Origin of the sequence: uncultured Campylobacter sp., assembly GCF_938045465.1 — a bacterium.
GTDB lineage: Bacteria > Campylobacterota > Campylobacteria > Campylobacterales > Campylobacteraceae > Campylobacter_B.
In genome coordinates, this window is sequence record NZ_CALIBF010000034.1 from 1 (window position 1) to 47,453 (window position 47,453).

64 protein-coding genes, 1 tRNA gene, 1 other RNA gene and 1 pseudogene are annotated in these 47,453 nt (G+C 44.8%); 21 read left to right on the top strand and 46 right to left on the bottom strand.

Annotation, left to right across the window (positions count from 1 at the left end; genetic code table 11):
• From glmM to nhaA, 5 genes and pseudogenes are all read left to right on the top strand, one after another.
• A pseudogene (gene glmM, locus Q0413_RS01730) lies at positions 1–908 on the top strand (phosphoglucosamine mutase); the annotation flags it as partial.
• Between the two features lie 98 nt (positions 909–1,006).
• A complete protein-coding gene (gene lspA, locus Q0413_RS01735) occupies positions 1,007–1,468 on the top strand; it encodes a signal peptidase II (RefSeq protein WP_298986668.1) in 462 nt (153 codons plus the stop codon).
• The gene (locus tag Q0413_RS01740) at positions 1,455–1,847 is read left to right on the top strand and encodes an SHOCT domain-containing protein (RefSeq protein WP_298986670.1); all 393 of its coding nucleotides are present in this window, start codon (positions 1,455–1,457) and stop codon (positions 1,845–1,847) included. The genes lspA and Q0413_RS01740 overlap by 14 nt, the downstream gene beginning before the upstream one ends.
• A 9-nt stretch (positions 1,848–1,856) precedes the next feature.
• Positions 1,857–2,297 (top strand): CopD family protein, encoded by a 441-nt coding sequence (locus Q0413_RS01745; RefSeq protein WP_298986672.1) that lies wholly within the window; start codon positions 1,857–1,859, stop codon positions 2,295–2,297.
• A gap of 64 nt (positions 2,298–2,361) precedes the next feature.
• The gene (gene nhaA, locus Q0413_RS01750) at positions 2,362–3,525 is read left to right on the top strand and encodes a Na+/H+ antiporter NhaA (RefSeq protein ID WP_298986674.1); all 1,164 of its coding nucleotides are present in this window, start codon (positions 2,362–2,364) and stop codon (positions 3,523–3,525) included.
• Positions 3,526–3,682: 157 nt separating this feature from the next.
• Here the strand turns inward: nhaA and Q0413_RS01755 are convergent, their stop codons facing one another.
• The 3 genes from Q0413_RS01755 to ruvC are packed head-to-tail and all read right to left on the bottom strand — an operon-like array spanning position 3,683 to position 5,504.
• A complete protein-coding gene (locus tag Q0413_RS01755) occupies positions 3,683–4,210 on the bottom strand; it encodes an isochorismatase family cysteine hydrolase (protein ID WP_298986676.1) in 528 nt (175 codons plus the stop codon).
• A complete protein-coding gene (locus Q0413_RS01760; RefSeq protein ID WP_298986678.1) occupies positions 4,210–5,016 on the bottom strand; it encodes a nitrilase-related carbon-nitrogen hydrolase in 807 nt (268 codons plus the stop codon). Before Q0413_RS01760 ends, Q0413_RS01755 begins: the two co-directional genes overlap by 1 nt.
• Positions 5,017–5,024: 8 nt before the next feature.
• Entirely contained in the window at positions 5,025–5,504 is a 480-nt protein-coding gene (ruvC, locus tag Q0413_RS01765) for a crossover junction endodeoxyribonuclease RuvC (protein WP_297896908.1), read from the bottom strand.
• A 110-nt stretch (positions 5,505–5,614) separates the two neighbouring features.
• Here ruvC and dnaA point away from each other — a divergent pair, with 110 nt between their 5' ends.
• The 6 genes from dnaA to Q0413_RS01795 all read left to right on the top strand — a co-directional run bounded on the left by dnaA (position 5,615) and on the right by Q0413_RS01795 (position 13,543).
• On the top strand, positions 5,615–6,943 hold the full coding sequence (dnaA, locus tag Q0413_RS01770; RefSeq protein ID WP_298986682.1) for a chromosomal replication initiator protein DnaA: 1,329 nt from the start codon (positions 5,615–5,617) through the stop codon (positions 6,941–6,943).
• A gap of 156 nt (positions 6,944–7,099) precedes the next feature.
• Positions 7,100–8,179: a DNA polymerase III subunit beta gene (gene dnaN / locus Q0413_RS01775; RefSeq protein WP_298986684.1), complete on the top strand. Its 1,080-nt coding sequence runs from the start codon at positions 7,100–7,102 to the stop codon at positions 8,177–8,179.
• 9 nt (positions 8,180–8,188) lie between these two features.
• On the top strand, positions 8,189–10,501 hold the full coding sequence (gene gyrB, locus Q0413_RS01780) for a DNA topoisomerase (ATP-hydrolyzing) subunit B (protein ID WP_298986686.1): 2,313 nt from the start codon (positions 8,189–8,191) through the stop codon (positions 10,499–10,501).
• Positions 10,501–11,931, top strand: coding sequence for an EAL domain-containing protein (locus Q0413_RS01785; protein WP_298986688.1), 1,431 nt, complete (start codon positions 10,501–10,503; stop codon positions 11,929–11,931). The genes gyrB and Q0413_RS01785 overlap by 1 nt, the downstream gene beginning before the upstream one ends.
• On the top strand, positions 11,931–12,311 hold the full coding sequence (gene queF, locus Q0413_RS01790) for a preQ(1) synthase (protein WP_298986691.1): 381 nt from the start codon (positions 11,931–11,933) through the stop codon (positions 12,309–12,311). Before Q0413_RS01785 ends, queF begins: the two co-directional genes overlap by 1 nt.
• Complete coding sequence (locus Q0413_RS01795; RefSeq protein WP_298986693.1) at positions 12,308–13,543, top strand: HD domain-containing protein; 1,236 nt, start codon at positions 12,308–12,310, stop codon at positions 13,541–13,543. Before queF ends, Q0413_RS01795 begins: the two co-directional genes overlap by 4 nt.
• Positions 13,544–13,546: 3 nt before the next feature.
• Here the strand turns inward: Q0413_RS01795 and ffs are convergent.
• Positions 13,547–13,644, bottom strand: an RNA gene (ffs, locus tag Q0413_RS01800) — signal recognition particle sRNA small type.
• A 47-nt stretch (positions 13,645–13,691) separates the two neighbouring features.
• On the opposite strand from ffs, the gene Q0413_RS01805 reads away from it, so the two are divergent.
• Both Q0413_RS01805 and typA read left to right on the top strand, forming a co-directional pair.
• Positions 13,692–14,111: a hypothetical protein gene (locus Q0413_RS01805; RefSeq protein ID WP_298986695.1), complete on the top strand. Its 420-nt coding sequence runs from the start codon at positions 13,692–13,694 to the stop codon at positions 14,109–14,111.
• Between the two features lie 64 nt (positions 14,112–14,175).
• Positions 14,176–15,978 carry a translational GTPase TypA gene (gene typA / locus Q0413_RS01810; RefSeq protein WP_297881489.1) on the top strand — a complete coding sequence of 601 codons (1,803 nt, stop codon included), beginning with the start codon at positions 14,176–14,178 and terminating at the stop codon, positions 15,976–15,978.
• A 196-nt stretch (positions 15,979–16,174) separates the two neighbouring features.
• Here typA and Q0413_RS01815 read toward each other — a convergent pair whose 3' ends face one another.
• Genes Q0413_RS01815 through Q0413_RS01825 form a run of 3 tightly spaced genes read right to left on the bottom strand, consistent with a single transcriptional unit; the run spans position 16,175 to position 17,770 of the window.
• On the bottom strand, positions 16,175–17,047 hold the full coding sequence (locus Q0413_RS01815) for a site-specific integrase (protein WP_298986699.1): 873 nt from the start codon (positions 17,045–17,047) through the stop codon (positions 16,175–16,177).
• 1 nt (position 17,048) lies between these two features.
• Positions 17,049–17,453, bottom strand: coding sequence for a hypothetical protein (locus tag Q0413_RS01820; RefSeq protein ID WP_298986702.1), 405 nt, complete (start codon positions 17,451–17,453; stop codon positions 17,049–17,051).
• Positions 17,453–17,770 carry a hypothetical protein gene (locus Q0413_RS01825; protein WP_298986705.1) on the bottom strand — a complete coding sequence of 106 codons (318 nt, stop codon included), beginning with the start codon at positions 17,768–17,770 and terminating at the stop codon, positions 17,453–17,455. The genes Q0413_RS01820 and Q0413_RS01825 overlap by 1 nt, the downstream gene beginning before the upstream one ends.
• A gap of 239 nt (positions 17,771–18,009) precedes the next feature.
• Here Q0413_RS01825 and Q0413_RS01830 point away from each other — a divergent pair, with 239 nt between their 5' ends.
• The gene (locus tag Q0413_RS01830) at positions 18,010–18,228 is read left to right on the top strand and encodes an XRE family transcriptional regulator (RefSeq protein ID WP_298061722.1); all 219 of its coding nucleotides are present in this window, start codon (positions 18,010–18,012) and stop codon (positions 18,226–18,228) included.
• 74 nt (positions 18,229–18,302) lie between these two features.
• Here Q0413_RS01830 and Q0413_RS01835 read toward each other — a convergent pair whose 3' ends face one another.
• The 10 genes from Q0413_RS01835 to Q0413_RS01880 all read right to left on the bottom strand — a co-directional run bounded on the left by Q0413_RS01835 (position 18,303) and on the right by Q0413_RS01880 (position 26,765).
• Positions 18,303–18,719 (bottom strand): DUF5675 family protein, encoded by a 417-nt coding sequence (locus Q0413_RS01835; protein ID WP_298986709.1) that lies wholly within the window; start codon positions 18,717–18,719, stop codon positions 18,303–18,305.
• 21 nt (positions 18,720–18,740) lie between these two features.
• Positions 18,741–18,896: a hypothetical protein gene (locus Q0413_RS01840; protein ID WP_298986712.1), complete on the bottom strand. Its 156-nt coding sequence runs from the start codon at positions 18,894–18,896 to the stop codon at positions 18,741–18,743.
• Positions 18,884–19,237 carry a hypothetical protein gene (locus Q0413_RS01845; protein ID WP_298986715.1) on the bottom strand — a complete coding sequence of 118 codons (354 nt, stop codon included), beginning with the start codon at positions 19,235–19,237 and terminating at the stop codon, positions 18,884–18,886. The genes Q0413_RS01840 and Q0413_RS01845 overlap by 13 nt, the downstream gene beginning before the upstream one ends.
• Complete coding sequence (locus Q0413_RS01850) at positions 19,234–20,394, bottom strand: hypothetical protein (protein ID WP_298986718.1); 1,161 nt, start codon at positions 20,392–20,394, stop codon at positions 19,234–19,236. Before Q0413_RS01850 ends, Q0413_RS01845 begins: the two co-directional genes overlap by 4 nt.
• Before the next feature lies 1 nt (position 20,395).
• On the bottom strand, positions 20,396–20,995 hold the full coding sequence (locus tag Q0413_RS01855; protein WP_298986721.1) for a hypothetical protein: 600 nt from the start codon (positions 20,993–20,995) through the stop codon (positions 20,396–20,398).
• Between the two features lie 2 nt (positions 20,996–20,997).
• Entirely contained in the window at positions 20,998–22,374 is a 1,377-nt protein-coding gene (locus Q0413_RS01860; protein ID WP_298986724.1) for a hypothetical protein, read from the bottom strand.
• Positions 22,368–22,715, bottom strand: a complete 348-nt coding sequence (locus Q0413_RS01865; RefSeq protein ID WP_298986726.1) for a hypothetical protein — start codon at positions 22,713–22,715, stop codon at positions 22,368–22,370. The genes Q0413_RS01860 and Q0413_RS01865 overlap by 7 nt, the downstream gene beginning before the upstream one ends.
• Positions 22,708–23,289, bottom strand: coding sequence for a hypothetical protein (locus tag Q0413_RS01870; protein WP_298986728.1), 582 nt, complete (start codon positions 23,287–23,289; stop codon positions 22,708–22,710). Before Q0413_RS01870 ends, Q0413_RS01865 begins: the two co-directional genes overlap by 8 nt.
• A gap of 81 nt (positions 23,290–23,370) precedes the next feature.
• Positions 23,371–23,739, bottom strand: a complete 369-nt coding sequence (locus Q0413_RS01875; protein ID WP_298986732.1) for a hypothetical protein — start codon at positions 23,737–23,739, stop codon at positions 23,371–23,373.
• Positions 23,736–26,765 (bottom strand): hypothetical protein, encoded by a 3,030-nt coding sequence (locus Q0413_RS01880; RefSeq protein WP_298986734.1) that lies wholly within the window; start codon positions 26,763–26,765, stop codon positions 23,736–23,738. The genes Q0413_RS01875 and Q0413_RS01880 overlap by 4 nt, the downstream gene beginning before the upstream one ends.
• Positions 26,766–27,038: 273 nt before the next feature.
• Between Q0413_RS01880 and Q0413_RS01885 the strand changes: the two genes are divergently transcribed.
• The gene (locus Q0413_RS01885) at positions 27,039–27,332 is read left to right on the top strand and encodes a hypothetical protein (protein WP_298986736.1); all 294 of its coding nucleotides are present in this window, start codon (positions 27,039–27,041) and stop codon (positions 27,330–27,332) included.
• 242 nt (positions 27,333–27,574) lie between these two features.
• Here the strand turns inward: Q0413_RS01885 and Q0413_RS01890 are convergent, their stop codons facing one another.
• The 10 genes from Q0413_RS01890 to Q0413_RS01935 all read right to left on the bottom strand — a co-directional run bounded on the left by Q0413_RS01890 (position 27,575) and on the right by Q0413_RS01935 (position 31,988).
• A complete protein-coding gene (locus Q0413_RS01890; RefSeq protein ID WP_298986740.1) occupies positions 27,575–27,829 on the bottom strand; it encodes a hypothetical protein in 255 nt (84 codons plus the stop codon).
• Positions 27,830–27,837: 8 nt separating this feature from the next.
• Positions 27,838–28,179 (bottom strand): hypothetical protein, encoded by a 342-nt coding sequence (locus Q0413_RS01895; RefSeq protein WP_298986742.1) that lies wholly within the window; start codon positions 28,177–28,179, stop codon positions 27,838–27,840.
• Entirely contained in the window at positions 28,176–28,478 is a 303-nt protein-coding gene (locus Q0413_RS01900; protein WP_298986744.1) for a hypothetical protein, read from the bottom strand. Before Q0413_RS01900 ends, Q0413_RS01895 begins: the two co-directional genes overlap by 4 nt.
• 3 nt (positions 28,479–28,481) lie before the next feature.
• On the bottom strand, positions 28,482–28,670 hold the full coding sequence (locus Q0413_RS01905; RefSeq protein WP_298986746.1) for a hypothetical protein: 189 nt from the start codon (positions 28,668–28,670) through the stop codon (positions 28,482–28,484).
• A complete protein-coding gene (locus Q0413_RS01910; RefSeq protein ID WP_298986748.1) occupies positions 28,667–28,909 on the bottom strand; it encodes a hypothetical protein in 243 nt (80 codons plus the stop codon). The genes Q0413_RS01905 and Q0413_RS01910 overlap by 4 nt, the downstream gene beginning before the upstream one ends.
• Positions 28,860–29,168 carry a hypothetical protein gene (locus tag Q0413_RS01915; RefSeq protein WP_298986750.1) on the bottom strand — a complete coding sequence of 103 codons (309 nt, stop codon included), beginning with the start codon at positions 29,166–29,168 and terminating at the stop codon, positions 28,860–28,862. The genes Q0413_RS01910 and Q0413_RS01915 overlap by 50 nt, the downstream gene beginning before the upstream one ends.
• A 10-nt stretch (positions 29,169–29,178) precedes the next feature.
• Positions 29,179–29,904, bottom strand: coding sequence for a hypothetical protein (locus tag Q0413_RS01920; protein WP_298986752.1), 726 nt, complete (start codon positions 29,902–29,904; stop codon positions 29,179–29,181).
• A gap of 80 nt (positions 29,905–29,984) precedes the next feature.
• Entirely contained in the window at positions 29,985–30,290 is a 306-nt protein-coding gene (locus tag Q0413_RS01925; protein ID WP_298986756.1) for a hypothetical protein, read from the bottom strand.
• Positions 30,291–30,330: 40 nt separating this feature from the next.
• A complete protein-coding gene (locus tag Q0413_RS01930; protein WP_297893794.1) occupies positions 30,331–31,194 on the bottom strand; it encodes a Mu-like prophage major head subunit gpT family protein in 864 nt (287 codons plus the stop codon).
• Complete coding sequence (locus Q0413_RS01935; RefSeq protein WP_298986759.1) at positions 31,194–31,988, bottom strand: phage protease; 795 nt, start codon at positions 31,986–31,988, stop codon at positions 31,194–31,196. The genes Q0413_RS01930 and Q0413_RS01935 overlap by 1 nt, the downstream gene beginning before the upstream one ends.
• A 173-nt stretch (positions 31,989–32,161) precedes the next feature.
• Here Q0413_RS01935 and Q0413_RS01940 point away from each other — a divergent pair, with 173 nt between their 5' ends.
• From Q0413_RS01940 to Q0413_RS01955, 4 genes are all read left to right on the top strand, one after another.
• Positions 32,162–32,629, top strand: coding sequence for a DUF1804 family protein (locus tag Q0413_RS01940; RefSeq protein WP_298986762.1), 468 nt, complete (start codon positions 32,162–32,164; stop codon positions 32,627–32,629).
• Positions 32,626–34,143, top strand: coding sequence for a phage terminase large subunit (gene terL / locus Q0413_RS01945; protein WP_298986765.1), 1,518 nt, complete (start codon positions 32,626–32,628; stop codon positions 34,141–34,143). Before Q0413_RS01940 ends, terL begins: the two co-directional genes overlap by 4 nt.
• A gap of 129 nt (positions 34,144–34,272) precedes the next feature.
• Positions 34,273–35,625 carry a DUF935 family protein gene (locus Q0413_RS01950; protein WP_298986768.1) on the top strand — a complete coding sequence of 451 codons (1,353 nt, stop codon included), beginning with the start codon at positions 34,273–34,275 and terminating at the stop codon, positions 35,623–35,625.
• Positions 35,615–36,850, top strand: a complete 1,236-nt coding sequence (locus Q0413_RS01955) for a phage minor head protein (RefSeq protein WP_298986769.1) — start codon at positions 35,615–35,617, stop codon at positions 36,848–36,850. The genes Q0413_RS01950 and Q0413_RS01955 overlap by 11 nt, the downstream gene beginning before the upstream one ends.
• Here Q0413_RS01955 and Q0413_RS01960 read toward each other — a convergent pair.
• Positions 36,851–36,924, bottom strand: a tRNA-OTHER gene (locus tag Q0413_RS01960).
• A gap of 34 nt (positions 36,925–36,958) precedes the next feature.
• On the opposite strand from Q0413_RS01960, the gene Q0413_RS01965 reads away from it, so the two are divergent.
• The gene (locus tag Q0413_RS01965; protein ID WP_298986771.1) at positions 36,959–37,510 is read left to right on the top strand and encodes a phage virion morphogenesis protein; all 552 of its coding nucleotides are present in this window, start codon (positions 36,959–36,961) and stop codon (positions 37,508–37,510) included.
• A gap of 21 nt (positions 37,511–37,531) precedes the next feature.
• Here Q0413_RS01965 and Q0413_RS01970 read toward each other — a convergent pair whose 3' ends face one another.
• From Q0413_RS01970 to Q0413_RS02055, 18 genes are all read right to left on the bottom strand, one after another.
• The gene (locus Q0413_RS01970) at positions 37,532–37,723 is read right to left on the bottom strand and encodes a hypothetical protein (RefSeq protein WP_297950734.1); all 192 of its coding nucleotides are present in this window, start codon (positions 37,721–37,723) and stop codon (positions 37,532–37,534) included.
• Entirely contained in the window at positions 37,720–38,214 is a 495-nt protein-coding gene (locus tag Q0413_RS01975; protein ID WP_298986773.1) for a phage protein GemA/Gp16 family protein, read from the bottom strand. Before Q0413_RS01975 ends, Q0413_RS01970 begins: the two co-directional genes overlap by 4 nt.
• A 10-nt stretch (positions 38,215–38,224) precedes the next feature.
• Complete coding sequence (locus Q0413_RS01980) at positions 38,225–38,620, bottom strand: hypothetical protein (RefSeq protein WP_298986775.1); 396 nt, start codon at positions 38,618–38,620, stop codon at positions 38,225–38,227.
• 16 nt (positions 38,621–38,636) lie between these two features.
• Positions 38,637–39,428 carry a phosphoadenosine phosphosulfate reductase family protein gene (locus tag Q0413_RS01985; RefSeq protein WP_298986778.1) on the bottom strand — a complete coding sequence of 264 codons (792 nt, stop codon included), beginning with the start codon at positions 39,426–39,428 and terminating at the stop codon, positions 38,637–38,639.
• Positions 39,429–39,510: 82 nt separating this feature from the next.
• Positions 39,511–39,876 (bottom strand): hypothetical protein, encoded by a 366-nt coding sequence (locus Q0413_RS01990; RefSeq protein WP_297959208.1) that lies wholly within the window; start codon positions 39,874–39,876, stop codon positions 39,511–39,513.
• Positions 39,873–40,361 carry a host-nuclease inhibitor Gam family protein gene (locus Q0413_RS01995; RefSeq protein ID WP_298986783.1) on the bottom strand — a complete coding sequence of 163 codons (489 nt, stop codon included), beginning with the start codon at positions 40,359–40,361 and terminating at the stop codon, positions 39,873–39,875. Before Q0413_RS01995 ends, Q0413_RS01990 begins: the two co-directional genes overlap by 4 nt.
• A complete protein-coding gene (locus tag Q0413_RS02000; RefSeq protein ID WP_298023852.1) occupies positions 40,352–40,558 on the bottom strand; it encodes a hypothetical protein in 207 nt (68 codons plus the stop codon). The genes Q0413_RS01995 and Q0413_RS02000 overlap by 10 nt, the downstream gene beginning before the upstream one ends.
• The gene (locus Q0413_RS02005; RefSeq protein WP_298986786.1) at positions 40,555–40,686 is read right to left on the bottom strand and encodes a hypothetical protein; all 132 of its coding nucleotides are present in this window, start codon (positions 40,684–40,686) and stop codon (positions 40,555–40,557) included. Before Q0413_RS02005 ends, Q0413_RS02000 begins: the two co-directional genes overlap by 4 nt.
• Entirely contained in the window at positions 40,679–41,032 is a 354-nt protein-coding gene (locus Q0413_RS02010; protein ID WP_298986788.1) for a hypothetical protein, read from the bottom strand. Before Q0413_RS02010 ends, Q0413_RS02005 begins: the two co-directional genes overlap by 8 nt.
• A 59-nt stretch (positions 41,033–41,091) precedes the next feature.
• Entirely contained in the window at positions 41,092–41,862 is a 771-nt protein-coding gene (locus tag Q0413_RS02015) for a DUF2303 family protein (protein WP_298986791.1), read from the bottom strand.
• A 19-nt stretch (positions 41,863–41,881) separates the two neighbouring features.
• A complete protein-coding gene (locus Q0413_RS02020; RefSeq protein ID WP_005872523.1) occupies positions 41,882–42,190 on the bottom strand; it encodes a hypothetical protein in 309 nt (102 codons plus the stop codon).
• 137 nt (positions 42,191–42,327) lie between these two features.
• The gene (locus tag Q0413_RS02025; RefSeq protein WP_298986794.1) at positions 42,328–42,636 is read right to left on the bottom strand and encodes a hypothetical protein; all 309 of its coding nucleotides are present in this window, start codon (positions 42,634–42,636) and stop codon (positions 42,328–42,330) included.
• Positions 42,633–42,908 carry a sigma factor-like helix-turn-helix DNA-binding protein gene (locus Q0413_RS02030; protein WP_297895520.1) on the bottom strand — a complete coding sequence of 92 codons (276 nt, stop codon included), beginning with the start codon at positions 42,906–42,908 and terminating at the stop codon, positions 42,633–42,635. Before Q0413_RS02030 ends, Q0413_RS02025 begins: the two co-directional genes overlap by 4 nt.
• Before the next feature lie 48 nt (positions 42,909–42,956).
• On the bottom strand, positions 42,957–43,106 hold the full coding sequence (nrdD, locus tag Q0413_RS02035; protein WP_298986797.1) for an anaerobic ribonucleoside-triphosphate reductase: 150 nt from the start codon (positions 43,104–43,106) through the stop codon (positions 42,957–42,959).
• 64 nt (positions 43,107–43,170) lie between these two features.
• Entirely contained in the window at positions 43,171–43,353 is a 183-nt protein-coding gene (locus Q0413_RS02040) for a hypothetical protein (RefSeq protein WP_298986799.1), read from the bottom strand.
• A 13-nt stretch (positions 43,354–43,366) separates the two neighbouring features.
• A complete protein-coding gene (locus Q0413_RS02045) occupies positions 43,367–44,233 on the bottom strand; it encodes an AAA family ATPase (RefSeq protein WP_298986802.1) in 867 nt (288 codons plus the stop codon).
• Between the two features lie 59 nt (positions 44,234–44,292).
• Positions 44,293–46,776 (bottom strand): transposase family protein, encoded by a 2,484-nt coding sequence (locus Q0413_RS02050; protein ID WP_298986804.1) that lies wholly within the window; start codon positions 46,774–46,776, stop codon positions 44,293–44,295.
• A 1-nt stretch (position 46,777) separates the two neighbouring features.
• Positions 46,778–46,960 (bottom strand): hypothetical protein, encoded by a 183-nt coding sequence (locus Q0413_RS02055; protein ID WP_122867058.1) that lies wholly within the window; start codon positions 46,958–46,960, stop codon positions 46,778–46,780.
• Between the two features lie 87 nt (positions 46,961–47,047).
• On the opposite strand from Q0413_RS02055, the gene Q0413_RS02060 reads away from it, so the two are divergent.
• The coding region (locus Q0413_RS02060) for a helix-turn-helix transcriptional regulator (protein ID WP_298986805.1) at positions 47,048–47,453 on the top strand (406 nt) is incomplete at its 3' end.

Consider the following 47,453-nt stretch of genomic DNA (forward strand, 5'->3'; position numbering starts at 1 on the left):
AGATAGGCGCCGCAAAACGCGTAGACGACGTCATCGGCAGATATATCGTGCATATTAAAAATTCCTTCCCTAAACAAAAGACGCTGCACGGGCTTCGCGTCGTGCTTGATTGCGCAAACGGAGCAAGCTACAAGGTCGCACCTACCGTATTTAACGAGCTAGGGGCCGAAACTATCGTCATCGGCGACGAACCTAATGGCAAAAATATTAATGATGCTTGCGGCGCACTAAGCCCGCAAAATTTAGCCTCGGAGGTCAAAAGATTACGCGCCGACGTCGGGTTTGCCTTCGACGGGGATGCCGATAGGCTCGTAGTCGTGGACGAAAACGGCGAGATCATCCATGGCGACGCGCTGCTTGGAATTTTAGCAGTCTATTTGAAAGGAAAAAATCGCTTAGCAGGCAATAAAATGGTAGCCACAGTGATGAGTAATTCTGCGCTGGAGGATTTTTTAGCTAAACACGATATCGCGCTTCATCGCTGCAACGTCGGCGATAAATTTGTACTTGAGACGATGCACGAACTAGGCGCAAATTTCGGCGGCGAGCAGAGCGGGCACGTGATCTTTGGCGATTACGCCAAAACGGGCGACGGCATCGCAAGCGCGCTGCAATTCGCCGCCTGCATGCTGGATATGAAAAAGAAGGCAAGCGAACTTTCGGCTATGCTTAAGCCGTATCCTCAAATTTTACGAAATTTAAAGATCGCGGATAAAAAGCCGCTTGAAAAATTAAAAGGGCTAAAGGAGTTTGAAGCAAGCCTCAAAGCGGACAAAATCCGCTCGCTCTTTCGCTACTCCGGCACCGAGAACGTTATCCGCCTCTTAATCGAGGGCAAAAACGAAAAACTGCTGCAAAAGCGCATGGACGAGGTCGAGAAATTTTTTACCAAAGCCCTAAATGAATAGCGATTTTATAAAATTTTACGGCGCGGCAAACTGCCAGCTCCACACGAAAAGCACAGGCAAAAAAGGCAGGCTTTACATATTCAAATTTGGATTGCAAGATGGCTAAGACCTGTATTAAATTTGTCCTGCTTTTCGCGGTTATTTTTGCAATCGATCAAGCGATCAAAATTCTGTTTTTAAACGGCTTTTCATGGCAGGGGGAGTTTTTTTCGCTAGAGCTTACGCTTAATCGCGGCGTTGCGTTTTCGATGTTTGCGTTTTTGGGCGAAAATTTAAAATTTATCCAGATCGCGCTGATCTCAGCGCTTGCAGCGTATGTATTTTGTCATAAAAAACTCTTTTGCGAGCACTGGATGCCATTTGCGCTGATGCTCGCAGGAGGCTGCTCGAACCTGCTCGATCGCTTCATTCGCGGTGGCGTCGTGGATTACGTCGCGTGGCATAAATGGTTTGAGTTTGCAGTGTTTAATTTCGCCGATGTGATGATAGATCTAGCCGTCGTGATTTTTATTTTTCAGGGCTTACGCACCGCAAAAAAGGAGAAAAATGAAGAGAAATAATTACATCGCTTACGCGCTTTGGTTTTTAGGTGCGTTTTCGTGGATCGCAGCTATGCCGATCGGCGGCGGACTGCATAGAATTTATTGCGGTAAATTTATCAGCGGATTTGCTCAAATCGCGCTATTTTGGCTAGGGAGCTTCACACTATGGTTTTTAGTGGGCTTTTTATTTTGGGCAATTTGGGGAATTTGGATTTTGCTAGATATATTTTTCGTAGGAATTTGGGTGGAAGATTTAAATGCTTTTGCAAGCGAGACCGAGGAAGACGACTACGAGGGGCGTCTAAAAAAAGTCGATGCGCTCTTTGAGCTGTATCAAAAAGGCGCGATTTCTAAAGAAGAATTCGAAGCGAGAAAAGAAATTTTAATGAGAAATTAAGGAGAAAAAATGAGTTACTATTGGTTTAAATTTGTCCATTTTGCGGGCTTTATTTCATGGATGGCGATGCTATTTTATATGCCGCGTCTGTATGTTTATCACGCTGAAAATTTAGACAAGCCGGATTTCGTAAAGGTCGTTAAAAAGATGGAGCGGATGCTGTATCACGCGATCGGCTGGATAGCAATGGCAGTGACGGTTTTTAGCGGCGTGATGCTTATCATTTTAAATCAGGGGCTTATGAAAATGGGATATTTTCATATAAAATTACTAGCCGGAGTTTTGCTAATCTGTTATCATTTGTGGCTGTATTATTATATGTATAAATTTGAAAAAAACGAGTGCCACAGGAGCGGAAAATACTTCCGTGCGATCAACGAAGGCCCTACGATCATAATGTTTATAATACTTTATGCGATGCTAATAATGCCGAATTTACCGAGCAACTAGCCCGTTTTGATAAAAATTTAATTAAAATTTGCATAAAATTAGAGCAAAATTTTAAAGGAAGCATGTGCAACATATCATTAAGAAAATTTTATCAAGTGAAAGTAGCGCCGGCGTTATATTACTTCTATCCGCGGTTTTTGCGATCATAGCTCAAAACATAGAATTTTTATCAAAGTATTACGAAGCGTTTTTGCATTTGAGTTTTACCATAGGCGTGGGTTCTGCGAAGCTCGACGAATCGATGCATTTTTTAGTAAACGACGTGCTTATGGCGATATTTTTCTTTGCCATTGGACTTGAGCTTAAGCGCGAAAAAATCGAAGGGCAGCTGCGCCATTTCTCTCAAATTTTACTTCCTAGCTTCGCGGCTCTGGGCGGAGTAATGATGCCTGCGATCATATTTTCGATCATCAACTGGGGCGATGCCGTCGCGATGAAGGGCTGGGCGATCCCAACGGCGACCGACATAGCCTTTGCCGTGGGCGTGATGGCACTTTTAGGCAAAAAAATCCCGGCTAGCCTTAAAATTTTTGTTTTGACGCTTGCGATAATGGACGATCTGTGTGCAATTTTAATCATCGCTTTGTTTTATTCCTCTACCATAAACGCAATCTATCTAGGCGGCGCAGCTGCCTGTGTCGCAATAATGTTAGCGATGAGCAGACTTGGCGTTGATAAAAAGCTTCCGTTTATCATCGTAGCCGTCGTACTGTGGGTGATGGTACTAAACTCCGGTATCCACGCGACCATCGCAGGAGTGCTTGCGGGCTTTTGTATCCCGCTTAAGACCCGCTCGGGCTCTATGCTAAAGGATATGGAGCACGGACTAGCCTACCCAGTAAATTTTTTCATCTTGCCGATCTTTGCCTTTACAAACGCAGGCGTTTCGCTAGCGGGCATTAGTCCTAGCTTCCTTTTCGGCCCGGTACCGATGGGCATTATGCTCGGACTATTTTTCGGTAAACAGATAGGAATTTTTGCCTTCAGCTGGATCTTAATCAAAGCTAAAATTGCTTACATGCCCGAAAACGCGGGCTGGCCGCAGCTTTACGCAGTAGCAATTATCTGTGGTATCGGCTTTACGATGGCGCTTTTCGTCGATGGCCTCGCATACGGCGGTAGCGATATGTATCATTACACGGACAAGCTTGCGGTATTTTTAGGCTCAATAATTTCCGGTGTAATTGGATTTTTCGTCGCAAAAGCAGTCGCGGTAAAACAAAGCTAAAATCCGTAAAGGGTTAGAGTCTTAAAATTCTACGAGTAACACAAAATTTCAAAATTCTACCGCTCAAAAAATTCCAAAAATTTTAAGAGCGGCTCTAAATTTTAAAATTTATAAGCTAGAAATTTTGGCTTGAAATTATGTTTAATCTAAGTACAGCTTAAATCACTAAAATTCCCGCATTTTGCATTAAGTTTAGCGCGCATTCGTCGTAGTAGCCGCGCTCATGATTCGGCGCATCGTAGGTAGCTACCGCACCTCGCGGAACGATGACGTCCTTATCGGCGTCAGTTTCGTTGAGATAGGTGCGCAGGCTAAGCGCAAACTGCATCACGCAGATGTCGGTGCAACAGCCCGTAATCACAAATCGATCGAAGCCGCCCAAAATTTTCTTATCCAAATTATGAAAGCCGTTCGTGCTGCGTTTAAAAGTGACGTTTTGCTCGCTTACGTAGGGTGCGAGCTCCTCGATCACCTCCGCTTCGGGCGAGCCAACTAGACAATGGACCGGGTAGCGCTTCATCTCCAAATCCCGCTCGGCGTGAGCGTCGCAGATGAAATGCACGTTTTTCGTCGCCTCAATCTGTTTAAGCACCGCAGGAGCGATCTTTGCTATGCTAGGATCGGCCATCGCGCCGAATTTTACGAAGCCGTTTAGCATATCGATCACAAATACCAAAGTTTTCATCAAAACTCCTTATAAATTTCAGGTTTCATATCTTTTAAAAGATCCATTTTAGCGCGAAATTTTAAAATTTCATCTAAATCCGCTCGAGCAATCTTCACGGCCTCTTTTTTGCCTAGGCGCGCGACGATCTCACCGCCCGGACCGATCAGCATGGAATTTCCGCCGAAACTCTCGCCCTGCCCCGTATCGCCGCAGCCGTTTACCGCGCAGATAAAAATTTGATTTTCGATTGCGCGGGCCTTAGCGAGCGTGATAAAATGCTCTATGCGGCTCTGCGCAAACTGCGCGATCACAAAAACTATCTGCGCGCCGCGAAGCGCTAAAGCGCGAAAAATTTCACAAAAGCGCAGATCGTAGCAGACCGCGACGCCGATTTTGACCGCGCGATTTTTAAATTTAATCTCGCAAATGCCTAGCTTATCACCGCCGCTTACGATCTCATTTTCGCGAGCGAACGAGAAGGCGTGGATCTTGTCGTAGCGTAAAATTTCGGCTCCGTTTTGATAGATGAAAGCGGAATTGTAAATTTTATCTTGCTTAGAATTTATCGCTCCGCCAATCAAAACAGCGCCACAGTTTTGCGAAATTTCGCTTAAAAATCCCTTCGTTCGCGCAGATCCCGCGTCGGCTAAGCGCTTGAAATTTTGTACGCAAAAGCCCGTGTTAAAGGCCTCTGGCAGCACTACTACGTCCGCGCCGCGTTTTAACGCGCGATCGATCAGCCCGCGCGCTCGGATAAAATTTTGCTCGCAATCTACGGAATTTTGAGCCATTTTCACGTCCATTTGCAAAATAGCAATTTTCATAAAACCTCCTATTTAGGCGCTAAGCGCATAACATTTGCATGCGTAAGCGCGATAGCTATGGCATCCGTAATATCAAGCGGCTTAATCTCCTTATTAATCCCCAAAATCCGCTTCACCATAAACGCAACTTGCTCTTTCGCAGCCTTTGCCTTTCCTGTGACAGATTTTTTTACCTGAAGCGGCGTATATTCGGCAAAATTTCCAAAAATTTGTAAAATTTTAAGGGCCAGCGCGCCGCGAAACTGAGCGAGCTTTAAAACAGACTGCGGATTATAGGCGTAAAACATCGATTCTATCGCGACCTCATCGATTTTATGAGCGCTAAAAATTTGATCAATTGCCTCGCTCATCTGCGTCATTTGAAATTGAACGTTTTCGGCCTTCATTTTCACAAGTCCCGCCTCTATGAGAGTAATTTTATTCACATCTTTTTCCAAAATCGCATAGCCTAAATTTCTAGTTCCCGGATCAATTCCTAAAATTTTCATAACCACCTTTCGCACTTATTCACAGTTTAATCACCGGTGAATAAACTGAAATTTACCGCAAATTTAGTGAAATTTAGCTAAAATAGCGGCTTAATTTATAAGGGAATTCAATGGCGACGTCGCAAGCACAAGAAATTTTATCGAATTTAGAGAAGGAAATTTTACCTACCGAATACTCTAGATACATTAAAAATTTGAAATTTAACGATAAAAACTCGACCCCGGAATTTTTCATTTATAACGCAACTAACGAGTTTATAGCCAAATATGCCCAGACAAAATACGGCACTAAGATAAAAGAGCTTATCAAAAAACAGTTCGGGCTTAACGACGTAATCGTCAAAATCACCTCAAAAGCTAAAATTTCGCCGAAAGAAAAGGTAAAAATCATCTCGGAAAAGCCAAAGAGCACGATTCTAAGCGAAAATTATAATTTTGAAAATTTTATCATCGGCGATTCAAATAAATTTGCCTTCGAGTGTTCGGTATCCGTCGCGAAAGAGCCCGGAATTCGCTTTAATCCGCTCTTTATCTACGGACCTAGCGGGCTTGGAAAAACTCACTTGCTTCAATCGATCGGAAATTACTGCATTAAAAAAGGCAAAACCGTCATTTGCGTCACCAGCGAGCAGTTTGCTAATGATTTTGTTTTTAATCTCAAAAACAACTCAATCGATAAATTTAAACAAAAATACCGCAACTGCGACGTTTTGCTCATCGACGATATTCAATTTTTGATCGGGCGCGACAAAGCTCAAGAGGAGCTTTTTTATACATTCAACGAGCTAAAAGACAAAAACTGCCAAATCGTGCTAACCAACGACCTGCCGCCGAAATTTTTAAAAGGTTTTGAAAATCGCCTCACGACGCGTTTTGAAAGCGGCATCATAGCAAATATCACTCCGCCGGATCTAGAAACTAAAATCGCCATCATCAATAAAAAAAGTGAGGAAAATCGCGTTAGAATTCCACACGATGTCGTAGAATATATTGCTGCAAATATGGGTGATAATATCCGCGAGATCGAAGGCGCAATAAACAAACTAAATGCCTATTCCTCGATACTTCGCACAAAGATCACGCTGGAATTTACCAAAAGTACGCTGCAAGATCAAATTCACCAAAAATATTCAAGCGTGAGCCTTGAACACGTCATAGAGGTGATTTCGAAAGAACTAAACGTAAAACCTAGCGAACTAAAGAGCAAAACGCGAGCTAAAAACGTCGTCAAAGCACGCCAAATTTGCATATATCTAACCAAACAGTTAACTCAAAACTCAATGCCTAAAATCGCCGCATTTTTTAATCTAAAAGATCACAGCGCCATCAGCAAAAATATCAAAAAAATCAACGAGCTCATTCAAACCGACGAGATGTTAAAGATAAAGATCGAAGAACTAAAAAACAAAATAACCAAAAAGGATAAGAATGAAATTTAGACTTTATGAAAATAAAGCAAAAAAGGTGAATGAAAGTGAATAAAACAAAGCTACTTACTCACTGGATAAACTACCTAAAGACAAGCTTTAGGATAAGTTTTTCACAAAAACCTCTTACCAACTATTACAACGATAAAAATTTAAAAGGATAAAAATATGAAAGTGTTAATCACTAAAAAACTTTTAGAAGAGATAGTTTCCAATACCAGCTCCTATCTCGATAAGAAAGATCTAAGCTCGATAACTTCGCATCTTTTGATGAGCGCTAAAGATGGAATTTTTAGTATAAAAGCTACCGATCATGAAATTGGTTTGAGCTACAATCTACAAAATGTCTCGATAGAAACAGAGGGAGAAGCTACAGCAAACGGAGGCAAACTTCTTAGCGTTATTAAAGGCTTAAGCGACGATAACGTTACTTTAGAAACTGTCAACGGAGCACTATTTGTAAAGCAAAAAAAATCCAAGTACAAGCTTCCGATGTTTGAGACGAGGGATTTTCCGAGCTTTCCTACAATAGATGGTAAAAACAGCTTTGACATAAATGCTGGAATTTTAGGCAGAAGCCTTAAAAAGATCTATCCGTCGATCGATACGAACAATCCAAAATATGAGCTGAACGGCGCTTTAATCGACGTAAAAGAGGGCTTTTTAAATTTAGTCGGAACCGATACAAAGCGACTTAGCGTTTATAAACTAATCACTCAGTCAAAAGCGGGCGAGCTAGATACTAAAATTTTAATCCCTAAAAAGGCAATAGGCGAAATTCAAAAGCTATTTTCAGACAAGATTAAAATTTACTACGACGAAAACGTGCTGCTAGCTGTGAGCGAGAATTTTGAGTTTTTTACGAAGCTTATAAACGGCAAATTTCCAAACTACGAGCGTGTGATCCCAAACGATACGGCATATAAAATTTTAATTCCGCGCGATAAGATGGTAAGCGGCGTGCGAGCGATAAACGCGATGTGCGAGGAGATGAAGGTTACCATTAAGAAGGACGTAATGGTTTTTGAGAGCATCAACGAGGACAATTCCGAGGCAAAAACCGAAATTGAAGCAGCGATCGAGATAAACGGCGAGATAGTTTTCGGCGTGAAAAATCGCTTTTTGCTCGATTTTTTAAGTAGCATCGAGAGCGAAATTTTTGAGCTTGATTTTAACAGCTCCGATACGGCGTTTGTGCTTAGCGCGGATGGTTTAAAAACGGTCGTCATGCCGATAAATAATATTTAAAGGAAAAATATGAAACAAAATTACGGCGCCAGTAATATTAAAGTTTTAAAAGGTCTTGAGGCTGTTAGAAAGCGCCCTGGAATGTATATCGGAGACACCAACATCGGCGGACTTCATCATATGATTTATGAGGTTGTAGATAATTCGATCGATGAGGCGATGGCAGGGTACTGTGACACGATCGATGTCGAGATCACTAGCGAAGGAAGCTGTATCGTTAGCGATAACGGTCGTGGGATTCCCGTTGATATACATCCGACCGAAAAAATTCCTGCCGCGACGGTGGTTCTAACCGTGCTTCACGCAGGCGGTAAATTTGACAAAGACACTTATAAAGTCTCCGGCGGTCTGCACGGCGTGGGCGTTAGCGTTGTAAATGCGCTTTCAAAAAAGCTCGTTGCTACGATCAAACGTGACGGAAATATTTATAGACAAGAATTTGCCAAAGGAATTCCTACTACCGAGCTTGAAAAGATAAAGACTACTAATCGCACGGGCACTACGATCGAGTTTTGGCCCGACGGCGAAATTTTTGAAATTTTAGAATTTGACGATGAAATTTTATCAAAAAGATTTCGCGAGCTAGCGTATCTAAATCCAAAAATTACGATAAATTTTAAAGATAATCGCACGGGCAGAGACGAGCACTTTCACTTCGAAGGCGGTTTGGAGAGCTTTGTAAATGATATGAATAAAGCGCCTGCCATATCCAAAGCCGTATCGTTTAGTGATAGCGCGGATGATGTTATGGTCGATTTTGCGCTGATGTATAACGAAACGTATAGTGAAAATTTATTAAGCTTCGTAAATAATATCAAAACTCCGGACGGTGGTACGCACGAGGCGGGTTTTAGAGCGGGTCTTACTCGAGCGATAACAAATTACGTCGCGGCAAATGCGGCTGCACGCGAAAAGGACACGAAGATCACCGGCGACGACGTTCGCGAGGGACTCATCGCGGTAATTAGCGTAAAGGTTCCCGAACCGCAGTTCGAGGGACAGACGAAGGGGAAATTAGGTTCCAGTTACGTTAAGCCGATCGTGCAAAAGATGGCGTTTGAGGTGCTTAGTAAATATTTTGAAGAAAATCCGATCGAAGCGCGCGCCATTATGAATAAGGCTCTTTTAGCCGCTCGCGGTCGTGAAGCGGCAAAAAAAGCACGCGATCTAACACGCAAAAAAGACAATATAAATTCCGTAGGCACCCTTCCCGGAAAGTTAGCCGATTGTCAGAGTAAAGATGCAAACATTAGCGAAATTTATCTAGTCGAGGGCGATAGCGCGGGCGGTTCGGCGAAGCAGGGAAGAGACCGCGTGTTTCAAGCGATCCTGCCGCTTAGAGGTAAAATTTTAAACGTAGAAAAGGCGCGCCTAGATAGAATTTTACAATCCGAAGAGATTAAAAATATGATCACGGCCTTTGGTTGCGGTATCGGAGAGGAATTTAACGAAGAGAAGCTTCGCTATCACAAAATCATCATTATGACCGATGCGGACGTTGACGGTAGCCATATTCAGACACTGCTTCTAACTTTTTTCTTTAGATTTTTGCGCCCTGTTGTCGAAAACGGCTATGTTTATCTGGCACAGCCGCCGCTTTTTAGATATAAAAAGGGCAAAAAAGAGATCTATCTAAAAGACGAAAAGGCGCTTAGCGAGTTTTTGATCGAAACCGGCATCGATATGGGCGAGTTCGAAGGCATCGGCAACGAGGATCTGATCGATTATCTAAAAATCGTCTCAAACTACCGCTCACTTCTAAATGAGCTTAAAAAGCGCTTCAGCGTGCTTAGCGCGATCAGATTTTTGATAGAAAACGACGAAGCGCGAAGCCTCGGCTACGAGGAGCTATTTGAAATTTTAAAACCGCGCCTAGAAAGTGAAGGATTTAATATCTTAAATTCCTACGTAAATGATGAAGGCATTAGAATTTACGTTCAGACGCCAAGCGGTCTAGAACAGCTCGTGATAGATGAGAATTTATTCGGCAATTATATCTTTGAAGAGGCGATCAGAGTTTATTCTAAGATCAAAGAGCGGGATGTAAGCTTTGGCAAGGATTTTATTGAAATTTTAGACGAAATCGAAAAAAGCTCGAAAAAAGGCGCTTATATTCAGCGCTATAAAGGTCTTGGAGAGATGAATCCGGAGCAGCTTTGGGAAACCACTATGAGCCCTGAAAATAGAAGGCTTTTAAAAATTAGCATTGCAGACGCACAAAGTGCTAGTGATACCTTTAATCTTTTTATGGGTGACGAGGTTGAACCGCGTAGGAACTACATCCAAGATCATGCCAAAGATGTTAAACACTTGGATATATAATGTCTGTTCTATTTAGTGAGACCAAAGAGCGCGAAAACCGCTTCATAACGGCACTTAAAATTTCGGTACCGTTTACCTGCGTTTTGATTGTTTTCGGAATTATTTTATTCCGAAACGGCGAGTTTAAATTTGACGACGTAATTTTGTTTTTGATACTTTTGATCTGCTATGTTTATTATGTCATCTATCAAATTTACTTTGGCTTTCAAAAGACGCTGATCGATCCCGTTACTCACGTATTCGTGCGCGAGGAGATCGAGAAAATTTTAAGTAATGATCTAGCCAAAAATCGTCAAATAAATATCGTTCTTTTGCGAATTAAAAATATCATCGACATAAACGATCGATACGGTTATAAAAACGGCGATGAAATTTTATACGAGTATTGTAAGGAACTTTCAAATTTTATGGCGGAGCAGGGTTTTAAGGACCTTCCGATCGGGCGCTTTATAAACGGCTACTTTGTATTCGGCGTAGAATCAAAAGCTACAAATTTAAGTCATATTTTGCGAATGTTTGAGCATAAAATTTCAAGTCAAACGATTAAAAATGTAGAGATAAAAAGCGAATTTGCAATGCTTCCAAGTTCATATGATCGCAATCTAAATAATATTGTAAATGCGCTATTTTATAAGATAAATCACCTGGACGACGAAGAGCACGGCGAGAAGGCTATTGACGTAGAGAAAGTATTAATAGACGTATTTTCTGCCGACGTTATGGAAGCGATCGATAGTGAAAATTTCAGCTTTAAATATCAGCACGTCGCGGATAAAAACGGGGTAAAATCTCATATAAATTTAATTCCGAAGCTTGATCTAAGAAGCGGCGAAAAGATCACAAAAAGTAGAATTTTAGATATTTTGCTTCTAAATCATTACGATATTAAATACGATATTTCGATGATGAGGCAGATTTCTAGGATCATCTATTTTAAGGATATCGACGCTAAAATTTTCATCGAGGTCATGCCTCAGACTCTGCGAAATAACGAGTTTCGCAATGAAATTTTAAAGCTCATCGACAATAATCTGATAGATCCGAAAAAGATCGTGTTCGAGTTTAACGAAAAGCTCATCTACCCGGAGATCAAGCGGTTTGAAGAAATTTTGATAAAATTTCACGAGCTCGGCTTCGGTTTTGCGCTGTCGCAGTTCGGCGGCTCAAACGCTAGCTTTGAGTATTTAAAGTTTCTAAACGTCGATTTTATCGTTTATGATATAGAATTTAACAAAAATTTAGACGATGAAAAGATTAAAAATATATTTATAGGCATCAACGAAGCCTGCGCAAAATCGAGCATCAAAACCGTAATGCGCTTTGTAGATAAGCAGGAATTTCAAATGCAGCTTTATAAAATGGGTATCGATTATATTCAGGGATTTTGCGTCGAAAAGCCGAACGATATATCGAATTTAAGGAGATCATAGTGAGATATGGCGAAGAGGAAATTGAGAAATTTGACATAGAAAAGATGGAAGTTTGGCCCAATAAACAAAAGCGCGATTATCTTATAAAAATAACCCTACCTGAGTTTTGCTGCCGCTGTCCGCGCTCGGGCTATCCGGACTTTGCGACGATCTATTTGGAATATATCCCCGATAAGCTCGTAGTTGAACTTAAAGCGATTAAAATTTACATAAATTCCTTTATGGATCGCTACATCAGCCACGAAGATAGCATAAATGAAATTTACGGCGCGCTGCAAAGCAAGCTAAAGCCTAAATTTATGAAAATCAGGGGCGATTTTAATCCGCGCGGCAACGTCCACACGGTAATCGAAATAAATTCGGATCAAATTTACCGATGATAAGCTCAAATTTAGTCGAACAAATTTTTAAATCCGCAAGCATTAGTCGCTGGAATGATTACCCAAAGATGGTGAGTTTAGTCGAGCTCGACAAGCAGGCGCATAAATTTATTATCGCTTATTTTATCGCTAGCTTTGAGCGCGACGTGGATATCAACTACGTCATCGAAGCGGGGATTTTCGAGTTTTTAGCGCGTATCGTAGTAACCGACATCCGTCCGGACGTCTTTCATCAGATCCAAAAAACCAAGAAAAAAAAGATCAACGAATGGGTTCTAAGTGTCCTGGAAAGCGATCTTTTGCCTATTCAAAATGGCGAGTTTTTAGATCGATTTAAAAAATATCTAAATTCCAAAGATCATAAGAAAGAAGCCGTAATCTTAAAGGCGGCAAGTTACCTTTCTACGCGATGGGAATTTAACATCGTCTATCAAACGAGCCAGTTTTTAAATGACATCGAGGAGTTAAAAGCCAAGGTCGAGGAGGAGCTCGAGGATTATTACGAACTCATCGGCGTGCGAAAGATCGTGATGAATAAAAAGCTCGCCCGTATAGTCGATCTTAGCGGCAGACTTCGTTTTCAAAGACGCTGGGCGCAGACGCCGCGCATCCCTGAGACATCGGTGCTAGGGCACATGCTGGTAGTTGCAATTTTAAGTTACTTTTTCTCACTTGAAGTTGGTGCGTGCCGCTCGCGCACGGCGTATAATTTTTTCTGCGCGTTATTTCACGATCTACCAGAAAGTCTAACTCGCGACATTATTAGCCCCGTAAAATACGGCGTCAAGGGCCTTAGCGACATCATCGGCGAATATGAGATGCGGCTAATAGACGATAAAATTTTACCCTTCGTGCCGGAACATATGCGAGATGATTTTAGCTATATTTTAGGCATCCGCAAAGAGGGTGGTAAATTTATAAAAGATGAGTTTGAAAACCGCACCTTCGAGCTAGGCAAGGAGCCTAAATTTGCAGAAGGTAGCCTAAAGATGTTTAACGAAGATAAATTTCGCGCAATCGACGGCAAGGCGCTTAAGTATTGCGACAAACTGGCGGCGTTTTTTGAGGCGGGGATTTCGATTAGCTACGGCGTAAAGAGCAAGGAGTTGCTTAGCGGGTATAATTCGATGCTAGAGTTTTTCAAAGCCAAGCCAAAAATCGAAGGCGTCGATTTTCAGAGTGTTTGCGAGGATTTCAAAGAGCATTTCGGGCTTAATAGGATCGATTTGTAAAACCCCTTCCCAGATGGCTGCGGCACATGCGAGATCTAAGTGCTCTGCTGTATTCCTACCCTGAAGCGGTGCCTAAAAAAAGCATTGCACAGGTCTAAGAAAGGGCAAACGGGATTATATGGAAATGTTTCTTAAAGTAAGGTTATAAATGAATTTCAAAAATCATCTTTTATCCGTATTTCGCGAGGTCTTTATCCCTCATCATCGCTCTATCGAGTTTAGAGCTAAAATTTTTGCCGCGATGCTACTTGCTAAAAAAAAGCAGACCGACGAGGATTATGATGCGATCAAAGATATAGCTGGCGAAATTTACGTAGGCGACGAGCAGCGCATCGGCGTGCTGGTCTCCATCGTAAAAGAGTATATCTTAAAGGCAAAGACCTATAAAAGCCTAAATTTAGACTCGCTTCTAAAAGAGATCGACAGAGATATCAAAAATAACAAAAAATATATCAAAAAGATTGATTTTTCACATCTTCGCCGTCTGATTAGCGACGATGACGAGGACGCGTTGATCCAACAGCGCGTGTATGAGTTTTTTGTCTGCGAAGTCAAAGAGTACTCGTAAATTTTTATCTTAAGAATTTTTTTAGTATAATCATCAGTTTTTGAAATTATAAACGGAGAGAAATTTGGAAAATATCAGAAATATCGCGGTTATCGCGCACGTTGATCACGGCAAGACCACTATCGTAGATGAGCTTTTAAAACAGTCCGGCACCTTTGGTAATCACCAAGAAGTCGGCGAGCGCGTGATGGACAGCAACGACATAGAGCGCGAGCGAGGTATTACGATCCTATCCAAAAACACCGCCATCCACTACGGCGGCGTTAAAATCAACATTATCGACACTCCGGGCCACGCCGATTTCGGCGGCGAGGTCGAGCGCGTGCTAAAGATGGTCGACGGCGTGCTTTTGCTCGTCGATGCGCAAGAAGGCGTTATGCCGCAGACAAAATTTGTCGTGAAAAAGGCGCTATCTTTGGGGCTCAGGCCGATCGTAGTCGTAAATAAAATCGATAAGCCCGCAGCCGATCCGGACCGCGTAGTAAATGAAATTTTCGATCTTTTCGTAGCGCTTGACGCAAACGACGAGCAGCTTGAGTTCCCCGTCATCTATGCCGCGGCTAAAAACGGCTATGCAAAATACGATTTAAGCGATGAGAGCACCGATATGAAGCCGCTTTTTGAGACGATTATCTCTCACGTCCCTACTCCGAGTGGTAGCGACGATAATCCTTTGCAGCTGCAGGTTTTCACGCTTGATTACGACAACTACGTCGGTAAGATCGGCATCGCTAGAATTTTTAACGGCACGATAAACAAAAACCAAAGCGTTATGCTAGCCAAAGCCGACGGTACGCACATCAACGGCAGAATTTCAAAACTCATCGGCTTTAACGGGCTTGAGCGCGCCGACATTGACGCGGCGGGCACCGGCGACATCGTGGCGATCGCGGGCTTTGACGCGCTTGACGTAGGCGATAGCATCGTCGATCCCAATAACCCGATCCCGCTTGATGCGCTGCATATCGAAGAGCCGACCCTTAGCGTAATTTTTAGTGTAAATGACGGACCGCTAGCCGGCACGGAGGGCAAATTCGTAACCTCAAATAAGATCGACGAGCGCTTAGAAGCGGAGATGAAAACTAACATCGCGATGCGCTATGAAAACGCGGGCGAGGGCAAATTTAAAGTAAGCGGTCGCGGCGAGCTGCAGATCACGATTTTGGCCGAGAATATGCGCCGCGAGGGCTTTGAGTTTTGCCTCGGGCGCCCGGAAGTTATCATCAAAGAGATCGACGGCATCAAATGCGAGCCTTTCGAGCATCTAGTTATCGACGCGCCCGATGATTGCACCGGCACCGTCATCGAAAAGCTCGGTCGCAAAAAGGCCGAGATGAAGGTGATGAACCCTACCGGCGACGGACAGACGCGTATGGAGTTTGAGATCCCGGCGCGCGGTCTTATCGGCTTTCGCTCGCAGTTTTTGACCGATACTCGAGGCGAAGGCGTGATGAACCATAGCTTTTTGGAATTCCGCCCTTTCATCGGCGCGGTCGAGAAGCGACAAAACGGCGCGCTCGTGAGTATGGAAAACGGAGTGGCGCTAGGATACAGCCTGTGGAACCTGCAAGATCGCGGCGTGCTTTTTATCGCTCCGCAGGCAAAGGTCTATCTAGGCATGATCATCGGCGAGCACAGCCGCCCGAACGATCTGGACGTTAATCCGATCAAGGGCAAAAATTTAACCAACGTCCGCGCGAGCGGCAGCGACGATGCGATCAAGCTCGTGCCGCCGCGTGCGCTAAATTTAGAGCGCGCGCTGGAGTGGATCGAAGAGGACGAGCTTGTGGAGGTTACGCCCGTAAATATCCGCGTGCGTAAGCGATACCTGGACCCTACGACGCGCAGACGAATGGCTAAAAAATAGAATTTCAAAATGAAATTTTAAAATTCGGCGTGAAATTTTGTAAAACCGCTTTTCAAATCAAAGTGAATTTACGCTTAAAATCAAAGTGGAGTAAATTCGGCGGTTTTCCACTTTGATTTGAAACGTAAATTTTTATTTTAAAACGGCTTTTTAAATACCCTTTAAAAGTTTAATATATTTGAGTTTAAAAAAGAATTTAGTAGAGATTTATCGAGCGATCGATTTTCATATGTTCGTTTTGTAGAAACCGGGCATACACCTTGATCGTCATATCCAAATTTGCGTGACCGAGGATTTGAGATACCCATTTCAGTGGGATTTCGCCCCTTACCGCGCGCTCTACCATATGGGTTGCGAATGTGTGGCGGGTGTGTCTGGCGCTTCGGTATGGGATACCGCATTCAGCTAGAAATTTACGCCACCTGCCGTTGCCGAAAAGCGACGTAGAGCCGAAAAGATGATCTCCCCTTTCCGAAAAGACCCACTCGCAATCCCGATCCTCTTTAAGCCGGGCGATGTATGGCAGCAGCGGCGTAAATATAGGCACGATCCTATCCTCTCCGGTTTTGGTGCGAGGTTTAACAAGCCCGTCCGTGAGGCTCTTGCTGATCGATATACTCATAGCCTCCATATCTATATCATCCCAGCGCAGAGCCAAAATTTCGCAGCATCGCGCGCCCGTATAGAACGCAAAAGCAAGAAAACTCTCAAGCCGCCCGCTAGCCTTTGAAAGCATCAGATCTACTTCCTCCGCCGAGAACGGATCTGTTTTGCTGCGCGGGATCTTCGGATATTTTGCGCCCACAAATGGGTTTTTTACAAGTTTTCCAGCCTCTACTGCTTGCTCGCAGGCTCTACGCCAGCACAGCACGACGCGCTTGATAGTGCTCGGGGCTAGACCTTCCTCAAGCCCCGCCAGCCACTTTTGAATATCCACTTTCTTGATGCAGGCGGCATCTTTCGGCAGATATTTCGTATGTGAGAACGCGAACTTTTGCTTGCGGCCCTGTTCAAAATTTATCTGCCCGAGATCTTCGAGATAGTCTCGGGCTATAGTTGTGAGGGTCATATCACGCCTCTTGCACTGCCTTGAGCGACCCGAAACGTTTCAGCTCCAACTCGCCGCTCTCATTTTTGACGACCATATACCAAACCTTGCTATCGCTTTTCCAGCTGCCGTCATCAAGCCTAGCCTCAAATTTGTCGCCTTCTTTTGCTCTGAAGGTAAAAGAGGTGTCATAATACTTGTGTTTGCTATCCCAGTTCTTGCCGTTGCAATCGATAAACTCTCTTTGAACTTTGCCGTCCGTAAAGCTGAGGCGAGCCATATATGCGTGACCGTTTTTTCTAGGGTCTATACTCTCAAACGTCTCGACAATAAACTGTTTGTCCGCTTTGCGGCTCTCTATGATAGCCTTTGCTTGGGTGATGAGCTCAAGCAATTCTGCGTCCGATAATAAAGCTAGATTTTCCATTATTTACCCCTTATTACACGCTCAAGCGCATTGATATCGACATCCATATCGAGCGCGCGTTGATACTCCGCCCGCTTTTCAGCGCTCTTTAGGTTGTGCACGAACCATGAAAAAACCTTTTTGTCGGTATCGTTTAGTCTTATAGCCTCTCTGTCCTCTGCGGAGAGGATAGTATTGATGAATACTTCGATCCTCTCTAGCGTAGTGTTTGACGGGAAAGTTCCAGTGGTGTCTATGGCACCGTGTACGCCGTTTCGCCATCTTGCGATGCCGGAGAGGATCGCGTTTGCTTCGCCTTTGTTGTAGTAGCTTTTCATTTTTTATCCTTTATGGTATAATAAAGGCTCCTTTGGGAGCAACTTGCGGCGAGATTGTTTTTTTTCATTGGGTCTCGCCGCATCTCTTGAGATTGTATCGTTTCAATCTCTTTTTATGGCATCATTGTATCGTATCAATACTTAAAAACTTCTTAATGATGTATCTTAAAAATACAAAACCTTGATTTTCTTGTATTTTTTTGCTACAATTCCGAAAAATATAATATAGGTAATGCAAAATGGATAAAGAAAAATTTCAAAAAATGCTGGATGCTGCGGGGCTCAACAAAAAAGAGTTCGCCGAAATTTCTAAAATCCCATACCCGACGGTGCGCGGCTGGGGATCCACTACGTCGTTTCCTCCATACCTTGAGTTTTTGATCGAAAGCTACGTCAAAAGCCGCAAATTTGACAAAATCAAAGAGATCATCAAAGACGAAATAGCCGCGGAGCTTTAGAATATGGCGTATAGACGGTTAAAGACCGTTTAAAGGGCCTTTAACTGCTTCAACAATACGCAAAAAACCTACTGCTATTCTTCTATATGATTCACAATTCTCACTGCAAATTCTTGCTCTTTTACGGCAGCAAGTAGCGCGCTCAAAGCCGCACGGGAGTCTTTTACTCCGTGCGCGCCCAAAGATGAACCCAGTAGCACGCAGCCCTCGGTATTGCGTCCGTTATTGCCCGAATGGATCAATATGCAGCGACTTTTCGGTACTTGATCGTTCCATAAAAGCGGCAAGCGGGCGCGAAATTTCGGGCTGTCGTGCCAGGCTATTTGATACCTTCCTTGCGGTATGCGTCTATCCATACCACTTTGCGTCGTGTCGGGGCCCGCAGGCTCGCAGGTATATCCTTTTAGTACCTCTCTTTCACCGTCGCGCAATATGAAGCGTCCTAGTGTCATATCATCAATCTCCTTAAATCTAACGATTTCTAAGACCATAAATCCTCCTTAAATTTTGATTTAAAAGCTAAATTTGTTTATAAATTTGACTTTGTTTACCGCCTCGCCAGTTTTGCGCACTAGCACCTTATATCCGCTACCTTGCTTCGGCGTATCGCTTTTTATTTGCGCGCGTATCATATTTTTTATCGTCTGCTTTAGCATTAAAAATCCCACCTTTTTGCCGTTATATTTATGAATGCGCCGCTAGCCGTGACGCGAGTCTCTACCGCCGTGACGATAAATCTATCCTCTCCGGGTGCTGCAGGCACGCTATAACGGGGCATATCTATCTTTATGATATCGCCTATGCGCACACTTTGAAGCGGAGCGCGCAGGCTAACCTCGCTTACGCGCGCGCCGTGGTCCAAAAAATACCTGCGGGCATAAGCCTCTATGACGCGCTCGTCCTGATCCAAATCGAGCTTTATTTGCCCGTGCAGCTCATCACTTCGGTCAAATATAAACTTCACTGCTCCCCTGGCGCTTTTTTTCTCACTCCCTTTGATCTGCGTCATTTCTCCTCCTCCCAAGAATACCAATACCACTTTTTCAATGCTTCTAAATCGCCTTCTTGCGGATGTTCGCCGGTCATATTATAGACATATGCCAGGGCGTTAAATTCGTTTAAAAAGATGTCCGCATAGAGCTTTTCGCGGATCTTTTTATACTGACCGGGGGCTTGCAACCTAGCAAAGTGCCAATACTCGGGCGGCTTTATAGCCTTCCTTTTAGGGGTTCTGCTTTGCGAAAAAATCCCTATACCCCACCATCTTTCGTAATAATTTATGGCTCTATCATCCGCCCATAATACTATCTCGGTCAATTCGTCTTTAAGGGAGATCTCCTCCTTATAGGTATATTCACGGACCCGACGACTATCTGGGTAATATTCCGTGTCTAATCCAATATAATATACCTCCATTTTTAGTCTATTTCCCTCTTTGATAAATAGGCTAAGCGCGGTCGTATACCCGGGCAGTGCAGGACCTTTGAATACATCCTCCCCCTTCCAAACCGAGTGCAGAGAAACTGCGGCTAAAAATTTCTTTTTTAACGCGCGCTTAGCTCTTTCAAAGCCGAAGGCGTTTTTGATATATTTTTCACTTTTGCCTTGTGGATTTTGGCAGAAAAATAATCTATATTCGTTCAGCATGTTTTTTACGGTTTTGAAGTAATCGCTTTTTCCTCTTTTGTTTGCAAAATCCAAAAAGGGCGTAGTTTTTGTTTTGCTTCCATCGCTATTAGGAACTGCAAAATATAACTCTCTGCTTAAAGCGAAGCGAAACATCTCCTTTACGCGGATCTTTTTGCCGTCGTCGCAGAATATCAAAAGCTCATCGTCTCTTACATCATAGGTATCGTGATATTGTTGCTTTCGGTCAGGATACGCCTGAATCGACACAAAATCTATGATTGAATTATCATTATAAAACGGTACAAATTTTTGATCGTCGAGATAGATGCGATAATCGCCAAGGGCATAAGTATCATAGCTCTGCCCCACAGGTTTTCTATTGTGTCCGGGCTTTTTACCGCTTAGGGGCACCAGATACGAGCCTTCAAGCGCCTTATAGTATTTCCTGCTAACCGCGCCATTAATAAGTTCAAGCTTGATCCACTCTTTGGTCTGTCCCCTATATCCGCCATTGCTTTCGTCTGCTATAAACTCCATCTTAGCCCCACATTAGTAAAATTCCCATTTGTGCGTAAATCCCGCCGCTATCATCCGTAAGCTCCATATTTATGGGCGTAGGTCTGGAGCAATCTCCTATATCTTTTAGATGGTATATGCTACTTTTTTCATCGGGTTTCTCGCTGGACCAGCTAGGATTGCCCGCACTATCTACCGCCTCAAGGCGATATGCCTTACCTCTATCATTCACAAAAAATAGCGGGGTTTTGAAGCTATGAAGCGTTTTTGTGGGATCGGTAGTATCCGGGGCGCTTGAATACTTTATTAGCTTCAATATCGCTTCGATATCTTGCCCGCCCAGCTTCCCGCCCTCGGGTATATAAAGCTTGCCCTGCCATGCGTCTTCGTCGAAGCTCAGTATGGTCGAAAATCTATCTGCTACTATGGCACAATAAACCCTAGCGACGGGGTTTGTTGCCTTAGCCCATACCGTAAAGCGACCCCTAGGGCTTGAAGTACCGTTGCTGCGTTTGCGACTAAAAATACTAGAGCTTAGGCTAAAGTCTGAATTCATATCTCCTGAATCCATTTTTAGCGCCTTTTCGCAGGCGGCATCTTTGTATAATACTACGTCAGCCATCTTCAATCCTTCTTTTGAATTTCATTAAAATCGCAGCTAAATTCGTTTGCGAAATAGCCGATATTCATCGTTTTTTCTAGCTTTTCGTCTAAATATAGCTCTAGTTTATAAGCTCCGTAATCGCTAAATTTAATCTCCACTTCCCCGAAAGGATCGGCACTAAAGCTTTGCGTGCCGAGCTTAAAGCCGGCATGCGCGATAAGCGCACTATCTACGTCAAAATCACGCATCAGGCTAAAGGTATGGGTATAGCCTTTAGGATAAAACTTCGTAATCTCGTATTTATGCAAATGATCTATTTGCAAATTTTTATACTCCGCTTTGATGCTTAATGCAGAGGGTAGGTCGCGAGCAGGGCATACGAAAAGATAGATATTGCTTTCATAAGCTACCTTTAGCGTTCCACTTAGAGGGCTTTCGAAACAAAGCACATTATCTTTATAGATATTGCCCCTCTGCTCTTGCGCTGTTTGGGCGCTAAAGTATATCGGCGTACCGTCAAGGCTCACGGCGATTAGCTTTTTTATAAAGCCTGTAAGCCTAATGCAGATGTCATCGCTTAGCTCAAACTCCTCCACCGCGCGATAATCCGCGAAAAAAGAGGCGTTAGGTGCGTTTAGGCTAATATCTTTCGCCTCCCAAGCGGGGGTTGCGAAAATTTTACCTACCGCGCGAAGTGGAGAGATTACGTAAACATCGCCGTTTTCATCGTCTTTATATCTTAAAACCTCCCTCGGGGTTACCGGATGGGGATCGGGATCGATTACCGCAGTAAGCCCAGCTTCGGAATAGATATCCTCGTTTTTATCGTTAAAAATTATCGTATCGATATTTTGCGGTGCGCCAAGGCTAAGATTAAAATCTATTACGTTATCCTCGTTAAACTCCATTATGGGCGCAGCCTCACGAGTGATATAAAATCTATCGCTTATAAAAATCCCGCGATCGTTCGCCCAAAAACTAAGCCCTATGCTCTCTAGCGCCGAGGCTAGCGACGATACATCCGAATACGAAAGCCCCGTTAGAGGCGTATCTTGCGGAGCATCGCAAAGAAAGCTTACTTTGCTTTCTAGGGAGGTAAGATCCTTTAGGCTAGATATATTTTGCGGCAAATGAAGCGGGGTTTTGGCGATTAACTTTTTAAAATTTACGTCTATGCTTAAAACCTCGCTCACCTCAAAGAGACGATCTTCAAAATGCGAGCAGCTTATTAAAATTTCATCTATTGGGGCGGATAGAGAGGATGAGGCGATTTTCAAAGATGCCGTCGCTTGCAGCTCGCCTTCCTCGCTACAAATGCTAAGCTCGCTAATGCCCTCAAGCTCGCTTTTTGCGCCATCCCTGAAAGCAAAGACCTTAAAACCGTATTCTACTACCATTGCTCCACCCTTTTATAAATCAAAGAAGTGGGGCGGTAAGCTCTATTTCTCCAGCAAAAAGCAAGCGTTTTTGAGTGAATATCGGACTTCAAAATGGAGCTCTCCTCGATTTTAAAGCTATAAATTTTTGCTTTAAGTATGGCTAGAGCAAAATCACATCTCGCACTTCCTTTAGCGTTGCCGTTGGTAGCTAGATAAAAATTCGCGGCAACACTATCTTGGCGAATGACCCCTTTTGGTATATATATCTCAGGCCTTAAATCCGTATATCTTTTAATATAGCTCGTATATACGCGGTCTTGCGAGATTTCTACCTTATAGTTTAGATCCAACTTATGCATTACCGCTCCAATATGCCGCTATATAGTATCTAAAGCTAACGCCCTTTGAGACATCGGCAAAACTGACTCGCCTAACGAGCTTAACGGCATGTACCGCTTCGCTCGCCGTAGCTTTGTCCGCAACCAAAGGAAGTAGCTTAAAAGCGAACTCCCCCTTTTTGATATATGAGAGATCTTCCGCATCGGTAAATTTTACTTTGTTTCCCTCTATCCTATCTACCCGAAGGGGATTTTGCGAGCCGGAAAAAGCATAGCACTCACCAACGACAAGCGGCGCAGAGCCGCTTAGCGGGCTAAGCTCGAGCGCATCCTTGCCTTCGCCCGTAACCTCAAATATTTTCATATCGACGCCCCCGGCGTTTAAGCCTAGATATTCGATATCGCGCTTATCATAAAGTAGCGTTACGTGCGGATAAAAGGTAGCGGCAAGATCCGTAATCTTTGCATAAATCGTCATTTCGTCGGTTTTAGTCGAGGGGGTAAAGATCGAAATTCTAGGACTTGGAAGTAATTTATCCCCTGTTCCCACTCTTTGCGTGCACTCTTTGTCCTTATAAAATTCAATTCCCGCCATTTTTGACTCCTTTATATTTTGATTTCTCGGGCTGGCTAGGAAGTGCCCCACCACTTTTGAAAATTTCACTTCTCAAAATTTTTAAACCTCTCTGAATTTAAGCGTCAGATAAAAGAGCGGTTCTGCGCTTTTAAAGAGCGGTTCGGCGCTCACCGCAGCGTCCGTATAATCAAATCTTGCTCTGATTTGCCCTGTATCAGTTAGCAACACAAGCTCGCTATCGGCAGAGCTTTCGGCTAGAGTGATCAGGGCGTCTATGCAGGCTTTGCTTTGCCATGCGATCTCATCACTGGAAAATACGAGGGCTCTATTTTTACGCTCCCTTAAAAATACTATCTCCGCTCCGCTTATAGCGGCCTCACTTGCCGCGGTTAGCGAATAATTTCTAAACTCGTCTTGTAAAAACAAAGGCTCGTCGAGTTTTACGTTTTCTACGGCTTTTAATCTCATACTCCGGCTCCTTTTAGATACCTTTGAAGCGCTGCTGCGGTATCTTCGTCGGTTTGAGCTTTGTAGCTCGCCCCGCCTAGATTGAAGTTTAAATTTACGTTTTTAGCAGCAGCGGCATTCGGCTTTATAAACTCGGCGGCATAACCCTCTATGTTTAGACCCTGCTTCGCTCTGGATAATAGATCCTCGGCAAGAGCGCGGAAGTTTGTAAAATAATCGTTTCCCTTAATCCTAAAAAATCCCGGATATTGCTTATTCCATGACCTAACGGCGTCAAGCCCGTTTCTAAAAAGCTTTTTGTCGATCATCTCATAAAATTTATCGGAGAGCCTATTGGCTAGCCTCCTAACGTCTGCGGAGCTTACGCTCATATCTATTCTTTGCATAAACTCGCTGTTTTGGCGAGCTAATACAAGTCCGCCGCTAGCGAAGCGGGCTAACTTCTCTTTTGGGATCGCTCTAGCGTTTAGCCGTGCAAAAAATTTAGCGCCGTAGTAGTCCACGGCTCTGACGTTTTGAATAAACTCACCCCTGCTTAGTAGCGCAGGCACATCATCCCTGCCTGCGGTATCATGTCCGGCGATCTTGCCGCTATATCGCCTAAAAAGTTCCACCGCTCCGCCGCTAGCGAAAGCTGCGGCATTCGTGCCTTTTATCTTGCCTCCGCCTATGGTTTTGACGTGGATCGTATGAACCGATGATGTGGGCCTTTTAAGCGCCTCGATCGTCTTTTGCGCCGCCTTGGCGTCCGGATCGATCGTATGGATGCTTGAGCTTGGAGCTTGCAGGCTCTTTTTCGCTTCCTGCGCCGCCGCGTCGTCCGCGGTTATTTTGATGCTTGCGCCTCCGTTCATTGCGTCTTTAAGCTCGGCGATTTTGGTTTTTACATCCTCAAATCCCTCGGCACTAAAATCTATCTTACCCTCTGCAGCCCTCTGTTTTAGTGCAATCAGCTCGTTGTAGAGTGCCTTTTCGCTCTGCAAGCTAGACTCTACCGCTGCTTTTTCGGCGGCGATATTCGCCATCTTGGCGTCATGAGCGGCAAGATCGGCATTTTTTTGCATCTCATTGGCGCTCAAGTTTAGCGCCAAAATTTCATTTACGGTATTTTTATAATCTGCCGCCCTATTGATAGTTTGCGCGTTTTTGCCGCTTCCTAAGCTCTTTTGTGCGCCCAAGCTATCGTTGATTTTAGAGGCTTGATCGGCGTAGCGCTTGAAACTCTCCAAGTCTTTATTATTCAGCGCCTCTTTTGCTGCGCTAAGCGAGCGGGATAGGGCTAGGCGATCGTCGTTAAATTTCGCTTCCTCGCTCATCCCGGCTTGATTGGCTAGGCGGATTTTTTCTGCAGCGCTAAATTCCAAGCTCTCACGGCTGCGGGCGTATTTCTCCTCTATACCCACCCGTTGCTGCGCCATCTTTTCTAGCTGCGAGTTGTAACTTTGCTCCTTTGCAAGCAGCGTTGCGATCGTGCGGTCATGGCTTTTTATACGCGCATCGGCATCCTTTAAAAACTCGTTTAAAACCCTTTTATTATCGTTTATAATCGCGTTATTTGCAGCCTCGCGCGCATCCACCATAGAGGTAAGACCCTGCTTAAGTCTCTCTATTTGATTAATCTGCAGTTCAATCTGATTTTTTGCGTCCGCTTCTACAACCTTATCAAGCCTTACCTCTTTTAACCCCTCAAGGCTTGCTCTAAGTCCTCTAAGCGCTTCATCTGCGGCGGCTATCCCTTTTGCGGCAGCTTCCGTGCTTAAATTTTCATTTTTGCCTAGGTTCCATACGTTGCCCGTCTTTTCTAATTCTACGCCTAAATTTGCTAAGCTGTTGCGAAAATCATTGGTATTTTGCGTCGCTTTAAGCATATATGAAGGCAGGTCAAATTTAAGATTTGCGGGGATATAAAATATGTTGTTAAGCGCCTCGGCAAGCTCTCCTAATCCTCGCGCCGCGGTAGAGAAAACTCCCGCATCTTTTTCTCCAGCGAGCCAGTCGGGCATAGCTATATCGCTTAGCGCAGATGCCGCCTTAACGAGCGAGCCTATAGAGTTTGCAAGCAGCGCCGCAGCATTAGCGGCAGCCTCGAAGGTATCTTTGTTGAAAATACCGCTTGCGATCTCATTTATGCCCTCGCCGAAGTTCGCTAAAGCCTGCCTAAGCGTCGTATCGTTTGAGAGATACTCGTTTATTTCGGCAAAGGAATTTTTAAGCCCCTCAAATAGCGGCTTCGTAGCCTCTCCTTGCAGCTCCGCCATAGCCGCCTTGTACGAGCGTACCAAAGCTTCAAATTTCGGAGCGCTAAAGGAGGCTTGTTCGCCGAAAATTTTAAGCTTTTCGTTCATCACATCGAAAAACGATCCGTTTTCTATCGCACTTTTTAGGCTTTCGGTCTGCAACCCCAAGGACTTCAAAAATCGCCCAAAGTCCGTATTTGTTTGAATTATGCCTGCGCCCACGCTATCTAGCGTCGCTTTTAGCGAGCTTACGTCCGCGCCCGAACTTTGAGCCGCGTATGAGATATTGCGAAATAGCGCAAGAGCCTTTTCTAGACTCATATTTGAGCTAGCCGTAGAATAAAAGCTGGCAAACATCTCAGCTAAATCGCTAGAGCTGAAATCCAGCTCGCTATCAAGCTTTTTCAGCTCTGCAAGCGTCGCGCTTGCCTTTTGTCCGCTTAGCTTCCATTTCTCGAAAGGATCTAGCTTGCCGCTTTTTTCCGCGACATTTATCAGGCTTCTTAGCCGAGCATTTAAATTCTCTATAGTGGTGTTGTTTTCTAGCCCGGCGGCGATAAACTCTCTAACGCCCTGAGTAGCGCTAGATATAACCGAGCTGAGTCCTCGCAGCGAGATTGTCAAATTCGCAAACGCGTCGGATTTAATCCCATCTAGCGCGCTTTTCAGCACGCCCGTGCTTTTGCTTGCCTTTTGTGCAGCAGCCTCTACGTCCGATAGCCCTTTTTTGACCTTTTCGGCGCCGCTGGCGTCCGCTTCGACGCCTATTTTTATTTTTAAATCAGCCATTCTTTAATCCTATATTTTACTTCTCGCGCGCAGCGCATTAACGCGAGCCACAGGCTCGCCACTTTGAGCGTGCCGGGGCTAATTGGGGGTTTGGGGGATAAGAAGGGGGCGCCTCGCAAGTAGCTCCCTTCTTGTCCCCCGAGAATTGCAGCAGAATTCGATTCTGCGCAGAGGAATTTAAAATTTTCAGCAGTCTTTTTAAATTCATTAGCTTCGTTTGCTTTATCATCCTTGCTTAATTTTTGATATAATATGCTTTCAGGAGACGAGCAAATGGATCTATTCGGTTTTACAGATAAAAACGGCGAAGGCTTGTTTGGCTTTTTAATGTGCCTTACGATAGCGGCACAGATAAAAGAGTATTTTGCGCGCAAAAAGGCGCAAAGGATTGCCGCAAAAATCGAAGCACAAAAGCGCCTAAGCCGCTCGGAGATAGATTTTATATTTAAAAATTTAGATAAATTTAGCCGCGAGCAGCGAGCCGAAATTAGGATTTCGCCTAAAGACGAGCCTTTTGTGCGTGAGCTTGCTCGAAAAAGCGGAATAAGCTTTGCTCGCGCCTCATAAAAATCAAGCTTTAGCAAATTCTTTAAGCCTTTCGATACCGCTTCTTTCATCCCTTCCCTCGCTCATAAATTTTTTAAACGCCCGGTCATCCGCGAAGCGCGCAATTCTAACCGCTGCAGAAATTTCCTTAAGCCTTTGGCCCTCTATCTGCGAAAAGCCCTCTATCGCTTCTTTTGCAAAACTAAGAGGAAACTCCCACGCCCTAGCTAAGCCGTGTTCTAGTAGGTAGCAGATCCAAAAGGCTATTTTTTTTTACCGCCTTCGCCGCTTGCGGTAAGATCACCGTAGGTTAGGCGCAAAATCTCCTCATAAAGCTCATTTGCGGCGCTAAAGCCTAGGTTTTCGATCTCATCCGCGCTAAGATCGCAGCACTGCTTTAAAATTTCGGCTACGTCCTCATTTTTGATGATGCCGGATTGAATTTTATAAATCAGCCCTATGGATAATTCTCTAATCGTAATGCCGTTTTTTAAGACCTTTTTCTTAAACAGATCCATTTTCACTCCTATCTAACTCGCCTTGAGGGATAATTTAACTCAAATATGTAAGCATATAAGCTCTCGCTTATAAAACGCGTTTCGGCACTTTTTAAAATGACGGCGCGGCTTGCGGCCTCATCTTTTAAAAGCTTGTCGCTAAGCGCCATGATCTCATCTAAAATTCCGTAAATTTCGCAATCTAAAGTGTTGCGCGCTAAAATGATTTGAAATTTTAGGCTAGTTTCGTTCGCGCTGATCCTTTCAAAGCCGCTAAAAATCAGATAATCGCCGTTTTGATCTATAAGCGCCGTATTCGCTACCGCCGTAAGATTTAGCTTAGATTTTAAATACTCTAGTGTCTCTTTCATTTCGGCTCCTCATCGTCTCTTAGCGAAAATTTCTCTTTAAAAAAACCGACCGCTAAATCCAAAATCCCGCTTCCCTTAAACGCTCCTATCCCGCAGATTGCGAGGCTAAGGCGCATATCCTTGGCATAAAAAAATGCGATCTCATAAATGATATAGGCGCTAAAACATCCATCGCAAAGCCTTGTAAAAAACGAACGTAGCGCTACCGCCAGCGATTTTTCGGTTGCGGAAGGCTGCCTAAACCATGCTACTATACTGCCTGCGACGCCGACGGCACAAACATAAGCAAGATACTCCATTTCTCATACTTTGCCATGCGGGCTCAAGTGCCTAGGGGACGCCGTAAGCGCCCCGCTAATGCCTATGCAGCACGACCACGCCAAAAATAGCGCATTCGTATTGCGGATAAAAAGCTCAAGTAGCGTAAAAAGCTCTAAATTAAAAATTACCAAAAGCACCGCGCGCAGTAGATAGAGCAAAAAAGGCTTCATTCGTTCGCCCCTTGCGTGCAATCTTTTGCGATCTGCTCGCACTTTAGAAAATATGCCATTAGCGCCTTGTGCGCTTCAAAGTCCGAACTCTCAGCAGGGCGCAGAGGCATTTTTAGGTTGCATTTTACAGGGATGAATACCTGCTTTATCTGCGGCTCTTTTGCCCCGCAGCCGTCAAGAGCAAAGACGCTAAAAAGCGCTATCAAAAAGCATTTTATATGCCCGCAGTTCACTCTCACAGCTCTTGTCCTTAATGTAAATTTTTGAAACGCTCTTAATTTTATCCTCGTTTAGCCCGCTTGCCCTGATTTGCAGCGACTTTATCGCTGCATTTTGTAAGCTTAGGCTTGCCGCGCAGCTTTGAGCCTCCGCCTGCTTTGAAGCATAGGCGCTATTAAGAGACGAAATTTCAAATTTCAGCTTCGTAATCCACGCTGCGCTTAGCATGCAGACTGCGATTAGAGCGTAACCCAAAGCCCGCGCGTTCAAAAAAGGCATAACCCTCTCCTTAAAGAGCGCAAATTTCAAAGAATTGATTCCCTGCTGCACGGGTTTCGTCTTTTAGGATATCGACGCTGAAACTGATAGAGAGCCAATCATCGCCCTTGAGTGCAAAATCTCCGTCCGCTCTTAAGGAGCATTTATAAAAAGTCGCTTTCATTGCGCTTCCCGTCGCCGCCTCGCCGATAAACATAAGCGCGCACTCCAGTTTGCTGTTTTTAAAGGCGCTCATCTTCTCCTTTTGGATACCGGCGCTCAGCGCCAAAGTAACCTCTCCGGAAATATCTTTTAGAAATTCGACTATACCGCTATTTGCGTGATACTTATAGTCCTCATCCTTTTTTGGAGCGGTGCCGCCTCCGCCTACGGTGGCGCTCAGATTGCCACCTACCGCTCCTAGATCGACGATTTCGCCCGCTTTGGCGTCGGTAATTTTAACGTTAGCCGTTTTTTCGCTTTGCGACGTTTCGCCAAAATACGCCCGGGCTAAATTCTTTATCGAAATTTCATCACTTTTAAAGCTCATACTCGCACTTTGGCTTTTTACGATAGTCTTATCTATCGCCTGCGTTGCCCCCTCAGTGTTGGTGTGCTCTAGCTTCTCAAGCTCGGTCTTTATGCTTACGTCGGAACTTAGTCCGAAATATTCAAATCTACCCGTAGGCTTACCCTCTTTATAGACGTCGATATAGAGCTTACCGCCGCCTAGGGTGACATAATCGCTGCTAGCCATCTCTTTCTCCTTTATATTTTGATTTCTCGGGCGAGCGAAGCCCGCCCTGCGAGCGTAAGCTTGGCGTTGCGAGGGAATCTTTAGATTTGACTAAGCTCGCTTTTGCGCTGCCCGCTCTTGATTATCCCGCCGCTGCCGTCGTCATTTTTTATCGCTGCCGCTTCTCTTAGAGCTTCGTTTGCCAGTATCTGATCCAGCTGCGTCGGCTCTATTTTCAGTAGTAGCTTGAGTCGAAACATCGCCAGATCCATTAGCGAGGGTTTCGGAATCGGCTTTTTCTTGCTCAGTGCTCTGGCTTCCTCCATCGCTTGCTTCGCTAGAGCCTCGCTCACTTCCGCCTTGTTGAATAGACTCTGTCTCGCTCTGCTTAGAAATTCCTCGTCCATTTTCTAAAAAATCCTCCGCACAATAATGCATCTTATCTCCTTATTTTCCCGTAGACATATAGGCAAGCTGCCACAATGCGTATCCTGCGTTCATAAAGCTTTTGCAGCCAAATAGTGCAGCGTCTTTCATAAATTTATGGTCGTCGCTGCTCTCAAAGACGCCATCTTTCGCAACTTGAAGCACAAAAGGGCGCACCGGTTTGCCTAGATCCATCAAATACCACTCAGTGCCCGCGATCTCCGGCAAAACGAGCAAGCTATAACGCTTAAAAGTAGGGTTTGTTTCGCCTGCGGTTAAATGCTCCTTATTTACCGCAGTAATTGCTGCGGCAAGGTTTTTAGGACCGCAGATTAGATGTGTCGGACTTACGCCCAGGGCTTGCCCGGTGTCGCCTTTGATGCTGATCATATAGGCTTCCGCAGCTAAAAGATGTGCCGTATCCAGCGCGCCGGTGCCGCTATTTGCATAGGTATCACTACCAGATGCATGGTCGGCGGCAAAAAACGCCTTGCCGTCGTAGCATTTGCCCTTTGTGGAGTCGGCCGCATTGGCTAGAATTTTCGCCACTAGCGCGCCGCCAAATTTTTTCGCATTGAACGCCATCTGTTCGATCGCAGGTTTATAGAGCCCGACTTTGTCATATTCAAGATGAGTATTTGGCACCGTAACGCTAGCTTCGAAAGGCTGATTTTCTAGCGCATAGCCATAATCCTTGAACTTTTTGATATCTCTATCGCCGACCCACTCTTTCATCATCGGAAAGTTACCCAGCCAAACATATTTCTCGCTTAGATCGTTGCTGTCTATGCGCATAGCAAGAACATCCGCCTCGCTTTTGGTATCGTTGAAGGTCTTTTGAAAGACCGCCTTAAAGCCGATCGATGTCTCTTCAAAATTTGCCATTATTTAATCCCCTTTGCATATTCCTCTTCGCTAAGCCCTAAAAGAGAGGCCACCTTTTTCTGCTCGTCGCTCAAGGAGGACGCGCTATTTTTTTGAAGCTCCTTTTTGCCGAAAAACGCGCCCAAAAGGGAGCTAAGCTTTTGCACCTGTCCGTCTAGTGCCGCAATCTTTTCGACTATTGCGTTACTCTCTTTGGCGCTTGCGTCCTCTTTTTTATCCGGCGCACCATCTTTTTTAGCGTTTGCATCGGGCGCCCCTTCCTCTTTTTTCACTTCATCCGCCTTCTTGCGCTCGGCAAAATTTGCGCTAAGCTCCTCTATTTGCTTGCCTAGGGCGTCTATTTTTGCCGAAAGCTCCGAAATTTCTTTATCCATCTCTTCCTCTCCTTTTGAGTTGATTGCATTATTTAGCAAATTTGGGCGATTTACGAGCCCTACGCTATCAAGCCCGATCACCCGTCTATTCTCTCCCATATCAAAAACGGGGCTTAGGTATCGATACGCCCGCGAGCCGATAAGCTCCTCACCCGTTTTATTTAGGCTTAGGCTAGCGTAAATCCCGCCATCTCTAAGCTCGAAACTATCCTTATCAAACCACCCTAAAGCCGCGCCAAAGCTGTGGTTTTCATCAAGGGCGATATCAAGGGCGTTTTTTTCTATGGAGGCTATCAGTGCGGCGCCGTCAATCCGAAACGCGCGCCCGTCAAGACCTATCACTTCGCCGACCGGCGAAACCTTTACCTTTTCGTCCTGCTTAAAATTTAGCTCTAAAACGCTATTTATGCCTTGTCTCATACTGCCTCCGTCTCGAAATTTGGCGGTATTATACGGACAAACGCCGTTAAAATCACTCTATTTAGGGGCTATCAAGAGTGAAACGGAAAAAAATTCGGGCTAAAATGCGAGATAAAAATAAAATCGTCGCGCATAGCAAAGTGAGACGACGCGCAAATTTAAGGAGGTAAGCCTTGGACGTTAAAACCGCACGCGATATGTTTATCAAAGGCTACTCAATCACCGACATCGCTACTGCTTGCGGCGTAAGTCGCCAAAGTATCTATGCCGCCAAGGCTAGAGCAAAAGCCGCGGGCGAGGACTGGGATGAGCTAGCGCTTGCAAAAAACAGAGAGCAAAGTAATACCATCAAAAGCGAGCAAGGTTTTATCCTTGCGCTGATAGAAAGCTTCGAGCGGGCGTTTTCACAGATGCAGGAGCTGCCGCCTCAAGAGAGACTAGAAATTTTAAAAGATTATACGCAAACCTATTATAGCCTTAAAGCCCCATTAAAAACGGATTTGAAGGCTCAAATGCTAGACGCCGCAAGCCGCGCGATAAATGAGATCGCCGATCTTGCCACGAAGAAAAAATGCGATGCCGTGACGGAGTTTTTAGCTGCGAATGCGGATGAAATTTTACGCCGGGTGCTTAAGCAATGATCGCAAATGAAGATATCGAAGCATTGCGCGTCAAGCTCAAATCCCTAAGGCGCGCCATCGATCCGCAAAGAGACGCTAGGATAAAGGCTGCGCGCGCAAGCTTTAAAGAGTGCGTGCGGATCTATTTTAGCGCTCACGTACGCCTGCCCGAAACCTCAAAATTTCGAGCGGATTTTTATAAAAATGAGGCGAAGCTAAGCACGAAAAATAGGCATCTGCTTTTTAAGGCTTACAGAGGAGCTGCCAAAACTACCCTGATTTCAAGGCTTTGGGTACTCTTTAACACCGCTGTAACCGCACGAAAACGCAACTGCGTAATCATTAGCGCTACGATAAATCTATCCAAAAAGACGATCGAATTTATAAAAAACGAGCTTGAGGAAAACGAGCTTTTGATTAGGGACTTCGGTATCAGCAAGGGCGATAAATGGACGGAGGAGGAGATCGTATTTTATAGCGGTAAGCAGGCGTTTAAAATTTCCGCTTACGGCGCAGGCAAAAAGATCCGCGGCGAAAACTGGCGCGGCTTCCGTCCAGATCTTATTATTTGCGACGATCTCGAAAACGACGAAAACGTCAAAACGAAAGCGCAGCGCGACAAACTTTATGAGTGGTTTGAAAAGGCCATTATGAAGCTGCCTGCCCGCGGCGATAACGCTTATAATATCGTAGTAGTCGGCACGACGCTGCATTATGATAGCCTGCTCTTTCGCATCGAAGCAAGAGCGGATTTCAAAACTCTATCCTATCCGCTAGTGCGCGCTTTTCCCGCAAACGTAGATGAGCAAAAGTGGGATATGAAAGAGCTGCTGCTAGATGATAGCAGGCTGGATAAAGAGCGCATAAAACAGGAGTTTCTAAGCTCCAAAGGCGCCTTTATGAGCGAATATCAAAACGAGCCGCTAAGTAAAGAGGAGGCAAGCTTTAGCGGATATCAAACTTTCGAGCAGATGCCTCTTTGCGACGCCTATTATATGGGGATTGACCCCGCATTAGGAAAAAGCAAGGGCGATTATTTCGCCGTAGCTACGCTTGGGGCTTATGAGGGCAAATTTTATGCAAGCGTTAAGATGGCAAAAGTAAAGCCCGAGCTTATGATGGATCGTATCATAGCAGCGGCGCTTGAAATTTTACGACTTAACCGCCCGCTTAAAATCGCGATCGAAACTATTCAGTTTCAGGAGTTTTTTAAGGATATGCTCGACAAAAAAGCCCGCGAATTAGGGCTTTATCTGCCTATCATAGAGCTTAAAAATAGCGTGCCTAAGCAGCTTCGTATCGATAGCCTAACCCCGCCTATAAATAACGGCGTGATCCTAAGCGATAAAAACTCGCTCGTTTTCATAGACGAGCTTGATACCTACCCTAAAAGTGCGCATGATGACGGGCTGGATGCGCTAGAGATGGCATGGCGCATCGCAAAAGTACCGGCGTTTGATTATGCAAGGGCTAGGCAGATAATAAAAGAGCGGAAACGCAAACGCGATATGATAAAAGATATGTTACAAAGCTGATAAGAACAATGCCGTTTAAACGCTTTTAAAAGCCGTTTAAAAGCGTTTAAATATTTTTGGACGTGTGATTTACCGCCCAAGAGGCTAAAAGCGCTTAAAACGCACGCAAATGAAATTTAAGGATGATGGATGAAAAAACAAGATTTAAGATCGCTCATTAAGTTTTTAAGACCCAAGGGGGCTTATTCCAAGACCGACGTAGCGGGATATGTAGAGCTAAGCCCCTCTAAGATCCGCGCCGCACTGCTTACCAAGCAGCAGAATTATTTATTCCCTGCATTTTCGCTCATAATGGATAAGGATAGCGCCGTAGGGGCTGAAATAGAAAAGCGTTTAAGCTCGGTAGAGAATAAATTTTTTACCCACGATCTGGGCGAGGATCAAAACGAAAATATCGAGCAAATCATAAAGGCTGCGGTGAACGCTAGGATTTTCGGTCTTAGCGTTTTAGAAGTGTATGCGGACGAGGACGCAAATATAAAATTTGACGTAGTAGATAGAATATATATTAATATCGTAGAAAACAAGCCCTATCTGCGGATAGGCTCACGCGATATTGAAGCCAAAGAGCCGTTTTTTATAGTAGTGAGGCAGGAAGATCCGGCGCTACTTAAAATTTTGTGGCTGGTGTTTGCTAAACATTTCGTGCTTAGCCATTATCTTAAATTTGTGGAATTCTTAGGCGTGCCGCCGCTTATCGGCAATAGCTCAAGCGGAGACGAAAACGTCATCACACAAATGGCTGAAGCGCTTGAGGGTATCAAAAGCGGCAGTTACGCGGTGCTAGGTCCGAACGACATTATCAAAGTGCTTGAGGGTAGAGGAAGCCAAGCCGACTTTATGGAGTTTGTGCGCTATTGCGACGCCGAGATAGCCAAAGTAATAAACGGCTCAGTGCTTAGTTCCAACGCAAACACCGCACAAAGCGGCAGCTACGCAATGAGCAAAACCCACGAGCAAAACCGCGCCGAGATAGTCGCTGCGGACGTGAAATTCGCAAGCCGCTTAGTCGAGCGAATATATGCGCGTCTTGGCAAAAGGGCAAATCTAAACATTCAAATCGAAAAGGATGTGGATCTGCTCCAGCGCGCACAGATGCTTCAAATTTTGCACGATATGGGATACCGAATGAGCCCTGAAGATATGGCAAAGGAATTTGACCTGCCGCCAAGCGCAAAAGCTACGGACGCGAAAGAGGGCGACGGATCAAACGGGCGCATAGGCGCAGAGAAAAACTCTGCCGGTGCAGCTAAATATCTCACCGAGATAGAGAGGCAAACCGCGCAGCACGATTTTAGCGCCGCAAGCTCGCAAATTTCATCATACGTAAGAAGCGTGGTGGATAAAGCCCAAACCTACGAGCAGGCTTATGAGATACTTGCAAAAAATCCGCTAGGTTTTAAACTCGATGCCCTGGAGGAGGAGCTATTTCGGGTCATAGCAAACGCTGAAATTTTAGGCGCGGACGATCATGAATATTAGCTTTTTTGCTCCGCCGCAGCAGGTTGTAAAGTATATCAAAGACAAACGGCCGCAGCTTCATTTCGACTATGACGAGATTATGCACGAGGCTCATCATCGCGTCTTTACAGTCGCAAAGATCACGCGGCTCGATCTACTGAAAGACATTCAAGATAGCCTAGCCCTTGCCGCACAAAAGGGGCAAGGATTTGATGAATGGAAGCGCGGCATTAAAGATACCCTAGCGCGCAAAGGCTGGCTAGGGGACGTAGCGGTAACTGACCCTAAAACGGGCGAGCAAAAGCAAATTTACGTGGGCGATCGCAGGCTGCGAAATATCTATAACACCAATATGCGAGTAGCCTATGCCGCTGCGCGCTACCAAAGCCAGATGAACTCGGATCTGCCGTATTTTCGTTATGTCGCGGTGCTGGATGATCGCACCAGGGCGAGCCACCGCGCGCTGCATGGGCTGATACTGCCGAAAAACCATCCGTTTTGGGATAAGGGCTATCCACCTAACGGCTGGAATTGCCGCTGCAAGGTGCAGGTGGTAGATGACGATGATCTGCGGCGAGAGGGCTGGAGCATAGCTAAGCAAATTCCGCCCACTAAAATCCATCCTGACTGGGCTTATAACGTCGGCAAGACGGACAATTTAGATAAAATTTTAACGGAGAAGTTAGCTAAGCTTAACAAAAGTCGTGCGGTTTCAAAAAGCGTTAAAAAGGCGGTTAAAGATGATTTAAAGGACTTTTCGCATAAGCGCGATCTTTACGTTTGGCAGGCCTCGTTACTTGAAGCCGTAAGCGAACTATTGATAAAGAAAAATATAAAGAGCCCTATAAATACCTTTCAAGTGGGAACCCTAAAACCGAATATAGTGAAATTTTATAACGAAACGATGCAAACCGAGCTAGCAGATATAGGTATAGTCTTAAATAAAGAGAAAATTTTGCACTTTTCGCCCGAACGCAAGAGCAAATACGATCAGGCACTTCGCATAGATGAAATTAAAGAGTTGGTTAAAATTTTAGATAAGACTAAAAGATATTTTTTTGATAAAAAGAGCAAAAAAGATATTTTGATTTTTTGGGATGACGAGCAGGATAAAAGCAAGATTAATAAGGCGGTTATAACGCTAGATTACACGATAAAGAAATTTGGAATATCTAATTTAATCGTTACTCTAGGTAAGATAGACAAAAAAGATTTAGGAACGTATGATTTAGAGGAGATAAAATAAAGCCGCTTGCGGGAGTCGAACCCGCCATCCGCTAATAAATTAGCCAAGTTACCAACGTTACTTGCATAAGCGGCTTTATTAAGGCGATTATACCACCAAGGCGGAAAAATGTCAATAAAAATCACGGGGATGGAGGAGATAGAGGCGAAGCTCACGGCGCTGCAAAATAGCTTAAGCGGAGCGCAGATGAAAAGCAAGCTATCAAGTATCGGCGAAAAGGTAAGGTTGCGAATAGAGCTAAGCTTCGAGCGAGAGCGCAGCCCATTCGGGCAGGCGTGGGCACCTCTTAGCGCAAACACCGCCATAGCATATATGAGAAAAAGCGGCTTGCCTAAAAGTGCAAGGGCGCGGAACCGCGTGTTTTTAGCAAAATTCGGCGCCGGCGGTAGCAAGAAAATTTTGCGATTAACCGGACATTTGGCAGAGAATTGGAGTGTGGATCCGAGCGAAACTAGCGTTACGATAAGCAATAATAGCTCGCGCGATGGATTTCCTTACGGGCTAACGCATCAATTCGGCTCACATAACGGCTGGGGTCGGGGCATCTATATCCCTGCTCGTCCGTTTCTGCCGATAGATAAAAGCGGAGCGCTGCTGCCCTCGTTGCAAAACGATATAGAAAGCTATCTAATCCGTGAAATAGAAAAGGCGGTAAAGTAGAGTTTTTGTGATTTTATGGGATTATTCGGGGCGGTCTAATTTTTCTTTCAGAGCCTCTTTTGCATATCTGTTTAGCTCTTCATCGGTTTTTAAAATTTCTATCGTGCAGAAGCTGGTGCCGCATTTCGGACATTTGCGCCAACGCTGCACCGTAGTGCTTTTGATCGTGGCTATGACGCAGGTTTTTTCGTAGGCACACTTCGGGCAGATCATACTTGCCCTTTGCTGGCACGAAATTGTGCGATCTTGCTTAGCCCGGTGATTAGCTTGCTTGCGTTTGCTGCGCTTAATTTTGCCAGCTGCTCTTTTTTGCCAAGCAAAATTTTACATTGTCGCATCGTAAAGCCCAAAAGCCCTCGCTCATCCATACCAAGGCAAGCGGCAAGCGCGCTTATGCGAGCAAACTGCGACGGGCTTATCCTTTTGACGACGGGCTTCGCCTTGCCGAGCTTACCGCTTGCATTGTAGATCAAATTTCGCCCCAATATGTCGGGCTTGAAGTCCGTCCCATCCTGCGCACGTCCGCATAAAATATCAAGTGCGCGCTCAAGCTCGCTTATGCTTAGCTCCTTGCAGCTATAGACGCCGAAGCGGAAGCCGAGCCAATCCTCCCACGCATCCGCCGCCTTTATTTGTCTATATAACGCGGTAGTGTGAATGCGGGTTAGAAGCTGCTTGCGATAAATTTCTTGAGACTTAGTCATCGCTTGTCCTTCATTTTAAATCCCAATTTATATTTTTTAAATAATTTTCAGCTTTTTGAGCTTCTTTTTTACCGGCTTTTGAAGAATAAAAGAATTTAATGTATATGCCTTCATCATTACGTGGCATACGTAAAACTCCCCAAAAACCTATGCATCCGCCTCGTTTTCTTTCTTTTTCAAAAACTTTTGATGTAGAAAATAAGATATTAATATTGTAGTTTCCATTATTTTTGCGAAATTTAAAGATTGGGAATTTTTCTTGAATATCTTTAGAGATTTCATTAATAAAACGTGTATAGGCATCCTCTTTTTTTCTATATAATTCGCTTATATCTTTATCTAGTTTGCGAAATTCTTTTAAGCTTTCATAAAGCGTTTCTGCGTTTTGTATTATTTGTTTTTCCATTTTTTATCCTTTCTTTTTAAATTTTACAAAAACAATCTTTTAGCGGCTCGTCGTCAAACGCTAAAGAGCCTTGCCTGTCTATGCGGCTAAATTCTGCCTCCATATCCGCGCAGGTCAAATTACCTGCAAACCACGACGTATTAAGCACAGCCTCGCCACTATCTCGCATGGCCAAAAGCTCGGCTTCGATCCGCTTCATATACTCCCATTCAGGCTTGAAATTTTTCCATATCTGATAGAAAGCGCGCTTTGACTGCGCGGGGCAAAAGTAGCAGCCCATGCGGCTGAAAAACCTATATAGTGGATTTTCCATCTCGCGCTCTTTCAGATATATCGTGCAGTCTACTTCGCTCATATCGTAGTCGTCGATGAGCGGATAAAGAAACTCATTGCCGTCCATTCTGCGATGGGTTTCGTCTGTGGTGTAGCCGATATAGATCTTATACTCGTCAAAGCTCTGGGCCTTGAGCCAACGCTCGAATGGCGCAACTTTCGCCTCTCTCCGCCACGCACAAAAGCCCTGCGTCTGCGGAGCGGGGAGGCCCCGAATGGCACCTTTGTTTTCGCCTCTGCTTATGCGCCCGAAAATGCACTCCTCAAAACTCATTGCAGGTCTTAACTTTGTGATCTCCTTGCCGTATCGCGCCTTGAAATACTCGCCGAGCTTGGCGATGTATGAATACATAGTTGCAAATTCGTGCAAAGTATCGTAAAAAACGATATGATCGAGCGGCTTTTTGTCGCGCAGTAGCAAATCTAGCATCGCCGTGCTATCCTTACCGCCCGAAAGGGTTGCGATATAGGTCATCTCTTTCCTTTAAATTTAAACTCTTTAACAAGCCTTTTAATCGCTTTAAAGGCTTGTTAAAGGGCTTAACGCCCTTTTAACTTTAATCGAACCATAGCCTAAGCGTGCCGTCGTCATCTATGTCCAGTTCATCGGGGATGGCCCCACCGAACAAAGAGTGAGTGCCCTTAAAATTTTGATCCAGCATGGTTAAATTGACGATATCGATATAAAAAGTATCGATATGCGAATACTTGCCTCTTTCTAAATCGTCTACCATTTCTTGCGATAAAAGAAGCAAATCATATCCGATTAGCTCGCAAGTAGCTTTTATGCTGCCGTAGGTTATATCGTGGTTGCCTTCCACTATAAAGCTATCGCCTAGTTCTTCGTTATCAAGCTCAGCGGCTCTTTTAAAAATTCTCTCAAAATCGGCTTTATCTTTTATCCTATATTTTGGCTCTATCATTGTCTTGCCTCCAAACTCTCAATTTTTGGCACTATACGGAAGCTATCTTTTATGGTCCTTGTTAGTCCCAGCTTTACGAGATCCTCATCTTTTAGCTCCGCTAGAGCGTCTTTGTTAGGTTTCTCTTCGTATATGATGCACTCTTTGGCTAGCCCGTAGCTTTTGATCGCCTTTAGCAGGCTTTCTACTTTAGCCTTAATACGAGGCAAGCTCACACTTTTAGTTAGGCGGTAGCCGATCTCGCCAAAGGTAAATTCTTTCGAGCGTTTTTCGGCGAATTCGTGCTTGTTTTCTTCGCAAAAAAACGTGATTTGCTGCTCGATATAGTTTTTCTCGCTCTCGAGCCTCTCCACTTCGGCCTTTCTGCTCTCTTTTATGCGGTTGCACTCAAGCGTTACTTCGCCGTTGATTTTCTCTATGCCTACACTTAGCTCGCACACCTTTTTTAGCGCATTATCTATATCGCTAAAGCTTTTTATTTCCATTTTCTACTCCTTAGTTTTGATTTTCTTCTGTTTGCTCTTATTACTTGGCTTTTATGCTTCGCGCCCTTTGTTATTTGGCTCTTAGCAAAAGCCATCCTGCTTCTTCTGGTTTTGGTTTGCATTGGCACGCCGCCAAGTGTGCTGGTGTCGCTTATGGCTAAGCTTAGCCCCGCCAGCATCGACATGGCTTTTATCATCTATTTCTCCTTTCTAAAATTTTAAGTTTTTTAGCTAGTCCGTATTTTATGACATAGCCGTATCGTAGGCAGATCGGAAGCGTGTTTTTACTCTTCTTTACGATCCGCACCGCATGCCTCTCACTCATCAAAAAGACTAAATTTCAGCTCCCTCACGCCGAGCTGCCTTGCAAGCTCTCGCTCGTATGCCATACCTTTGCTATTTTCGCTGCCTTCGCAGGCAAAAAAGTAGTAGTAGCTGCATACCGAGAGGAGCTCCTCGCAGTTTTTCATTATTCGCTCGCGCTCCAGCTCGCTATACACCCCCATCCATGCAAGCACGGGCGATATAGGCTCGTAGCCATTAGCGCGCACGATGGCGCAGGCCTGCTCGGCAAGCTTGCGAGCGTAGTAGCCGCGATCTCGATCATGCTCGCATTTGATACTTGCATACGGCGAGCTTACGAAACAAAGCCTTGCCGTTCGTTTGTCCATCTTTTCTCCTTTCTTTTAAAATTTAACTTTATCGAGCCCTTAAAAAGGGCTCTGTAAAATCAATTTATGCTGGCTTTAAAAGCTTTCACCCCTTCGCAGCGCTCGCTGATCTTTGATACTATCTTGCTTAGCACCTCACGTCTTGAAACCTCCGCCGTATAGCACACTAGCTTTAGCCCAAACCTCTCCTCATCGATACTTACGAAAAGCTCGCATTTAAATTCGCCTCTGATCTCCGTATCGGCCTCGTAAACCGGTAGCGTAAAAGTGATCGTCTTTGGTATAGAGATGGTCTCTTTCGCACCCGATTTAATCTCTACGTCCAGACTGATCTTTGAGCTGGTATTTTTCTGCACGCTGTCAAATTTCCTGACCGCCTGCAAGCTTTCGGCAAGCTCGATTACGTCCATATTGTCGTTCGGCTTACCGTCTATGGCGGTTATAAACATAAACAGGCTTTTAAGCAAAAATACGAAGTCGCGTTGACTTAGATTTTTGCCTACGCTACCCTCAAAGGCCTTGAAAAACGGCGTAACGCCTAAGCCCAGATTTATGCGCTTTTCACAAAACTCAGCCTTATCTTTAGAATTAAAATCGACGATGCACTTTATGCTTTTATCGTCGAAAAACAGCTTTGAGTTAGGCTCTTTATATTCATTGACTAGATCAACGAAGCTATCTACGTCAAGAGCGTCTACGGTATATTTGTTTCTTAGAGGCTCTTTTAGTAAAACCTCGGATATTCCGTAGTCTTGGTGCCTTAGTATGGCTCTTTTGTCTTCGTCCAGCACTACGCTAGGTACTACGTATTTACTCTCTTTTTCTTGCATTTTCTATCCTTTTTAAAATTTACATTTTCATTACGAGCTGATTAGGCGCATTTCGCACCGGAAGTAGCTCGTTTGAGACATAAAATCTAGCTTTTACGGGCTCTTTTGGAAGGCTTGCGCTAGTAGTTCCAAAAACCAGCACCTCACCCTCGGAATTGGGATCGGATTTCACGCTTATTTTTATCGTTACCCCGGCTGTTTTCCCCGTAATCTGCACCGCCCTTATGGCTTCTTTTAAATTTTCTGCGGCTGCGCCTAAAAGCGCTCCTGCACCTAAGCTTCGCAAGGCGTCAACTAAGACATCTATATCGCTATTTACTATTGTCATTTTTTCGACCTTTCTTTTGATTTTTTAGGGCTTTGCCCACCTTGAGCTATTGATAGCTCCTCTGCCGCACTTTGAGCTCATTAAGCGCTTAATGGAGTTTTTAAATTTAAAAACTCCATTAAAAGCTTTGGGCGTTATTAAGGCTCTTTTAAATGCCTTAAAATTTTCTCTATATAAGGATCTGCCGCCATCGTCTCATCGGCGCAGATGTGAAGCCTACCGAAGCTCGCAATTTCCGCGCAGGGCTTTTTAGAGCCATAACAGAAGCTCACGTAAAACGCCCAGCCTTTTATGAGCTGCCCGCCCCTTATCTCGTCGCGACGCACCGAGCGAAGACCTACGCTTACCATATCAGGCACGGCGGCGCTCATCTTTGCATGTAGTTCGCGAAGTGAGCTCGCGCTGTAGTTTTCGGCGCTTAGATTGATTAGATCCTTTAGCTTCAACTCTTCGTTCCTTTCAGGCTCCAGCCGCTACCGAGCCTTTGAGCTTCGCAGCGCTCAAGTTCGGCGATGGTTTCAAATATCTCCATCCACTTCTTGCGATTTTTCGGGTGCCTAAGCTTCGCAAGCGCCGTGCGCTCTATCATCGCGACGCGCTCGACGCTGATGCCTAGCATCGCCGCAAGCTCGCGGTAAGCTACGTCCGCATCGCCCTTTAGCATCCTCACCCGCTCGGCGCATACCTTGTCCGTACGGTAGCCCTGAATTCTTTGCATTTCACACTTCCTTTTGCTTCCGCTTATCGCGCCTACTTAGTGTGGCTCTCATCTTTTTTTCTCTTCAAATAGCACACGTTCTTTGTGTTCGCCCACTTTACCAATATTAAAGCTTTCTACCGGGCGCAGGTAGCCCATCACGCGGGTGTATACTATGCACTTGGTGCGTTTGGCTTCAAGTTCTTTAGGAAATTTCATATCCGCTCCTTAAATTTTGACTTTATAAGACGCCCGTGCGGGCGCCATTTAAAATCAAAGCTGCCTAACTCCAAATCGTTCCTAGTCCTCTATGAAATCTCGGCACCGGCACCGCTATGCTCTCACGTCGTCTCCTCTTTGAGATCCAACCTCGCGGGGTGTGAAATAGAATGAATGAGTGCGCAATTATGATCTCATCTTTGCAAGCCTTTAGATCGCTCATTTTCATACCCTTATACGCTTTCATCTCTTATTCCTCCTTATAAAATTACCATGCCGCAGGCCTGGGCTATGATCTCCTCGCCCACGGCGCAGCCGTTAAGAGCCGCTAGGCGGACCGACTTTTTGTGTAACTTTTCGGACGCGCGGAAGTTGCCTTTGGCGTGAGCGAAGATCCCCGTGCCGTAAAAGGCATCGCTCTCCTCTTTGCTTAGCCCCTGCATAGCCCACTTGCCGCAAATGCGACTATATAGCTGCCTAAGCTCCTTATTGCGCCCCACTAAATTCTTTAGCAAAATCTCCGTGCCTGCTAGAATTAGCGGAGTACTCGAAAAATCGTAAATTCTACGTAGATCCTCAAGCGCTCTTAGAGGCAGATGCTCGGCTTCATCGATTAGCAGCACCTTATCAGCGGTTTTTAAGAAGCTTGAAATCGCTTTTAATTTTGCATTCGCGCTGCCCGCGGCTTCTAGCTTTAGCGCTTCGCATAGCTCGCCAAGCAAAGCGTTAGCGTTGGTGTGGCAAGTAGCTTCAATTAGCACCGCGTTAGGATTTTTTGCGGCAAAGTCGCGTAGTATCGTGCTCTTGCCGCTACCAGCCGTGCCGTAAAGCAAAGCTATCTCGCGCTCGCCTACGGCTTCGGAGATGACGAAATTTGCCATCTTGTAATCCCGCGAGTTAAAAATTTCATCTCGCGCGGGTGAGGCGGCAAACTCTTTTGCTTTTTTGGCGCTAGCATCGATATAGGCGCTTATCTTGGCTGCGATCGCCGCATTATCGCCCTTATATTTGCCCGCTCGAAATTGGCTGATCGCTCCCGGGCTAATGCCCAAAGCCCGCGCAAGCGCGCTCATACTCACGCTTCCGCCCTCTAAGAATTCGTTTAGCTTAGATATAATCTCTTGCATATTTTCTCCTTTGCCCGTAAGGGGCTTTTAAAAGACATTTTATGCCCTTTAAAAGTACCTTATCCGCAGACTACTTCCTCAAAGCTCTTTATCTTGCGCTCTATTTTGCGCTGCGTAGCTTGCGCGTTTAAAATTTCATCGCTCAAAGCTGCGTTAGAGTTCAAACTTTTAGCTCCTTTTAACGCAGCATCTATTAGCCTGCTTTCGTTATTCGCCGCTTGCGGCTTAGGCATTGCGGCGGGCTTTGCTTCTACCATGCGCACTATCTGCTCAAAATCCGCCCGATGTGCGATCGATGCAGCGTCCATCTGCTTTTTGGTCTCTTTTAGGCGCTTATTAAATAGCTTTTGCGCGCTTTTAGCCTCCTCGGCGCTTACTCCCTCATCCAAATCGAGCGTAGAGGCGACACCGATAAATTTATTATCCTCGCTCCATAAAAAGCACTCGTTTATATTATTGACGTTTTTGCTAACCCATACGCGCTCAAGCCCGTACATCTCCACGCTGTAAAACCTCACACCATCTAGGCTAATGCCTTTTTTATGCACGTGTTTCAGCTCTCGTCCGCCAAGACGCGCGCTGATGCTTAGAGCGTCCATATACACAGCATCGCCTATCTTTGCGCTATACGCAGCTGCGCAGGTAGTATCAAGGCGCTCAAGGTAGCGGGTGTTTAGAAATTTTTCCGCATACATATCCATGAGCTCTTGCACCTCGCTTAGATTTTTGAGCCTTGTTAAATTTGTCTTGTAGCCTCTTTTTAATCGGCGCTCTTTTTTAGAGCGAAAAAACTCTATAGCTTGGCGCTGCGAGATATTATGACCGATGAAGCCCGCCAAATTTGCACTGAAACTATGCTGCAAGGCTCTAAAATTTCGCTCTACGTAGGGCTTTAGCCAGCCGCTATAAGCACGCACGGCTTTATACTCGATCTCAAGCGCGCCTAAGACTTCGCGCATATACTCGCTCTTGAAAGCTTTGCCGTTATCGCCCTTGATTATCTTTGGCTTGCCGTATCGCACGATATATTTAGCGACGGCTCTAGCGATGCAGAGAGAATTTTCACTATCGCTGATGTGAAAAGTCGCTACTCCGCTATACGTATCGATTAGGGCAATGATGGTGTAGCGCTTTTGCCACTCTTTGACATAGTTTTGAAATTCGTCTTTGTCCTTAAAGATAGTGCTAACGTTTTGCCAGCCGATGAGATCGCAAAGCTCGCTAGCGTTGCAGATTAGATCAAGCGGGCTGCCGTCTATCTCCACGACTTCGTTTATCGTATTTACGGCGTAGTTGCTGATACCAAGAGCAGGCAAGCCGCGGCCGACCGCTCCATCCTCGCCGTAAAGGATGATGTTTTTTACCAGCTTGTTTTTGCTTAGGTAGTTGTTTACGAAGCGATTTACGACCTCATAGCTTACTATCTCGTCTCTTTTGCCTTGAAAATCCTCGAAGTTTATGAGAGAATTTTTTACCGCGTGGTAATTTAGCGCCTTGTAGATGTTTGTTATATCTACCTTGCCCATACCGCCACATGCGAGTATCAGTTCCACGCAAAGCGGCGCAAGACCTAGCGCGTCAAGCTTTAGGGTCTTATTATTATCCCGCTCGTCCACTAGCGCGTCAAGGCCTCCTTTCTTAAATTTACGTTGCCAGTCGTAGAGCTTATTTGCAGTTACTTTTACGCAGCATATCTTTCTAGCGTTGATATACTCCAGAAAAGCGGCCTCGCCGATCTTGCCTTTTGCGTCTTCCCATGCCTTGATTACGTCGTATTTTTCAAACGCGGCCTTGCGTTTTTTGTCCGAGCAAGTAGCGATAGCGGGCAAATTTGCGGCGCTCGAAGCGCTTAAATTTAGCCCGTCACTCTCTACTACCTCGCACTCTACCGCCTCGTCTTTGACGGCTATGCCGTTTGCGCCTCTTTGGCTCTCGCCCCCAGCCTGAAGCCGTAGACCCCGTTGCTCGTTATTCGCACATTCGTAAACCCCATCTCTCGCATACGCATCGCTATATGCTTTTGCTTCTCCTTGCTCATCGTCTTTTGCGTATGAGCTATCGCTCGCGTCGCTTCTTTGGTTACGTCCATCGCTTCTATTTGCATCGTTTACCCTTTCGTTTTGATTTATTTGCGTCTGCTCTTGATCTCGTCGATCACCTGTACTAGCGAAGCCAGCGCCAAAAACGCCATCGTTACCGCTCCAAATATCGACACTATCGCTAGCGTCCAACTTAGTATCTCCATTGCTCTCTCCGTTAGTGAAATTTAAGAGGCGGGCGCGGGCGTCGTTTTCCCAATTTACCCTAGATGCCTTGCCCGCCTGTGAAATTTCGCTGTTTTTACTGTTGATCAGGTCGTCGTCGATCCAAATTTGGAGAGTTTTACCGCCGCGGCCGATACCGTCGGTGTATGTAAAGTGGCATAAATGACACTTAATAGTGCAAAATTTTTTACAGCTTTTTGTGGCTCGAAAAGCGGCTTTTTCCACGCTTTTGTTATTTACACCCAAAATTTCAGCGGCCTGCTTGGAATTTACCCACATATTACGCTACTTTTACGCCCAGTTTTTTAAAAGCGTTTTGAGCTTTTTTTGAGTAGTATCCGTTTAGGATGCTACCATAGCTAAGCTTATTGTCTCGGCAAAATCTTTTTAGCGTCTTGCCCGTCTTTACCTGAACCTGTTCCGCTACTCCGCCTTTTTTGACGTTACCGATTAAATCTATCATCGTTTAAGTTTCCTTTGATATAATTTTGGTATAAATGTCGAAATTATAGCACATATTTGACACCTTGTCAAGGATAAAGGAATTCTTATGACACTTTTTGAGAATATTAAGGCATTAAGAGTTGAAAAAGATTGGACACAAGGAGATTTAGCAAAATTTGCTGGCGTATCTATAGAGACGATAAAAAGGTATGAAAACGGTAAAACAAATCCGACAAATGATAACTTATCCAAAATAGCCAATGCGCTAGGTGTAGAAATAAAAAATTTATACGACGGTGCGTCTCCTAGTGTGTCTCTTAGCCAAAAAAATAATATGTCTCTTAGTGTCAAAAAAGTGTCTCCTAGTCTCTCCAACCTTAAAGAAACAGAAGCAGATCAAATTTCTCACGATCAAATTCTCATCCGCAAGCTTAGTTCAGCCGTAGGGGCAGGCGAGAGCGTCGATATAAACGGCATAGAGATCTACGACACCGATGTATTGGTACCTTTCT

Bases quoted from the DNA above. Each gene is read 5' to 3' on its own strand.
- Q0413_RS01880 (WP_298986734.1), bottom strand. From the start codon at position 26,765: ATGGCTGATTTAAAAATAAAAATAGGCGTCGAAGCGGACGCCAGCGGC.
- ruvC (WP_297896908.1), bottom strand. From the start codon at position 5,504: ATGAAAATTTTAGGAATTGATCCGGGAACTAGAAATTTAGGCTATGCG.
- Q0413_RS02000 (WP_298023852.1), bottom strand. From the start codon at position 40,558: ATGATAAAAGCCATGTCGATGCTGGCGGGGCTAAGCTTAGCCATAAGC.
- Q0413_RS01955 (WP_298986769.1), top strand. From the start codon at position 35,615: ATGAATATTAGCTTTTTTGCTCCGCCGCAGCAGGTTGTAAAGTATATC.
- Q0413_RS01855 (WP_298986721.1), bottom strand. From the start codon at position 20,995: ATGGCTGACGTAGTATTATACAAAGATGCCGCCTGCGAAAAGGCGCTA.
- Q0413_RS01760 (WP_298986678.1), bottom strand. From the start codon at position 5,016: ATGAAAATTGCTATTTTGCAAATGGACGTGAAAATGGCTCAAAATTCC.
- Q0413_RS01740 (WP_298986670.1), top strand. From the start codon at position 1,455: ATGAAGAGAAATAATTACATCGCTTACGCGCTTTGGTTTTTAGGTGCG.
- Q0413_RS01865 (WP_298986726.1), bottom strand. From the start codon at position 22,715: ATGCATAAGTTGGATCTAAACTATAAGGTAGAAATCTCGCAAGACCGC.
- lspA (WP_298986668.1), top strand. From the start codon at position 1,007: ATGGCTAAGACCTGTATTAAATTTGTCCTGCTTTTCGCGGTTATTTTT.
- Q0413_RS01935 (WP_298986759.1), bottom strand. From the start codon at position 31,988: ATGAGACAAGGCATAAATAGCGTTTTAGAGCTAAATTTTAAGCAGGAC.
- Q0413_RS02030 (WP_297895520.1), bottom strand. From the start codon at position 42,908: ATGCAAAGAATTCAGGGCTACCGTACGGACAAGGTATGCGCCGAGCGG.
- Q0413_RS01950 (WP_298986768.1), top strand. From the start codon at position 34,273: ATGAAAAAACAAGATTTAAGATCGCTCATTAAGTTTTTAAGACCCAAG.
- Q0413_RS02055 (WP_122867058.1), bottom strand. From the start codon at position 46,960: ATGATAGATTTAATCGGTAACGTCAAAAAAGGCGGAGTAGCGGAACAG.
- Q0413_RS01785 (WP_298986688.1), top strand. From the start codon at position 10,501: ATGTCTGTTCTATTTAGTGAGACCAAAGAGCGCGAAAACCGCTTCATA.
- Q0413_RS01805 (WP_298986695.1), top strand. From the start codon at position 13,692: ATGAATTTCAAAAATCATCTTTTATCCGTATTTCGCGAGGTCTTTATC.
- Q0413_RS01930 (WP_297893794.1), bottom strand. From the start codon at position 31,194: ATGGCAAATTTTGAAGAGACATCGATCGGCTTTAAGGCGGTCTTTCAA.
- Q0413_RS01925 (WP_298986756.1), bottom strand. From the start codon at position 30,290: ATGGACGAGGAATTTCTAAGCAGAGCGAGACAGAGTCTATTCAACAAG.
- Q0413_RS01825 (WP_298986705.1), bottom strand. From the start codon at position 17,770: ATGAAAAGCTACTACAACAAAGGCGAAGCAAACGCGATCCTCTCCGGC.
- Q0413_RS02010 (WP_298986788.1), bottom strand. From the start codon at position 41,032: ATGGACAAACGAACGGCAAGGCTTTGTTTCGTAAGCTCGCCGTATGCA.
- Q0413_RS02040 (WP_298986799.1), bottom strand. From the start codon at position 43,353: ATGAAAGCGTATAAGGGTATGAAAATGAGCGATCTAAAGGCTTGCAAA.
- Q0413_RS01980 (WP_298986775.1), bottom strand. From the start codon at position 38,620: ATGGAAAAACAAATAATACAAAACGCAGAAACGCTTTATGAAAGCTTA.
- Q0413_RS01995 (WP_298986783.1), bottom strand. From the start codon at position 40,361: ATGGAAATAAAAAGCTTTAGCGATATAGATAATGCGCTAAAAAAGGTG.
- dnaN (WP_298986684.1), top strand. From the start codon at position 7,100: ATGAAAGTGTTAATCACTAAAAAACTTTTAGAAGAGATAGTTTCCAAT.
- nrdD (WP_298986797.1), bottom strand. From the start codon at position 43,106: ATGAAATTTCCTAAAGAACTTGAAGCCAAACGCACCAAGTGCATAGTA.
- Q0413_RS02005 (WP_298986786.1), bottom strand. From the start codon at position 40,686: ATGAGTGAGAGGCATGCGGTGCGGATCGTAAAGAAGAGTAAAAACACG.
- Q0413_RS01900 (WP_298986744.1), bottom strand. From the start codon at position 28,478: ATGGAGTATCTTGCTTATGTTTGTGCCGTCGGCGTCGCAGGCAGTATA.
- Q0413_RS01890 (WP_298986740.1), bottom strand. From the start codon at position 27,829: ATGGATCTGTTTAAGAAAAAGGTCTTAAAAAACGGCATTACGATTAGA.
- Q0413_RS02020 (WP_005872523.1), bottom strand. From the start codon at position 42,190: ATGACAATAGTAAATAGCGATATAGATGTCTTAGTTGACGCCTTGCGA.
- Q0413_RS01970 (WP_297950734.1), bottom strand. From the start codon at position 37,723: ATGATCTGCCCGAAGTGTGCCTACGAAAAAACCTGCGTCATAGCCACG.
- Q0413_RS01745 (WP_298986672.1), top strand. From the start codon at position 1,857: ATGAGTTACTATTGGTTTAAATTTGTCCATTTTGCGGGCTTTATTTCA.
- Q0413_RS01985 (WP_298986778.1), bottom strand. From the start codon at position 39,428: ATGACCTATATCGCAACCCTTTCGGGCGGTAAGGATAGCACGGCGATG.
- Q0413_RS01835 (WP_298986709.1), bottom strand. From the start codon at position 18,719: ATGGTCTTAGAAATCGTTAGATTTAAGGAGATTGATGATATGACACTA.
- Q0413_RS02015 (WP_298986791.1), bottom strand. From the start codon at position 41,862: ATGCAAGAAAAAGAGAGTAAATACGTAGTACCTAGCGTAGTGCTGGAC.
- Q0413_RS01795 (WP_298986693.1), top strand. From the start codon at position 12,308: ATGATAAGCTCAAATTTAGTCGAACAAATTTTTAAATCCGCAAGCATT.
- Q0413_RS01920 (WP_298986752.1), bottom strand. From the start codon at position 29,904: ATGGCTAGCAGCGATTATGTCACCCTAGGCGGCGGTAAGCTCTATATC.
- Q0413_RS01905 (WP_298986746.1), bottom strand. From the start codon at position 28,670: ATGAAGCCTTTTTTGCTCTATCTACTGCGCGCGGTGCTTTTGGTAATT.
- terL (WP_298986765.1), top strand. From the start codon at position 32,626: ATGATCGCAAATGAAGATATCGAAGCATTGCGCGTCAAGCTCAAATCC.
- Q0413_RS02045 (WP_298986802.1), bottom strand. From the start codon at position 44,233: ATGCAAGAGATTATATCTAAGCTAAACGAATTCTTAGAGGGCGGAAGC.
- Q0413_RS01870 (WP_298986728.1), bottom strand. From the start codon at position 23,289: ATGGCGGGAATTGAATTTTATAAGGACAAAGAGTGCACGCAAAGAGTG.
- Q0413_RS01975 (WP_298986773.1), bottom strand. From the start codon at position 38,214: ATGACTAAGTCTCAAGAAATTTATCGCAAGCAGCTTCTAACCCGCATT.
- Q0413_RS01845 (WP_298986715.1), bottom strand. From the start codon at position 19,237: ATGACGCAGATCAAAGGGAGTGAGAAAAAAAGCGCCAGGGGAGCAGTG.
- Q0413_RS01915 (WP_298986750.1), bottom strand. From the start codon at position 29,168: ATGCCTTTTTTGAACGCGCGGGCTTTGGGTTACGCTCTAATCGCAGTC.
- Q0413_RS01830 (WP_298061722.1), top strand. From the start codon at position 18,010: ATGGATAAAGAAAAATTTCAAAAAATGCTGGATGCTGCGGGGCTCAAC.
- Q0413_RS01850 (WP_298986718.1), bottom strand. From the start codon at position 20,394: ATGGAGTTTATAGCAGACGAAAGCAATGGCGGATATAGGGGACAGACC.
- dnaA (WP_298986682.1), top strand. From the start codon at position 5,615: ATGGCGACGTCGCAAGCACAAGAAATTTTATCGAATTTAGAGAAGGAA.
- Q0413_RS01815 (WP_298986699.1), bottom strand. From the start codon at position 17,047: ATGACCCTCACAACTATAGCCCGAGACTATCTCGAAGATCTCGGGCAG.
- Q0413_RS02050 (WP_298986804.1), bottom strand. From the start codon at position 46,776: ATGTGGGTAAATTCCAAGCAGGCCGCTGAAATTTTGGGTGTAAATAAC.
- Q0413_RS01965 (WP_298986771.1), top strand. From the start codon at position 36,959: ATGTCAATAAAAATCACGGGGATGGAGGAGATAGAGGCGAAGCTCACG.
- Q0413_RS01820 (WP_298986702.1), bottom strand. From the start codon at position 17,453: ATGGAAAATCTAGCTTTATTATCGGACGCAGAATTGCTTGAGCTCATC.
- gyrB (WP_298986686.1), top strand. From the start codon at position 8,189: ATGAAACAAAATTACGGCGCCAGTAATATTAAAGTTTTAAAAGGTCTT.
- Q0413_RS01860 (WP_298986724.1), bottom strand. From the start codon at position 22,374: ATGGTAGTAGAATACGGTTTTAAGGTCTTTGCTTTCAGGGATGGCGCA.
- Q0413_RS01875 (WP_298986732.1), bottom strand. From the start codon at position 23,739: ATGAGATTAAAAGCCGTAGAAAACGTAAAACTCGACGAGCCTTTGTTT.
- Q0413_RS01755 (WP_298986676.1), bottom strand. From the start codon at position 4,210: ATGAAAACTTTGGTATTTGTGATCGATATGCTAAACGGCTTCGTAAAA.
- Q0413_RS01895 (WP_298986742.1), bottom strand. From the start codon at position 28,179: ATGAAAGAGACACTAGAGTATTTAAAATCTAAGCTAAATCTTACGGCG.
- Q0413_RS01885 (WP_298986736.1), top strand. From the start codon at position 27,039: ATGGATCTATTCGGTTTTACAGATAAAAACGGCGAAGGCTTGTTTGGC.
- Q0413_RS01990 (WP_297959208.1), bottom strand. From the start codon at position 39,876: ATGATAGAGCCAAAATATAGGATAAAAGATAAAGCCGATTTTGAGAGA.